Below are 56684 nucleotides of genomic sequence, written 5' to 3'. Positions count from 1 at the left end.
GACGCAGGTGAACACGGCGCCCGCCCCGTAGGCCCCGAGCCCGCGGGTGACCAGGGCGACCAGGACGTAGCCGAAGACCGCGTTGACCGTCGAGCCCAGGAAACCCCACCATCCGCCGCGCGCGGTGGCCGCGACCCCGGACCGGACGGCCGACCCGCCGGTGGCCGGGGCAGTCGTACCGGAGGTGCTCACCGGGAGGTGGTGAGCGTGTCGTCCCGCAGGGGCGCGGTCGGCTTCGCCGTGGCGTCGTCGGCCGGGGCGGACGGTGGCGTGGACACGTTCCGCTCCCGCAGCCGGCGGAGCAGACCGGACCGGGTGCCCTCGTGGAGCGCCGCGCCCACGAGGTGACCGCCCAGGCAGCTGACCAGTTCGTGAACGCGCTTGAGGTCGTCGCGCCTGAGGTCGTCCAGCGCACCCACCACGAGAACGCCGTCCACGCACGGGGCGAGCACCAGGCCGTCGCCGTGTTCCAGCAGGGGCGGGCTCAGGAAGAGCGTCGACCCGCCGGAATCGGCATCCGGCACGGCACGCGCCGCCGGGACCGCCGGCCCGTCGTCGCCGGTGGTGGCGCGGTTGTGGGAGCAGAGCGTGAACCGCCCGGCCGTGCCCGCGTCGACGACCACTGCGCCCTCGGGTACGTCGTCCGACGGGGGGTCGCCGGCCGACAAGGGCAGTCGGGCCCACAGGCCAGGAGTGTGCGCGGTGGCGTCCACCAGTCGTACGTCGTCACCGGACTCGGCGAGGGCGGCTGCGAGATTCACGGCGACGGCCTCGGCACCTCGCTGCTGCCTCGGCGCCACGATCATGAGCCTGCCCAGGGACGTACGTCCGTCGCTGTCCCGCAGACGCAGGGCCAGGGCGCGGTACGCCTGCGCGCCGCTGCCGTCCGCCCGGCCGACCTCCAGCAGTTCGCCCGCGGCGCCGGGGGCCGGGAGGATGCCCAGCACGGGAGCGTGCAGCGCCTCCTGGACCTCACCGACCGTGCGGGCCCGCGGCTCCAGGGCGGATCGCAGCCAGGCGAGCACGACCCCCAGGATGAGACCGCCGAGCAGGCCGGCCCCGATGAGCCAGCCTGGACCGGGTCCCGCGGGCCGCGCCGGCGGCTCGGCTCTGCGGACGATGTCGCCGGCGAAGGGGTCGTAGGTCCGGACGTCCGAGATCTTCTTGCGCAGGATGCCGACCTGTTCCCGCATCCCCGCGGCGCCGGCGACGGGCGGGTTGCCCTTCTTCGTGGCGAGCCGCTCGGTCAGCTCGGCGATCTGCCGCTCCAGCCCGGCGGTCATCCGGGCGGCCATGGCCTCGGAGCGGTCCTGGCGATCGGTGAGGTAGGCCCGGGCGAACGCGTTGGTGACGCGAGCCGCACGCTGGGCGGTGCCCGCCGTGTACTCGAACCGCAGGACCTGGGTGTCCGGGAGGTCCGTCACGCGCAGGTCCGCCAGCAGCGCGTCGGCGCCCGGCTTGTGCCGCAGTTCCTTCGCCGCCCGGGCCGCGACGGTCGCGCTGAGCGCGATCTGCCGCTCCGTGCCCATGCTCACCTGGCTGTCCGCGCCCACGCCGATCGTGCTGAAGGGGTCGGACCTGGGGCGCACGAGCACCTCGCCCGTGGAGGTGTAACCGCCCGCGCGCAGCAGGACCAGCAGCAGTCCGCCGAGCAGCCCCAGGACCACGCCCAGCACGATGGTCGCGCGGTACCTCAGCAGCAGGCGCACCTGGTCGCGCAGCTCGTCGGGGTCGTCGTACCGATCGTCGAAACCGGCGGGGCTGGTCACGGGTGCCTCCTGTGGCCGGGGATGAGTGCGTGGCCCGCGGTGGCGGGTGGCCGCACCGGGGCCGCCAGCCGGGCCGGCCCGGCGGCGCGGGTGAGGAAGAGCGGAACGATCAGGAGCAGCGCGAGGGGCGCGATGATCGCCATGAGGCTGCCGCGCAGGAAGATCAACTGGTAGAAGGCGAAGGCGGGGACCAGCAGAACCGCCAGGGTGCTCTGCCGGCCCCGCAGCCGTGCCCTGATGTCGTCCACCCGCCGTCCGGCCGCGCCCAGCACGCAGAAGACCGCGACGACGCACAGCGGACCGCCCCACAGGTAACTCTCGATCCACAGCGGCGCGGAGAGGTTGTGGAAGTCGTAGCCCGCGTACTCGGCGAATTCGATACCGGTGGCCTGCGGTTTTCCGGGCCACATGGTGCGAGGGATCACGACCAGGACGACACCGAGCAGGGCCGACGGCAAGAAGCCGTTTTCCTGCACATAGTCGATGCCGGTCTGCATTTGCTGAAATGCGTCGTAATCCATGGTGGTGCTGAACTGCTCCGCGAGTCCCACGACTTGCAGCGCTTCCCGTTCGTCGTAACGGAAGTAGTCGCTGTACGGGAAGGCGAACAGCACCACGGCCGTGATGGCCACGGCGATGCCGCGAAAGGCTCGCGGGGTGTTGAACCGGTGCCATGAGAAAAGCAGCACCAGAAGGACGGTTCCGGCCCAGAAACGCGGTCTGCTGATGGGGTTGTTGACGATCACGTTGAGCGCGAGCAGGGCCGGGAGCAGCAGCAGGCGGACCGCGCGCAGCAACCGGTCGCCGTTGGCCCGGCGGGGCAGGTGGACCAGGGCCACCATGGACCAGAAGGCAGGGACGGCGAGGCACCAGACGCGCAGCGCGTGCGCGGTGTCCGACTGGGTGTCCGACTGCCACAGAGCCTGTCTGCTGGTGAAGTAGGCCCGCAGGCCGCCTTCCTGCCCGGGGATCAGCACGACCGCGAGCAGCAGCGACAGACTGCACAGCAGGAGCACGGGCAGCGGCGAGAGCGTGCGGGACAGCAGCGGTTCCAGTACGGCCGACCTGCCGCGCTTGCGTCCGGCGGCCAGGGCCGCCCCCGCGGTGTAGGCGAGGAGACCGAGTTCCGTCAGCACGGCGGCAGCGAAAGCGGTCGTCTCACCGCTGCGGTAGCCGAGCGGATAGGTGTCGGTGGCGAGCATGGCGAGCGGCGCCAGACCGAGCCATACGTAGGAGAAGAGCCAGAATCCGAACGCGACCAGGCGCACCGACGTATCGGTGAGTACCCGGGCCAGCCCCACTCCGGTATGCACCGCGACGACGCACTGCACGGCGAGTGCCGTCCCGAATCGTGTGTCGATGGCCTGGAGAATCAGCGCGGGCAGGAAGGCGACGAAAAAGAAGGTCCAGCAGCACACCGCTGCCACGGAACGCTGTTCACCGCCTCGCACCTGCACCCCCGATTGAGCGAGCAAACGGAATGGACCGACACCGGTAGATTTATAGCCCAAGGGCCAGGCCGATCCCCCGCATTTGGCAGGGCGTTTCACATGACGTGAATTAATATGAAGGCACCATAGTCACGGGCCGACGCGGCTTGCCGTCCGCAGAATTTCCTCGAATTGCGAAGCACACCCCTCCAGGGCGAACTCCCGCTCGGCCAGCGCCCGGCTCTCCTTGCCCAGCGACTGCGCCCTCGCCGGGTCGTTCAGTACCTCCCGGACCCATGCGGCCGCCTCGGACAGCGAGGACTCCTCGGGGGCGAACACCGGCGAGCCGGCCCGCCGGAGCAGCTTCGCCGCCAGGTTGTCCGCCGGCATCAGGCCCAGCACCGGGCGTCCGGCGCACAGATACGACAGCGTCTTGGAGGGGACCGAGAACTCTCCCGCGTCCGCCGTCAGCAGCACGACCAGCACATCGCCCGCGCCCAGCACCTCGGGCAGCCGCTCGTAGGGCTGGAAGGGCAACAGGGTCAGGTCGACGCCTCGGGCGGCGGCGGCCTCCTTGATGACCGGGACGGCCGGTCCGTCGTTGACGACGACGAGGCGGACCCGTTCGCCCTGCTCGCGCAGTGTCTCGGCCAGCCGCACCAGCAGGACGGGGTTGTGCTTGAGGCCGATCGTGCCCGAGTACAGCACGGTCCTGACGCCGGTGAGGCCGTGCTCCTGCGACCACGCATTGGCGCGGGCCACGGGGAGGATCTCGTCCAGCGGCGCCCAGTTGGGAATGACGGTGACCTTGTCCGCGGTGCGCCACTCCCGGTGGACCCGCACGAAGGAGTCGGCGATCACGACGATCGCCGAGGCTCGTCGCGCCGACCACTTCTCGCCCTGCTCGAAGACCCGGGCGGCGACACCCATCAGCCTCGACACCCCGGCGGCGGCGAAGCTCTTCAGCGCGACGGCGGTGATGTCCTGGTGCCACAGCACCCATGGGATGCGCAGCGCCTTCAGTGCCGACGCGGCCACGACCAGGGTCGGGATCGGCAGGTTCGCCAGCATCGCCACGTCCGGCTTCTCGCGCCGTACCTGCCGTGCCAGTTCCAGACCCAGCCGTGTCTCCTTGAAGAGGCGTCGGACGTAGGCGCCCTTGTCCAGGACGACGCGGTCGCCGATGGTGACGAAGCGCAGGCCGGCGACGGTGTCCTCGGCGAGGTTGCCCTTCCCGGAGACGTAGGCCGAGCAGGTCGAGTGGACGACGTCATGACCGCGGTACGCCAGTTCACGGCTGAGCTGGGCCTGGAACGGGTGCCCGCTGTAGTCGTGGACGAGGATCCTCATGTACTGCTCTCCCGGCCGGTTCGAGGGATCAGGAACGAGCGCGCTTGACCTGGTCGAAGACCCAGGCGTAGGTCTTCTCGAGCCCGTCCGCCAGCGTGATCGACGGCTCCCAGCCGTACAGTTCGCGGATCAGGCCGTTGTCGGAGTTGCGGCCGCGTACGCCCTGCGGCGCGTCCAGCCGGTAGGCGCGCTCGCAGCGGATGCCCGCGATCTCCTCGACGATGTCGACCAGTTGGTTGATGGTGACCAGCTCGGAGGAGCCGAGGTTGACCGGGACGTTGCTGGTGCCGTTCATGAGCATCCGCGTGCCGTGCAGGCAGTCGTCGATGTACATGAAGGAGCGGGTCTGCCGACCGTCGCCCCAGATGTCGATCCGGTGCTCACCGGAGATGACCGCCTCGGCGATCTTGCGGCACACGGCCGCCGGGGCCTTCTCGCGGCCTCCGGTCCAGGTGCCCGCCGGGCCGTACACGTTGTGGTAGCGCGCGACACGGCAGGTGAACCCGTAGTCCTCCTCGAAGTGGCGGCACATGCGCTCCGAGAAGAGCTTCTCCCAGCCGTAGCCGTCCTCGGGCTGCGCCGGGTAGGCGTCCTCCTCCTTGAGGGCGGTGACTTTCGGGTCGCTCTGCTTGCCGGCGGCGTACACACAGGCGGACGAAGAGTAGAAATAGCGCTCCACGCCGGCCTCATGCGCGGCCTTGAGCATGTGGGTGCTGGTCAGCACCGACATCATGCAGGCGGCCTTGTGGTTCTCGATGAATCCCATGCCGCCCATGTCGGCGGCCAGCATGTACACCTGGCGGGCATTGCGGACTGCGGCGCGGGCGCTTTCCAGGACGGACAGATCGGCGACGACGTTCTCGGCGCCGGCGTGCACCTGTTGCCACTCGTGAGGCGGCTTGATGTCGACACACCGCACGGTCAGGCCCTGGGACAAAAGGTCGGCCGCGAGATGCCCACCGATGAATCCTCCGCCACCCGCGACAACGACATCCACCTGCTTGCTCATGGCAGCTCCTTCTGGAAAGTCGGAATCCGAATGGCAGACTTATCACTGTTTACACCTTTTCATGTGATATGCCGCGCGTTTCCGTATCACAAGGAGCCCAATACCTCCGTCCGGGTTCGCGTCAGGAGAGCTCCCGCAGCCACTTGGCAAAAAACGCCGGAAGCAGCACGACATGGGCCACGAGCAGGGCGACGTACAGCGTGAGGAACAGCTTCTGGCTCCCCAGGAACAGGAAGATCAGGCAGAACAGCCCGTAATCCACGGGCAACAGGGCCATGCCGCGAACACTGGAAGCCGAAGCCGGCGGGCCGGTGGGCGGTTTCGCCCTTCGCCTCCTGAGCTGTTCCGTGAGAATCCCTCCGAAGAACAGCAGGACAGCGGCGAACTGGAAGATGACCGGGAGCAGCAGCGCGGGCTGCATCAGATCGAAGAAGCGGTAGAAGGAAATCAGCACCGCCGCGTGAATACCCAGGATTTTCGCGCAGTCCACCACATGGTCCAGCCACTCCCCGGAAAGGCTGGACGACCGGTGCAGCCTGGCCAGCTGACCGTCCGCGGAATCGAGCGCGAACCCGAGAAGCAGCGCGAGCGCGACGCACTGTCCCACCACATATGAGGGCGGGAGGAGGGCAATCGCGATAACGGCTGCGAAGGTGACCAGCGCGCTGACGGCCGTCACATGGTTGGGCGAGAGTCCGATACGGTACGCCGCTGCCGCGAGCAGTCTCCCGGCCGGCCGGTTGACGAACCGTGTGTAGAAGGAAACCCCCTGGGCGGGTTTCTGCACCGTCGAGAGCTGTTGCAGCGTGCTGGAGAATTCCATTACCTGACCTCGTGCGTGAACGGGCAACGGGAGGAGCAACCGCGTACCGAATTCTCGGAGTCGTCCGCGCGCGAGCTAGTCCCGAGAGGGGGCGTGACACACACCCCGATAGATCGCCTCCAGCCGATCCGTCACCGCATGAATCGAGAACGCCTCCCGGACGGCGCGATGCCCCGCCGCCACGAGGGCGTCCCGCTTGGCGTCGTCGGCCAGCACACCGCACACCGCGTCGGCCAGCTCTTCCGGACTGCCGTCGGTGACCATCGCCGCGCCCCGGCGAGCCAGCTCGTCCGCGATGCCGCAGCTGTCCGTGCACACCACGGGGGTGCCCGCCGAGAGGGCCTCCATCACGGTCATCGGGAAGGGTTCGTCAACGCTGGGCAGCACGTAGACCGCCGCCCTCGCATACGCCCGTACCGCCTCCGGGTGCCGCAGCGCCCCGCCGTAGGAGACGGTGCCCTGCAGCCCATGGGCGGCGATCAGCCGGCGCACCGTCGGCAGCATCCCCTCGTCCGCCCCGTGGATGGTGAACCGGGCTTCGGGCATCCGCCGGTGCACCAGAGCCGCCATCTCGACGAACGCCTCCGGGCGTTTGCGCGGGTGCAGTCTGGCGAGGAAGAGCACCTCCCGCTCGCGCCGCGGGTGCTCCGCCCCTCCCCCGGGCTCGGGACGCACCCCGTTGGGCAGGGTCATCAGCGGCGGACCGTCGGCACCGATGACCTCGGCGACTGCCCTGCGCTCGTGCTCGGTGAGAACCAGGCAGCCCTGCGCCCGCCGCAGCAGCGGCACGTAGAGGCGGTCGAAGAGCCTGGCGACGGCCGCGCGCCGGGGCTGCACCATGCCATGCGTCTGTGCGAAGAACTTCTTGCGGCGCAGCGCGGCGATGGCGAGCGCCGCGAGGGAGACAAGGTCGCGCCCCGCGTGCACGTGAACCACGTCGGCCCTGCCCATTGACACCCACAGGTCCCTGACCAGCAGCGGATGCATGAGCCCGGTGAAACGCCCCGGGAGCAGCGAGCGAGCCGGACGCGTCCGCAGCGGCACCGAGCCGAGCCGTTTCGGCGCCGAGGACCTGCCACGCCACAGCGACACCAGCGTGACCTCGTGGCCACGGGCAGCGCACTCCTCAAGGTGCCCGGCGGCCACGCTCGTGGGACCGCCGTACGCTCCGTCGTCGCTCACGAGCGTCACCACATGGACAAGCCTCATGCCGCTGCCCCACGGGTGATGACGGCACCGGGAGAGACGTCCCGGTGGGCGACCGCCGAAGCACCGACCACCGCGCTACGGCCGACGGTCACGCCGCGCAGTACGACGGCCCGGGCCGCGACCCACGATCCGGGCTCCAGACGGATCGGCCCGTTGTCGAACTCCATGGTGGGACTGCGGTGTTGATGACTTCCGGTGCACAGGAACGCGTCCTGCGAGACACACACATCGCTGCCGATGGTGATCGGCTGCAGGTTCAGCAACCAGGCACCCTCACCGATCCACACGTCGTCGCCGACAGCCAGCCGCCAGGGCCAGTGCACCCGGACACCGTGCCGGATCAGCACCCGCCGCCCGATCCGCGCACCGAACGCCCGCAGCACCGCCGGCCGCCAGCGGGCCGGGAACCACCACTTGCGGAACACGAGATGCAGTACGGCGAACCACGCAGCCTGGACCAGCCAGGGCCGCCCCTTGTCGTAGCCCGCCCCTGTGAAACCCCGCAGGGAACGCTCGACGGCGGCCCTGTGATGGGCCTGGCCCGCACGGGCGCCCCCACCAGGCGGCGCAGCGGTCTCTGACATGGCGGCGCCCTTCCCGAAATGCGAAGAAACTGTATTTACGTGTATTTACTATGACCGCATCGCAAGCACCAGCACATACAGGCGTGTTGCCCACGCCCTCGACTGCCCGGCGCATCCGCCGTACCGACACTCGCCCTTTCCGGTGCCCTGGACCTCGGACGGCCCACGAAAAGGAACCCTCGGGGACTGACGCCGATCCGATTGTGCAATTAATCAGACTGCCCACAAGGGTGCAATCAGGAAGATTCCGAGCAAAAGGAGCACTAATCGTGCGAGTAACCAGTCGAGCGGCCACGCGGTCGGCACGAGCGAGATGGGGAGCGCGCTGCGTCGGCCTCGGCCTGACCACGGCCCTGGCGGTCACCTTCACGGCAGGCACCGCGGCGGCCGTCCCGGGGCCTCAGCTGGGGGCAGCCGTGGCGCCCGAAGAGGTTGCCGACAACCCGGACTGTGACGACTTCGAGCAGTTCGCCGACTCCGAAGAGTTCGACACGGACAACGAGCCGGCGAACGGGGAGGTCCTGGACATCAACGGGCAGGGCACGATCACCCTGGGCGTCACGCAGAGAACAGAGGAGCCGGACGGGCAGCTGCTGAGCTTCAGCGTCGACGGCCCCTTCGCCGTTGTCGGAGTCATCGTCAAGGGCGGTCCGGCAAACGTAGGAGGAGCCAACCTCTACGACTACACGGGCACGCCGGCCGGCCAGATCGAAGCCGACGAGGATCTCCACGCTCAGCTCAATCCTCCCGGCAACGCCATCACCGACATCAGCCACGTGGCGTTCTGCGTCGTCCCGGACGGCAGCAACACCTGACGCCCTAGAGGCACACAGCAAAGGGGCCCGTACGACAGAAGTCGTACGGGCCCCTTCAGGAGCTCGCGCTGGAGCTACCAGGTCAAACCAACAAGACTACTTGTTGATCTTGGTGACCTGGCCGGCGCCGACCGTCCGGCCACCCTCACGGATGGCGAACTTCAGGCCCTCTTCCATGGCGACGGGCTGGATGAGCTCAACGGTCATCTCAGTGTTGTCGCCCGGCATGACCATCTCCGTGCCCTCGGGGAGGGTCACAACACCGGTCACGTCAGTCGTACGGAAGTAGAACTGCGGACGGTAGTTGTTGAAGAACGGCGTGTGGCGGCCACCCTCGTCCTTGGACAGGATGTAGGCCTGGGCCTCGAACTCGGTGTGCGGCGTGACCGAACCGGGCTTGATGATGACCTGGCCGCGCTCGACGTCCTCGCGCTTGATGCCACGGAGGAGCAGACCGACGTTCTCACCGGCCTGACCCTCGTCGAGCAGCTTGCGGAACATCTCGATGCCGGTGACCGTGGTGGTGGTCTTCTCGGTCTTGATGCCGACGATGTCGACGGTCTCGTTGACCTTGAGGACACCACGCTCGATACGGCCGGTGACGACCGTACCGCGACCGGTGATCGTGAAGACGTCCTCGATCGGCATCAGGAACGGCTTGTCGACGTCACGCTCGGGCTGCGGGATGTTCTCGTCCACGGCCTTCATGAGCTCGAGGACGGTGTTGCCCCACTCCTTGTCGCCCTCAAGGGCCTTGAGCGCCGAGACCTTGACGACCGGCAGGTCGTCGCCCGGGAACTCGTACTCGGAGAGCAGCTCACGAACCTCGAGCTCGACGAGCTCCAGGATCTCCTCGTCGTCCACCATGTCGGCCTTGTTCAGGGCGACGACGATGTACGGAACGCCGACCTGGCGGGCCAGGAGCACGTGCTCCTTGGTCTGCGGCATCGGGCCGTCGGTGGCGGCGACCACGAGGATGGCGCCGTCCATCTGGGCAGCACCGGTGATCATGTTCTTGATGTAGTCCGCGTGACCGGGGCAGTCGACGTGGGCGTAGTGACGCGTCTCGGTCTGGTACTCGACGTGCGCGATGGAGATGGTGATACCGCGCTGGCGCTCCTCGGGAGCCTTGTCGATCTGGTCGAAGGCCGAGGCCTCGTTCAGGTCCGGGTACGCGTCGTGCAGCACCTTGGTAATGGCGGCCGTAAGGGTCGTCTTACCGTGGTCGATGTGACCGATGGTGCCGATGTTGACGTGGGGCTTAGTCCGCTCGAACTTCGCCTTCGCCACGGGGTCCTCCTGTGGAGTGGTTCTGAACGCCTTGCTTCATCGGCGCCAGGTGATCTTTGCTGGAAAGCCCGGGCCTCGGGGCAAACATCCGTGTTTGCGGGTGTTTGCCCCTCAAGGCTCCGGAGTCAAGCCTAAAGCGTGTGAACGCGGTGCGTTACTCGCCCTTGGCCTTCGCGATGATCTCCTCGGCGACGTTCCGCGGAACCTCGGCGTAGGAGTCGAACTGCATGGAGTAGCTGGCACGGCCGGACGTCTTGCTGCGCAGGTCGCCGACGTAACCGAACATCTCCGAGAGGGGCACGAGGCCCTTCACGACGCGAGCACCCGCCCGCTCCTCCATGGCCTGGATCTGGCCACGGCGGGAGTTGATGTCGCCGATGACCTCGCCCATGTAGTCCTCGGGCGTGGTGACCTCGACGGCCATCATCGGCTCAAGGAGCACAGGGCTGGCCTTGCGCGCGGCCTCCTTGAAGGCCTGCGAACCGGCGATCTTGAAGGCGAGCTCCGAGGAGTCGACCTCGTGGTAGCCACCGTCGATGAGGGTGACGCGCACGCCGGTCATCTCGTAACCGGCGAGGATGCCGAACTGCATGGCCTCCTGCGCACCGGCGTCGACCGAAGGGATGTACTCCTTCGGGATACGACCACCGGTCACCTTGTTCACGAACTCGTACGAGGCGTCGCCGCCCTCGATCGGCTCGATCGCGATCTGCACCTTGGCGAACTGGCCGGTACCACCAGTCTGCTTCTTGTGCGTGTAGTCGACGCGCTCGACGGCCTTGCGGATCGTCTCGCGGTAGGCGACCTGCGGCTTGCCGACGTTGGCCTCGACCTTGAACTCACGGCGCATACGGTCGACCAGCACCTCGAGGTGCAGCTCGCCCATACCACCGATGATGGTCTGGCCGGTCTCCTCGTCCGAGTGGACCTGGAAGGACGGGTCCTCCTCGGCCAGGCGCTGGATCGCGACGCCCAGCTTCTCCTGGTCACCCTTCGACTTGGGCTCGATGGCGACCTGGATGACCGGCGCCGGGAAGTCCATGGACTCCAGGATCACCGGCTGCTTGTCGTCGCACAGCGTCTCACCGGTGGTGGTCTGCTTCAGGCCCATGACGGCGATGATGTCGCCGGCGCCCACCGACTCGATCTCCTCACGCTTGTTCGCGTGCATGCGGTAGATCTTGCCGATGCGCTCCTTCTTGCCCTTGACGGAGTTCAGCACGGCAGTGCCGGACTCCAGGCGGCCCGAGTAGACCCGGACGAAGGTGAGCTTACCGAGGTGCGGGTCGCTCATGATCTTGAACGCCAGGGCGGACAGCGGCTCGTCCTCGGACGGCTTGCGCTTGACGACGACCTCGGGGTCCTTCACGTCGTGGCCTTCGATGGCCTCGACGTCGAGCGGGGTCGGCAGGTAGCGCACGACCGCGTCGAGCAGGGGCTGGACGCCCTTGTTCTTGAACGCGGTGCCACAGAACACCGGGGTGACGGTGACGCCGTCGGACTTGCCGGACGCGATGGTGATGCGACGGATCGCGGCGTACAGCTGCTCCTCGGTGGGCTCCTGGCCCTCCAGGAACAGCTCCATGATCTCGTCGTCGTTCTCCGCGACGGCCTCGACCAGCTTGCCGCGGTACTCCTCGGCGGCCTCGGCGTGCGTGGCCGGGATGTCGACGACGTCGTACATCTCGCCCTTGGCGGCCTCGGCGGACCACACGAGCGCCTTCATGCGGACCAGGTCCACAACGCCCTTGAAGTCCATCTCGGCACCGATCGGCAGCTGCATGATGAGCGGCACGGCACCCAGGCGGTCCGAGATCATGTCCACGCAGCGGTGGAACTCGGCGCCGGTACGGTCCAGCTTGTTCACGAAGCAGATGCGCGGCACGCCGTAACGGTCGGCCTGACGCCACACCGTCTCGGACTGCGGCTCAACACCGGCGACACCGTCGAACACCGTGACAGCACCGTCGAGGACGCGCAGCGAGCGCTCCACCTCGACCGTGAAGTCGACGTGCCCGGGGGTGTCGATGATGTTGATCGTGTAGTCGTTGTCCTCGAGCGGCCAGTGACAGGTGGTGGCAGCAGAGGTGATCGTGATGCCACGCTCCTGCTCCTGCTCCATCCAGTCCATGGTGGCCGCGCCGTCGTGGACTTCACCGATCTTGTAGCTGACGCCGGTGTAGAAGAGGATCCGCTCGGTGGTGGTCGTCTTGCCCGCGTCGATGTGGGCCATGATCCCGATGTTGCGGACCTTGGCCAGGTCAAGTGAAGTGGTAGCCATAAGGCTTCAGTCTTCTCTCGGTCTCGATGTGGGTAGCGACTACCAGCGGTAGTGCGCGAAGGCCTTGTTGGACTCGGCCATCTTGTGCGTGTCCTCGCGCTTCTTGACGGCCGCACCGAGGCCGTTCGAAGCGTCGAGAAGCTCGTTGAGCAGACGCTCGGTCATGGTCTTCTCGCGACGGGCGCGGGAGTAGCCGACGAGCCAGCGCAGCGCGAGCGTGTTGGCACGACCGGGCTTGACCTCGATCGGAACCTGGTACGTCGCACCACCGACACGGCGGGACTTGACCTCGAGGGTCGGCTTGATGTTCTCCAGCGCGCGCTTCAGCGTGATGATCGGGTCGTTGCCCGTCTTCTCACGCAGACCTTCCATGGCGCCGTAGACGATGCGCTCGGCGGTGGAGCGCTTGCCGTTCAGCAGCACCTTGTTGATGAGCGACGTCACCAGAGGAGAACCGTAGACCGGGTCGATGATGACCGGGCGCTTCGGGGCGGGGCCCTTACGAGGCATTTCTACTTCTCCTTCTTGGCGCCGTAGCGGGAACGGGCCTGCTTGCGGTTCTTGACACCCTGGGTGTCGAGGGAGCCACGGATGATCTTGTAGCGAACACCCGGCAGGTCCTTCACACGGCCGCCGCGCACGAGCACGATGGAGTGCTCCTGCAGGTTGTGTCCCTCACCCGGAATGTAAGCGGTGACCTCGATCCCGCTGGTCAGACGCACACGCGCGACCTTACGCAGGGCCGAGTTCGGCTTCTTCGGGGTGGTCGTGAACACACGCGTGCAGACGCCACGACGCTGAGGGGAACCCTCAAGTGCGGGCGTCTTGTTCTTCTCGACCTTGTCCTGCCGGCCCTTACGGACCAGCTGCTGGATCGTAGGCACTACTTCTCCGGTTTCTGTGTGCCGAATGGTGAAGCTAACCTGGAACGTCGCCGACCCACGCGGTCGGGTGTGTCGAATCCGGCGGACTCCCGCCGCAAGGCGAAAACAGCACAGATTACGGTGGCCGCTCACAGCTCGCGATGCGGGTGAAGGCACGCACGAGAGCCAGGGCACACCCCAGGCACAAGGTCTGAGCGTACCTACCTCATTCGCTGCGGTCAAAACAAATGGGCCTCGCCCGCATCGCCATACGGCCGATGTCAAGACCGTACGCCGTGTTTGATCTTCGAATCGGCGATCCTGGCATGTCAGCGCCACATCCCAGGATCGACGGGACGATCGCTCGCAGCCGTCATGCGGACAAGGCGGCAGCGACGATCATCAGCGTGAGCATGGCCGCCCAGGCCGCGGTCGACAGCCACCCCAGCACCAGGCCGGTGAGGGCGAGGGCGTCGCCGCCCTCGCCGGTGCGGCGGATCTCGGCGCGTGCGGCGTGCCCCAGGGCGACGGCCGGAATGCCGGTCAGACCGAAGCTCACGAGACACAGCACCCCGCAGACCGCCGAACCGACAGCCTTGCCGTTCGTCGGCGGCCTGGGCGTCGCCAGGAACGTCGGTGGTACGGGCATCACGGGCGCCGGGTGCGGCATGGGGCCCTGGGGCAGGTCGGCGACGAGCAGGGCCAGCTCCCCCACCGTACGGGCCGTGTAGGCCCGCGAGACCCGCTGCTCGAACTCGGGCTGCTCCAGCCGCCCCTCGCCGTAGCCGGCTCTGAGCACGTCCACGGCGCGCTCCCGGTCGGCGTGCGAGGCGAGCATCGACGGCGCGCTCGGGCTCGTCCATGGCTGCGGGGCGCCGGCGCCGGGCCACGGCTGCGGCGCGCTGCTGCCCTTCCATGGCTGCCACGGCTGCCCCGGCTGCCACGACGGATGCGTCATGGAGCACCTCCCCCGTTGTGGTCGGAGTCCCTCCATGATGCGCCGAACCGGCATCGAGGGCATCGGGGTCTGCCCGGAGAAAACCCGGAGACGGCCCGCGACGGCCCGGAAACAAGCCACACACGCCGAAGGGCGGCCACCCCGGAAGGTGACCGCCCTCGACTGTGCCTGACTCAGGCTGCTCGCTTACTGGTTGTACGGACCGTAGTCGTAGTCCTCCAGCGGAACGGCCTGGCCGGAGCCGGTGCCGAACGGCGAGTAGTCGATGTCGTCGTAGCCGACGGCCGAGTACATCGCGGCCTTGGCCTCCTCGGTCGGCTCGACCCGGATGTTCCGGTAGCGGGACAGACCCGTACCGGCCGGGATGAGCTTACCGATGATGACGTTCTCCTTGAGGCCGATGAGGCTGTCGGACTTGGCGTTGATCGCCGCGTCCGTCAGGACTCGGGTCGTCTCCTGGAAGGAGGCGGCCGACAGCCAGGATTCCGTCGCCAGCGAGGCCTTGGTGATACCCATCAGCTGCGGACGACCGGAGGCCGGGTGACCGCCCTCCTGGACCACACGACGGTTCTCGGTCTCGAACTTCGAGCGCTCGACCAGCTCGCCGGGCAGCAGCTCGGCGTCGCCGGACTCGATGATCGTCACGCGGCGCAGCATCTGCCGGATGATGATCTCGATGTGCTTGTCATGGATCGACACACCCTGCGAGTTGTAGACCTTCTGGACCTCGCCGACCAGGTGGACCTGGACGGCACGCTGACCCAGGATGCGCAGCACGTCGTGCGGGTTGGTGGCACCCACGGTGAGCTTCTGGCCCACCTCGACGTGCTCGCCCTCGCTGACCAGGAGTCGGGCACGCTTCGAGATCGGGAACGCCGTCTCGTCGCTGCCGTCGTCCGGGGTGACGACGAGCTTCTTGGTCTTCTCGGTCTCCTCGATCCGGACGCGGCCGGTGGCCTCGGAGATCGGGGCGACACCCTTCGGGGTACGGGCCTCGAAGAGCTCGACGACACGCGGCAGACCCTGGGTGATGTCGTCACCGGCCACACCACCGGTGTGGAAGGTACGCATCGTCAGCTGGGTACCGGGCTCACCGATGGACTGGGCGGCGATGATGCCGACCGCCTCACCGATGTCGACCAGCTTGCCGGTGGCGAGCGAGCGGCCGTAGCACATGGCGCAGGTGCCGACGGCGGACTCACAGGTCAGGACCGAGCGGGTCTTGACCTCCTCGATGCCGGCCTTGACCAGCTGGTCGATGAGGACGTCACCGAGGTCGACGCCCGCCGGGGCGAGCACCTTGCCGTCGACGACGATGTCCTCGGCGAGGCAGCGCGCGTACACGCTGGTCTCGGCGTTGTCCGCCTTGCGCAGCACGCCGTCCGCGCCGCGCTCGGCGATGGCCAGCTTGAGGCCACGCTCCGTGCCGCAGTCCTCCTCGCGAATGATGACGTCCTGGGAGACGTCGACCAGACGACGGGTGAGGTAACCGGAGTCGGCGGTACGAAGGGCGGTGTCCGCCAGACCCTTACGGGCACCGTGCGTGGAGATGAAGTACTCCAGCACGGACAGGCCCTCACGGAACGAGGCCTTGATCGGACGCGGAATCGTCTCGTTCTTCGCGTTCGACACCAGACCACGCATACCGGCAATCTGACGCATCTGCATCATGTTGCCTCGCGCACCCGAGTTCACCATCATGAAGATCGGGTTGGTCTTCGGGAAGTTCTCGTTCATGGCCTCGGCAACCTCGTTGGTCGCCTTGGTCCAGATCGCGATGAGCTCCTGCGTGCGCTCGTCCTTGGTGATCAGACCGCGCTCGTACTGCTTCTGGACCTTCTCGTCCTGCGCCTCGTAACCCTTGACGATCTCCTTCTTCGCCTCGGGAACGACGACGTCGGAGATGGCGACGGTGACGCCGGAACGGGTGGCCCAGTAGAAGCCGGACGCCTTCAGGTTGTCGAGCGTCGCCGCCACGATGACCTTCGGGTACCGCTCGGCGAGGTCGTTGACGATCTCGGAGAGCTGCTTCTTGCCGACCTCGTAGTCGACGAACGGGTAGTCCTCGGGCAGCAGCTCGTTGAAGAGCGCACGGCCGAGCGTGGTCTTCAGACGGAAGCTGTCACCCTGCTGCCACTCCGGCTCGCCCTCTTCCTGGGCGGGCGGCGTCCAGCCACGCGGCGGGATGGTGCCTACCGGGAAGCGGATGTCGATCTTCGACTGGAGCGAGAGCTCGCCGGCGTCGAAGGCCATGATCGCCTCGGCCACGGACGAGAAGCCGCGGTCCGCGCCCTTCACGTTCCGCATCTCGCTGTCGGTGGTGAGGAAGAACAGACCGAGGACCATGTCCTGGGTCGGCATCGTCACCGGACGGCCGTCGGCGGGCTTGAGGATGTTGTTCGAGGACAGCATCAGGATGCGGGCCTCGGCCTGCGCCTCCGCGGACAGCGGCAGGTGCACGGCCATCTGGTCACCGTCGAAGTCCGCGTTGAACGCGGTGCAGACGAGCGGGTGGATCTGGATGGCCTTGCCCTCGACCAGCTGCGGCTCGAAGGCCTGGATGCCGAGGCGGTGCAGGGTGGGAGCACGGTTCAGCAGAACCGGGTGCTCGGCGATGACCTCTTCGAGGACGTCGTACACGACCGTGCGGCCGCGCTCCACCATGCGCTTCGCGCTCTTGATGTTCTGCGCGTGGTTCAGGTCGACCAGGCGCTTCATCACGAACGGCTTGAAGAGCTCCAGCGCCATCGCCTTGGGCAGACCGCACTGGTGCAGCTTCAGCTGCGGACCGACGACGATCACGGAACGCGCGGAGTAGTCCACACGCTTACCGAGCAGGTTCTGACGGAATCGACCCTGCTTACCCTTCAGCATGTCGCTGAGGGACTTCAGCGGGCGGTTACCCGGACCGGTGACCGGGCGACCACGGCGACCGTTGTCGAAGAGGGCGTCAACAGCCTCCTGAAGCATGCGCTTCTCGTTGTTGACGATGATCTCGGGCGCGCCGAGGTCGAGGAGCCTCTTCAGACGGTTGTTGCGGTTGATCACACGGCGGTACAGGTCGTTCAGGTCGGAGGTCGCGAAGCGGCCACCGTCCAGCTGCACCATCGGGCGAAGGTCCGGCGGGATGACCGGCACGCAGTCCAGCACCATGCCCTTGGGGCTGTTGCTGGTCTGCAGGAACGCGGAGACGACCTTCAGGCGCTTGAGCGCACGGGTCTTCTTCTGGCCCTTGCCGGTACGGATGATCTCGCGGAGCTTCTCGGCTTCCTCATCGAGGTCGAAGGACTCCAGGCGCTTCTGCAGCGCCGCGGCACCCATCGAGCCGTCGAAGTACGTGCCGAAGCGGTCACGCAGCTCGCGGTAGAGCAGCTCGTCGCCCTCGAGGTCCTGGACCTTGAGGTTCTTGAACCGGGTCCACACCTCGTCGAGACGGTCGATCTCGCGCTGCGCACGGTCACGCAGCTGCTTCATCTCGCGCTCGGCACCCTCGCGCACCTTGCGGCGCACGTCGGCCTTGGCGCCCTCGGCCTCCAGCTCGGCCAGGTCGGTCTCGAGCTTCTTGGCGCGGGCCTCGAGGTCGGCGTCGCGACGGTTCTCGACCTGCTGACGCTCCACGGAGACGTGCGCCTCCAGGGAGGGCAGGTCGCGGGTACGGCGCTCCTCGTCGACGTACGTGATCATGTACGCCGCGAAGTAGATGACCTTCTCGAGGTCCTTGGGAGCCAGGTCGAGCAGGTAGCCCAGCCGGCTCGGGACACCCTTGAAGTACCAGATGTGGGTGACAGGCGCGGCCAGCTCGATGTGGCCCATCCGCTCACGACGCACCTTGGCGCGAGTCACCTCGACGCCGCAGCGCTCACAGATGATGCCCTTGAAGCGGACACGCTTGTACTTGCCGCAGTAGCACTCCCAGTCCCGGGTCGGACCGAAGATCTTCTCGCAGAAGAGTCCGTCCTTTTCGGGCTTGAGGGTGCGGTAGTTGATGGTCTCGGGCTTCTTGACCTCGCCGTGGCTCCACTGACGGATGTCGTCAGCGGTGGCCAGACCGATCCGGAGCTCATCGAAGAAGTTGACGTCGAGCACTATGCGTCAATCCCTCTCAGGGTTGTAAGTCTTGGGGTCTGAAACGGGGGCCTGGGGGTCGGCGGGGCCCTGTGGGTAAGGGCCCCGCCGGACTCCCGTCAGACCTCTTCGACGCTGCTCGGCTCGCGCCGGGACAGGTCGATGCCGAGCTCCTCCGCAGCGCGGAAGACGTCCTCGTCGGTGTCACGCATCTCGATGGACATACCGTCGCTGGACAGCACCTCCACGTTCAGGCAGAGCGACTGCATCTCCTTGATGAGCACCTTGAAGGACTCGGGGATGCCGGGCTCGGGGATGTTCTCGCCCTTGACGATGGCCTCGTAGACCTTCACGCGGCCGGTGACGTCGTCGGACTTGATGGTCAGCAGCTCCTGGAGGGCGTACGCGGCGCCGTATGCCTCCAGCGCCCACACCTCCATCTCACCGAAGCGCTGGCCACCGAACTGGGCCTTACCACCCAGCGGCTGCTGGGTGATCATGCTGTACGGGCCGGTCGAACGGGCGTGGAGCTTGTCGTCGACCAGGTGGTGCAGCTTCAGGATGTACATGTAGCCGACCGAGATCGGCTCCGGGAACGGCTCACCCGAGCGGCCGTCGAACAGCGGGGCCTTACCGGTCGGGAGCACCATGCGCTCGCCGTCGCGGTTCGGGATCGTGTGCTCGAGCAGACCGGCGAGCTCGTCCTCACGCGCACCGTCGAAGACCGGGGTCGCGACGTTGGTGCCGGGGGCGACGGAGTCGGCGCCGATCACCTGGAGGCGCTGCGCCCACTCCTCCGCGAGGCCGGAGACGTCCCAGCCGCGGCTGGCGAGCCAGCCGAGGTGGATCTCCAGGACCTGTCCCGGGTTCATTCGGGACGGCACACCCAGCGGGTTGAGGATGATGTCGACCGGGGTCCCGTCCTCGAGGAACGGCATGTCCTCGATGGGCAGGATCTTGGAAATGACACCCTTGTTGCCGTGTCGGCCGGCAAGCTTGTCACCGTCGGTGATCTTGCGCTTCTGCGCCACGTACACGCGCACCAGCTGGTTCACACCGGGGGGAAGCTCGTCGCCCTCCTCGCGGTCGAAGACGCGGACGCCGATGACCTTGCCGGTCTCGCCGTGCGGCACCTTCAGCGAGGTGTCACGGACCTCACGGGCCTTCTCACCGAAGATCGCGCGCAGCAGGCGCTCCTCCGGCGTCAGCTCGGTCTCACCCTTGGGCGTGACCTTGCCGACGAGGATGTCACCGGCGATGACCTCGGCACCGATACGGATGATGCCGCGCTCGTCGAGGTCGGCGAGGACCTCCTCGGAGACGTTCGGGATGTCCCGGGTGATCTCCTCGGGGCCGAGCTTGGTGTCACGGGCGTCGACCTCGTGCTCCTCGATGTGGATCGAGGAGAGGACGTCGTCCTGCACGAGGCGCTGCGACAGGATGATCGCGTCCTCGTAGTTGTGACCCTCCCACGGCATGAACGCCACGAGCAGGTTCTTGCCCAGCGCCATCTCGCCGTTCTGGGTGGCGGGACCGTCGGCGAGCACCTGGCCCGTGATGATCCGGTCGCCCTCGTTGACGATGACCTTCTGGTTGACCGAGGTGCCCTGGTTGGACCGGGAGAACTTGGCCAGGCGGTACGTGATGTACGTGCCGTCGTCGTTGGCGGTGGTGATGTAGTCCGCGGAGACCTCCTGGACCACACCGTCCTTCTCGGCCTTGACCACGTCGCCGGCGTCGACCGCGGAGCGGTACTCCATGCCGGTGCCGACGAGCGGGGACTCGGACTTAATCAGCGGCACGGCCTGACGCATCATGTTCGCGCCCATGAGGGCACGGTTGGCGTCGTCGTGCTCGAGGAACGGGATCATGGCGGTCGCGACCGACACCATCTGGCGCGGCGAGACGTCCATGTAGTCCACGTCGTCACCGGCGACGTAGTCGACCTCACCGCCACGGCGGCGGACCAGGACGCGGTTCTCGGTGAACCGCATGTCGTCGTTGAGCGTGGCGTTGGCCTGCGCGATGACGAAGCGGTCCTCTTCGTCGGCCGTCAGGTAGTCGACCTCGTCGGTGACGACACCGTCGGTGACCCGGCGGTACGGCGTCTCGACGAAACCGAACGCGTTGACGCGGCCGTACGAGGCGAGCGAACCGATCAGACCGATGTTCGGGCCTTCAGGAGTCTCGATCGGGCACATACGGCCGTAGTGAGACGGGTGCACGTCACGGACCTCGAAGCCGGCCCGCTCACGGGAGAGACCACCCGGGCCAAGAGCCGACAGACGGCGCTTGTGGGTGAGACCCGACAGCGGGTTGTTCTGGTCCATGAACTGCGACAGCTGGCTGGTGCCGAAGAACTCCTTGATGGAGGCGACGACCGGCCGGATGTTGATCAGGGTCTGCGGCGTGATCGCCTCGACGTCCTGGGTCGTCATGCGCTCGCGGACGACTCGCTCCATACGCGCCAGACCTGTGCGGACCTGGTTCTGGATGAGCTCGCCGACGCTGCGCAGACGACGGTTGCCGAAGTGGTCGATGTCGTCGGTCTCGACAACGATCGTCTGACCGTTGTCCGCGGCCGTCTCGGTCTCGCCGGCGTGCAGCTTCACCAGGTACTTGATCGTCGAGATGATGTCCTCGACGGTCAGGATGCCCGCGTCGAGCGGAGCCTCAGCACCCAGCTTCTTGTTGACCTTGTAGCGGCCGACCTTGGCGAGGTCGTAACGCTTCGGGTTGAAGTACAGGTTCTCCAGAAGCGTCTGCGCGGCCTCACGCGTGGGGGGCTCGCCCGGACGCAGCTTGCGGTAGATGTCGAGCAGTGCGTCGTCCTGGCCCTGGGTGTGGTCCTTCTCCAGGGTGGCGCGCATGGACTCGTACTCGCCGAACTCCTCGAGGATCTGCTCGGTCGTCCAACCGAGAGCCTTGAGCAGAACGGTCACGGACTGCTTGCGCTTGCGGTCGATGCGGACACCGACCATGTCGCGCTTGTCGATCTCCATCTCGAGCCAGGCACCCCGGGACGGGATGATCTTGGCCGAGAAGATGTCCTTGTCGGACGTCTTGTCGATGGAGGAATCGAAGTAGACGCCGGGCGAGCGGACCAGCTGGGACACCACGACACGCTCGGTGCCGTTGATGACGAAGGTGCCCTTGTGGGTCATGAGCGGGAAGTCGCCCATGAAGACCGTCTGGGACTTGATCTCGCCGGTCTCGTTGTTGGTGAACTCAGCCGTCACGAAGAGCGGAGCGGCGTACGTGAAGTCGCGCTCCTTGCACTCGTCGATGCTGTTCTTCGGCGGCTCGAAACGGTGGTCGCGGAACGTCAGCGACATCGACCCGGAGAAGTCCTCGATCGGGGAGATCTCCTCGAAGATCTCCTCCAGACCGGACTTCGTGGGGACGTCCTGACCCGACTCCAGAGCCGCCTCGACCCGACTCTGCCAGGCGGTGTTGCCGAGCAGCCAGTCGAAGCTCTCGGTCTGCAGCGCGAGCAGGTTGGGAACCTCGAGGGGCTCCTTGATCTTTGCAAAGGAGATGCGCAGCGGGGCGGTGCTTGCGCCGTTGTTCGTATTCGCGGTCGAGGCAGTGCGCGAGGCGGCCAAGAGGGGGTCCTTCCGAGGGCTCGGACTCACTACGCGCGTACCGGCCCCTCACAGGGACACAGAGACAGGCGTTTCCTTCTCCGACCAAAGAATGGCCAGGTCAGGGAGGTCCGGTCATCGGTGCTCAAGCGAGGGCATGCCCCTGGTGACGGGCAGGGGACAGCTAACAGGCAGCGCAAAGGGTCAGTGTAGCCACTTGGCACACTGATGTCCAGTGCGGGTTTTTCGCGACCCTCGTTGTTCTCAACGCCCTCGTTCTCAACGCCCTCGGCATGCTCGCCCTCAACGCACGTTGATACTGCCCTCTTCGCCGCCGATCCATGCCTCGGATTCGGATCCTTGTGACGACGCGTCCTGAGAATTGCGCGCTGCGTGCGGTTCGTCAAGGCCCCCATGCCCCACGCTGAGGCGCCCAGGGACACGACGAAGATCACCATACCCCTCGCCGTAGCGGGCGCAAGGCAACCGTGGCCGCGCCCCCAGGAACGCCGAAGAGCGACCACCCGAATGGATGATCGCTCTTCGGTGCGACTGCGTTACAGCCCCGGAGGACTGTCTTTCAGCAAGCGCGAAGGTCGTGGTCGACCAGTAGGACCGGGAAGGTCTTACTTGACCTCGACGGAGGCGCCGGCGCCCTTGAGGGACTCGGCGGCCTTCTCGGCGGCGTCCTTGGCGACCTTCTCGAGAACGGGCTTCGGGGCGCCGTCCACGAGGTCCTTGGCCTCCTTCAGGCCCAGGGAGGTCAGCTCACGCACGACCTTGATGACCTGGATCTTCTTGTCGCCGGCGCCGGTGAGGATGACGTCGAACTCGTCCTTCTCCTCGACGGCCTCGGCGGCGGCGCCACCAGCGGCACCACCGGCGACGACGACCGGCGCGGCAGCGGCGGCGGTGACGTCGAACTTCTCCTCGAACGCCTTCACGAACTCGGAGAGCTCGATGAGGGTCATCTCCTCGAACTGCGCGAGCAGGTCTTCCTGGCTGAGCTTCGCCATGATGGCGGTCCTTCCACTAAATCGGCAGGTGCCGGATGTACTGGGTGTGGCGGGCGTACGTCGGCCCGCTGTGGCCTCCGCGTTCAGGCAGCGGGGGCCAGTGTGCGAGCCGAGTTACTCGGCACCGCCCTGCTCGTCCTGCTTGGCACGGAGCGCGTCCACGGTCCGGACGAGCTTCGACGGCAGCGCCTGGAAGACAGAGGCAGCCTGGGACTGCTTGCCCTTCATGGCACCGGCCAGCTTGGAGAGCAGAACCTCGCGGGACTCGAGGTCCGCAAGCTTCTTGATGTCGTCGGCGGACAGCGCCTTGCCGTCAAGGACACCGCCCTTGATGACGAGGTTGGGGTTGTCCTTGGCGAAGTCGCGGAGACCCTTCGCCGCCTCGACCGGGTCACCGGTCACGAAGGCGACGGCCGACGAACCCGTGAAGAGGTCGTCGATCGTGTTGATCCCGGCCTCATTGGCCGCAATCTTGGTCAGCGTGTTCTTCGCCACACGGTAGTTAGCGTTCTCACCGAGTGAACGACGCAGCTGCTGCAGCTGCGCCACGGTGAGACCGGTGTACGCGGTAACGACGGCGCCATTGGAGTTGCGGAACTTGTCCCGCATCTCCTCGACGGCATCGACCTTGTCTGGCCTCGCCATGAGCCTCGGCCTCCTTCCGGGTGATTCGGACCGCGCGGACCCGAAGGAGGACTGGGGAAAACGAAACGCCCCGGCGCAGGCGCACGGGGCGGACTCGACCGGCGGCACATACGGGACGTACGCACTCCGGGAGTTCTTCCACAGTCACCTGCGCGGGTCGCCCGCAATTTTCAGCGGATCCTTCGGCCACCGCACCCTCTCGCGAGCGCACGGCAACGACCAGCGGTCTTTGGCTTCTGTAGGAGAGTACGGGACGGAATCGCCGTCAGGCAAATCCGCCCCTACTGTGCTCAGCTCCCGTTCTCCTTCAGGGGCTTGCGCAGGTCCGCGGTGTCGTCGGCGCGTGGCGCCCTGACCGTCACCGCCTTGCCGTGGTCGAGGAAGGTGAAGGTGAGGTCGAGCGTGCCGTGGCGCCCGAAGCCCTGGGTGCGGAGCCGCTTGATGTGGTCATCGCCGTCGATCCACACATCGAGGGTGAGCTCGTCCACGCCCAGCTTCTCGTACTGGTCGAGGCTGTTCTCGCGCCCCTCCCGGGCGGTCTTGTCCTTCACCTCGCTCAGGGAGGCGCGGAACTCGTCGACGGTCGCCGTCCCCGAGTAGCGCGTGGTGCCCGCGCCGTCGACCTTCTCGGAGCCGATCCGCTTCACGTCCTCGGCGGCTGCCAGGAAGGCGGCTTCCCGGGCCGGGTTGCGGCTGACCTGGTCGCGCAGGCCGCCGACGTTCATGCGCAGACCGCCGTGCGTGGTGAACTTGGCCTTCGGGCCGTAGCTGACCCAGTGCCGGCCGCTCATCTCCTTGACCATGTCGTCGGTCGCGCTGCCGTACAGCACCCCGTCGACCAACCTCAGCTCGGACTCGCCCTGCTGATCGCCGCTCAGATTGGCCGTCCTGAGGCGCGCTGCCACCGGCTGCGTCGTACGGACGGTCGCCTCGTCCGCTATTCGCCCTCGCTCGGGAAACTGGCCGGTGATCCGGTAGCTGAGGGATGTGACGCCCTCGGACTTCTCCACGGCCCGCGCGACGGCGCCGGCGGCCGGTGAGCCCGCGGACGACTCCGCGCCGACTCCGGTCCCGCAGCCGGCCAGCAGCACCGCGGCAAGGCCGACGCCCACCGCCTGGCGCGGCACGAAGGCGCGCACGCCAAGCCGCGTTGATTCCCGCATTGGTTCCCCCCCAAGGAACGGTCTTTGAATTCACGGCTCATGTGTGAGAGCCAAGGAGCCGACAGTCAGCGGCGCTCGGAGCTCTTCAGCAGCTCCTTGAGGTCCGCCGTGTCCCCCGCCGCAGGTCTGTCGACCTCGGTCTTCACTCCGTAGTCGCTGTAGTACGCGGTCTGGGTCATCGCTCCCGTGGCCGTCCGGCCCTTCTCGACCTTCTTGACCAGCAGGTCCCGGTCGTCGACCCATATGTCGACGGTCTGCTCGGCGACGCCTTGCCCCTGCACCGTGCCGGAGTAGTGCCTGGTGTGCTCGCCGCTCACCGTCTCCTCGCCGACCTTGCGTGCGTCCGTGGAGGACAGCAGCAGCTTCACGGACGTATGCGGCGCGGTCCCCCGCATCTGGTCCGCGAGAGCGGCTCCGGAGCTGCCGGCGAGGTCGTCCAGGTCTTCGTAGGCGTACTTGATCCAGTGCTTGCCGCCGGTCTTCTCGGCGAACTTGTCGCCCATGCGCGCGTAGTAGGCGTCGGGGAGGTAGCGGGCCTCCATCGACGTGGTGCCGAGGCGGCGCATCGCCTCTGCCGTCGTGCCGCCGGTGTAGGTGATCGTCAGAGTGCCCGTGAGGCCGTCGCTCCAGGCGAGGGTGCCGTCGGCCTTCATGGACAGCGTCGAGCCCATGGTGGTCGTGGACCTGACGCGGGCGGACTCGGCCTGACCGGTGGACCGCTCGACGGTGCGCAGGGCTGCCGTCACGGCGCGGGCGGGCGCGGTCCGGTCCGCCTCGCCGGGGCCGTCGGAGGACGTACAGGCGGGCAGGGCCGTCAGCGCGGTCAGCAGCGCGACCCACAACGCCCGCCGGCGCGCCCTCGTGCTCGTCATTCGTCCCCCCAGTGCGAATCCCGTGAATGCACGTTAACCCAGGGCACTGACAAACAGAGGAGACAAAGGGGAAGACAGGGACGGGCCCCGCACCCGGGAAGGGTGCGGGGCCCGTTTCGAGCCTGGTGAGCCGATGGCTCAGACCGCGGCCGGGTCCTCCTCGACGAGGAGGTTGCGGGTGCGGTTCGGGTCGACAGGAACGCCGGGGCCCATCGTGGTGGTGATGGCGGCCTTCTTGATGTAGCGACCCTTGGCGGCGGACGGCTTCAGACGGAGGATCTCCTCCAGCGCGGCGCCGTAGTTCTCCACCAGCTTGGTGTCGTCGAAGGACGCCTTGCCGATGATGAAGTGCAGGTTCGAGTGCTTGTCGACGCGGAACTCGATCTTGCCGCCCTTGATCTCGGTGACGGCCTTGGCAACGTCGGGGGTGACGGTGCCGGTCTTCGGGTTCGGCATCAGGCCACGCGGACCGAGCACGCGGCCGAGGCGGCCGACCTTGCCCATGAGGTCCGGGGTGGCGACGACGGCGTCGAAGTCCAGACGGCCCTTCGACACCTCGTCGATGAGCTCGTCGGAGCCGACGATGTCGGCGCCCGCGGCAGTCGCGGCCTCGGCACGGTCACCGGTCGCGAAGACCAGGACCCGGGCGGTCTTACCGGTGCCGTGCGGAAGGTTCACGGTGCCACGGACCATCTGGTCGGCCTTGCGCGGGTCGACACCCAGACGGAAGGCGACCTCGACGGTGCCGTCGAACTTGGTCGCGGACGTCTCCTTGGCGAGACGGACGGCCTCGAGCGGGGCGTAGAGCTTGTCCCGGTCGATCTTGGCGTCCGCAGCGCGGAGAGTCTTGCTGCGCTTGCTCACTACTGCTCCTGGGTTTCTTAGGAGTTGTGGTCCGGGCCGAGCAGGCCCTGCCACTCACTTCTGCTGGGAAGGTGGGGATCAGCCCTCGACCGTGATGCCCATGGAACGGGCGGTGCCGGCGATGATCTTCGCGGCGGCGTCCAGGTCGTTGGCGTTGAGGTCGGGCATCTTGGTGGTGGCGATCTCGCGGACCTGCGCCTCGGTGATCTTGGCGACCTTGGTCTTGTGCGGCTCGCCGGAGCCCTTCTCAACACCCGCGGCCTTGAGGATCATCTTGGCGGCCGGCGGAGTCTTGGTGATGAAGGTGAAGGAACGGTCCTCGTAGACCGTGATCTCCACCGGGATGACCCAACCGCGCTGCGACTCGGTCGCGGCGTTGTAGGCCTTGCAGAACTCCATGATGTTGACGCCGTGCTGACCCAGCGCGGGGCCGACCGGCGGAGCCGGGTTGGCCGCGCCGGCCTGGATCTGGAGCTTGATGAGCCCCGTGACCTTCTTCTTCTTGGGAGGCATGTGCTCTCTCTCCGGGTCTTAGTGAGAGTGTTCAGCCATCCAATCCGGATCATCCGGATGGAGGCATACCGCACAACGATAACGGGTATCCATGCGCGGCCAAAAACCGAGCAGGTCAGAGCAGCTACGAGAGCCGATCTGACCTGCTCGGAAGCGGTGTGTCCAGAAGGGACCGAAGCGGCCCGGAAGGGGCTAGTTCTTCTGGATCTGGTCGAAGCTGAGCTCGACCGGGGTCTCGCGGCCGAAGATCTCGACGAGGCCCTTGACCTTCTTCGAGTCGGCGTTGATCTCGTTGATCGTGGCCTGCAGCGTGGCGAACGGGCCGTCGGTGACGGTGACCGAGTCGCCGACCTCGAAGTCCAGCACCTGGACCTCGACCTTGCGCTGCGGAGCGGGCTTGCCCTCGGCCTCGGCGGCCTCGCGGGCGGCCTTCTCCTCGGCCTCCGGGGCGAGCATCTTGACGATCTCGTCCAGGGTCAGCGGGTACGGGTCGTAGGCGTTGCCCACGAAGCCGGTGACGCCGGGGGTGTTGCGGACGACACCCCAGGACTCGTTGGTGAGGTCCATGCGGACCAGGACGTAACCCGGGAGCTTGTTCTGCTTGATCGTCTTGCGGTCGCCGTTCTTGATCTGGACGACCTCTTCCTGCGGCACCTCGGCCTGGAAGATGTAGTCCTCGACGTTCAGCGAGACGGCGCGCTGCTCCAGGTTGGTCTTCACGCGGTTCTCGTAGCCGGCGTAGGTGTGGATCACGTACCACTCGCCGGGCAGCGTGCGGAGCTCCTCGCGCAAGGCGGCGACGGGGTCGACGGGCTCGGCCTCCTCCTCGGGGGCCTCTTCCTCGTCCTCGACGTGCAGCGCGGCTTCCTCGGCGGGCTCGCCCGCCTCGGCATCGGCAGCCTCGACCTCGTCCAGGTCCTCGTCCGCGCCCTCGACGATGTCGAGCTCGTCTTCCACGGACTCGTCCGGCTCGACGGCGTCGTTCAGGTTCTGGTCAGACACGGTGGCTGCTTCTTCCTGGATACATAGGGGTGGAACATGCGAAAGGGGCGCCGGTAACCACGGCGCCCTTCGCTCTTGGCTCAGCCGAAGACGTACTTGGCTGCGTTGTCGAGCCCATAGTCAATCACGGTCACGAGACCGATCATGATGACGACGAAGATGATCACCACTGTGGTGTACGTCGTCAGCTGGTTACGCGTCGGCCAGACAACCTTGCGGAGTTCCGCGACAATCTGGCGGTAGAAGAGCGCGAGTCGCTTCAGCGGGCCCTTCTTGGCGCGCTTGCCACCCTTACGGGTCTTCTTGGACTCAGGCGCCTCGTCCTGGGCATCAGGCATGTCGATGGAGCCCACGGCGTCCGTCACTCGTCCTCACCTGATTCCGGGTCGTGGCCGTGCCGCGCCCGGTCTGAGCCGCACGGCGGTGCATTGCTGTACGTACATGCGCACACATCCTGGCGAAGGTGTGTGTAGCAGGGCCGGAGGGACTTGAACCCCCAACCGCTGGTTTTGGAGACCAGTGCTCTACCAATTGAGCTACGACCCTTTGTGTCTGTCCACCAACGTACCGCATCCGGACGGGTGCTCGGTGTACACCCTGCGACTGCGGACCGCTGAAGGCCAACGAGGTGAGAGTGTACGTGGTCCTGGGCGCGCCGTCGAACAGAAAGTGCCCGTGGGGGGCTTGGTCGGCGAAAGATCGGCCGAAGATCACCGGCCGCCGAACACAAGATCCGCTGGCCGAGGCCGCGATCCGCACGATTGTTCAACTGATGTTCAGTCCGTGAAACCCCCGTGCCGGGCGCGTTTCCTGTCTGAAACGATGGGCCCATGAGCCCTGCAACCCCTCCGACCGAGCGCCGGGTCTCCACCCGAGTCGGCGCGATCTCCGAGTCCGCCACCCTCGCCGTGGACGCCAAGGCCAAGGCCCTCAAGGCCGCCGGGCGTCCGGTGATCGGCTTCGGCGCCGGTGAGCCCGACTTCCCGACCCCGGACTACATCGTCGAGGCCGCCATCGAGGCCTGCAAGAACCCGAAGTACCACCGCTACACCCCCGCCGGCGGTCTGCCCGAGCTGAAGGCCGCGATCGCCGCGAAGACGCTGCGCGACTCCGGCTACGAGCCCGACGTGTCGCAGATCCTGGTCACCAACGGCGGCAAGCAGGCCATCTACGAGGCCTTCGCCGCGATCCTCGACCCGGGCGACGAGGTCATCGTCCCGGCCCCGTACTGGACGACGTACCCGGAGTCGATCCGTCTCGCGGGCGGCGTCCCGGTCGACGTCGTCGCCGACGAGACGACCGGCTACCGCGTCTCCGTGGAGCAGCTTGAGGCGGCCCGTACGGAGAAGACGAAGGTCGTCCTCTTCGTGTCGCCGTCCAACCCGACGGGCGCGGTCTACAGCGAGGCCGAGACCGAGGCCATCGGCCGCTGGGCCGTCGAGCACGGCCTGTGGGTGCTGACGGACGAGATCTACGAGCACCTGGTCTACGGCGACACGGTGTCCGTGTCGCTGCCCGCGGTCCTGCCGGAGCTGCGCGACAAGTGCATCGTGGTCAACGGTGTCGCCAAGACGTACGCCATGACGGGCTGGCGGGTCGGCTGGATCATCGGCCCGAAGGACGTGGTGAAGGCCGCGACCAACCTGCAGTCGCACGCCACGTCGAACGTCTCGAACGTCGCCCAGGTCGCTGCGCTGGCCGCGGTGTCCGGTGACCTGGACGCGGTCGCGAAGATGCGGGAGGCCTTCGACCGCCGCCGCAAGACGATCGTGCGGATGCTCAACGAGATCGACGGCGTGCTCTGCCCGGAGCCCGAGGGCGCCTTCTACGCGTACCCGTCGGTCAAGGCCCTGCTCGGCAAGGAGATCCGCGGCAAGCGTCCGCAGGACACGGTCGAGCTGGCCGCGCTGATCCTGGAGGAGGCGGAGGTCGCGGTGGTGCCGGGCGAGGCCTTCGGCACGCCGGGTTATCTGCGCCTGTCGTACGCGCTCGGGGACGAGGACCTCGTCGAGGGCGTGAGCCGCATCCAGAAGCTGCTGGCGGAGGCCACGGACTGACGTCCGCCTTCCGTTCTCATGGGTCACCTCCGGTTTTCCGGAGGTGACCCATTTTTCGTGGGTGACCCATTTGTTTGTGCGAGCAAGACCACTAACGGGGAAACCGCTACCGGGACGGCGTACACGTACGGCAGGATCCTGGAATGGAGCGTGTACGTGATGTCTCTGAACTGCCGAAAGCCCATCTGCACCTGCACTTCACCGGCTCAATGCGGCCGGCGACCCTGCTGGAACTGGCCGACAAGTACGGTGTGCGCCTGCCCGAGGCGCTGACCGACGCACTGACCCGTGGGGAGTCGCCGAAACTACGGGCGACGGACGAGCGGGGCTGGTTCCGCTTCCAGCGCCTGTACGACGCCGCCCGCTCGTGCCTGCGGCAGCCGGAGGACATCCAGCGGCTGGTCAGAGAGGCCGCGGAGGAGGACGTCAAGGACGGTTCCGGCTGGCTCGAGATCCAGGTCGACCCGACGTCGTACGCGCCCCGGCTGGGCGGTCTGATTCCGACGCTGGAGATCATCCTGGACGCGGTGGAGGCGGCCGAGCGGGACACGGGGATCGGGATGCGCGTCCTGGTCGCCGCGAACCGGATGAAGCACCCCCTGGACGCCCGCACGCTGGCGCGGCTAGCGGTGCGGTACGCCGACCGGGGCGTGGTCGGCTTCGGGTTGTCGAACGACGAGCGCCGGGGCATGGCGCGGGACTTCGACCGTGCCTTCCACATCGCCCGTGAGGGCGGCCTGCTGTCGGCCCCGCACGGCGGCGAGCTGACCGGCCCGTCCTCGGTCCGTGACTGCCTGGACGACCTGGACGCGAACCGGATCGGCCACGGGGTGCGCGCCGCCGAGGACCCGCGGCTGCTGAAGCGCCTCGCCGACAGGGGCGTGACGTGCGAGGTCTGCCCCGCGTCGAACGTCGCCCTCGGCGTCTACGAGAAGCCGGAGGACATCCCGCTGCGGACGCTGTACGAGGCCGGGGTTCCGATGGCCCTGGGCGCCGACGACCCCCTGCTCTTCGGCTCGCGTCTGGCCGCCCAGTACGACATCGCCCGCCGGCACCACGCCTTCACGGACGAGGAACTGGCGGAACTGGCGCGGCAGTCGGTGCGGGGGTCGGCGGCACCGGACGAGGTGAAGGCGAAGCTGTTGGCCGGGGTGGACGACTGGCTCGCCTAGGGCGCTCGTCCATGGCCGGTATCAGTCGGCGATACCGGCCAGCAGCGTGCGGGTCAGCCGGGTGGCGAACTCGTCCACCGGCGGCCGTACGGCCTCCTTCGTCGCGTCATAGGCGAACGCCCGCTGTGCGCAGGCTCCCATCAGCAGCGATGCCGCCGCGAACGTGTCCGTGTCGGTGCTGACCCGGCCCAGTTCCTGTTCGGCCCGCAGGTAGGTGTCGAGTTCCTGGATCGGCACGTGCGGGCCCGACCCCATCTGCCGGATGGCGTCGTCGTGCCGCCGCTTGAGCTCGGTCTGCGCGTACAGCGACGCGGCGATCGGGAAGCTCTGTTCGTAGAACAGAGCCGCCTGGCGGGCGATCTCGGTGAGGTTCTCCTCGAGGGAGCGCCGGCCCGGCTCGGCGGCGAGGCTGCTGAGCAGGGGGCGCAGTGGGGGCAGGCGCTCGGTGAGCACCCGGATGAACAGCTCTTCCTTGCTGTCGAAGTGCTTGTAGAGCGCCGCCTCGGAACATCCGGCCGCCCGCGCGATCTCCTTCGTCGTCGCCCGAGCCAGCCCGACCGTGAGCATCAGCTCGTGGGCGGCGTCGAGAAGCCGGACCCGGGTCGGCTTGTTCTCCATGGCTTGTCCAATCGCCCTTGACGGGTGGGTGAGTACTTACTCACTCTAGAGGTGTGCAGGGGTGAGTGAATACTCACCCACCGATCGGGGCGACCCTGCCCTGCAATCCAACGACCTGTCTCATGCGTACGGGAGCTCTCATGAAACTCACCGTTTTCGGCGCCACCGGCGGTATCGGCAAGGAGATCGTCCGCCAGGCCCTGGACGCCGGTCACGAGGTCACGGCCGTCGTACGGGACCCCGCGCGTCTCCCCCTCACCGGTGACCGTCTGGAGGTGTTCCGAGCAGATCTCACCGACCCCGGTGCGCTGCGGCCCGCCGTCGCCGGACGGAACGCCGTGCTGTCCGGCCTCGGGGCCCGCGGGCGCAAGGATGCGGGCGTCGCGGCACGGCTGACCCGGACGGTGCTTGCGGCCCTGGAGGCCGAGGAGGTGCGGCGGCTGCTCGTGGTCAGCGCCGCGCCGGTCGGACCCGCGCCGGAGGGGGACGGGGTCCTGGACCGTGCCGTTCTCGGCGTCGTGTCGGCGGTCCTCAAGGACATATACGCCGACCTGCGGGAGATGGAGGCCGAGGTGGCCGGCAGCGGCACGGACTGGACCGTCGTACGGCCCCCGCGTCTGCAGGACAAGCCGCTCACCGGCACGTACCGGACGGTGGTTGGCGGGTTCCCGGGCAAGGGGCGCTTCATCGGGCGGGCGGATGTGGCGCACGCGATGCTGGGGATGGTGGGGGATCCGGCAACGGTGAAGCAGGGGGTGGGGGTGGCCTACTGAGGGCCCCGGCTACGGGAGCATCCGGGGGCTAGAGGCTGACTCCGACCGTCACCGGCTCGTTGACCAGCGTGATGCCGAAGGCCTCGCACACTCCGGCCACGACCTCGCGGGCGAGCGCGAGGAGGTCCTCGGTGGTCGCTGCGCCGCGGTTGGTGAGGGCGAGGGTGTGCTTGGTGGAGATGCGGGCGGGGCCGGTGCCGTAGCCCTTGGTGAAGCCGGCCTTGTCGATGAGCCAGGCCGCGGACGTCTTGGTGTGCCCCTCCCCCGCCGGGTACGCGGGCGGCTCCACGTCGGCGCCGAGGTGCTCGCGCACGCGCGCGTGGAAGGCCGTGAACTGCTCGTCGGTGAGGATCGGGTTGGTGAAGAAGGAGCCGGCCGACCAGGTGTCGTGGTCCTCGGCGTCCAGGACCATGCCCTTCCCGGTACGCAGCTTCAGCACGGTCTCGCGGGCGGCGGCGAGAGGTACGCGGTCGCCGGGCTCGACGCCGAGGACGCGGGCGGTCTCGGCGTACTTGATGGGGGCGGAGAGGCCTTCGGCGTTCTCCAGCTGGAAGCGGACGCGCAGCACGACGTAACGGTCGGGGTCGGCCTTGAAGCGGCTGTGGCGGTAGGAGAAGGCGCAGTCGGCGTTCGGGATGACGACGGTCCGGCCTGCCTGCCGGTCGTACGCGATCACCTCGGTGATCGTCGAGGAGACCTCCTGGCCGTACGCACCGACGTTCTGGATCGGCGTGGCGCCTGCGGAGCCGGGGATTCCGGCGAGGCACTCGATGCCGGCGAGACCGGCTTCCACGGTGCCGGCGACGGCGTCGGTCCAGACCTCGCCGGCGGCCAGCTCGAGCGTGGTGCCGTCCAGCTCGAAGCCCTTCGTGGCGATGACGAGCGCGGTGCCGTCGAAGCCCTTGTCCCCGATGACCAGGTTCGATCCACCGCCGATGATCAACAGCGGAGTGCCGTCCGCGTCGGCCTCGCGCACGACGTCGATCACTTCGGCGTCGGTGGTGGCGGTGACCAGCCGGGTGGCGGGGCCGCCCAGGCGGAAGGTGGTGAGGGGGGCGAGGGGGGCGTCGTGGAGTTCCTGCACGGGCTCAAGAGTACGAGACGGTGGGGGCGGGGATGCCTGCGGCGGCCTGTTGCGGTGGGGTGGGGGTGCGCGTGGCGCCTGCGGGGGTGTGGTGGGTCGGGGCCGTGCCGGGGGGTGTCCGTCCTCCGACCGGCGGTGGGGGTTGGGCAGGGTGGGTGCCGTTTCTTGACGCCGGTCACTGCGGGCGAACACCCCCCGGCACGTCCCCTTGCCGCCGTGGGCGGGTGCGGCGCCAACGGGGGTACGCCATCACGGCCACTGTGCGACGCCGGTCCAGGTATTTCAGCCCGTCCGGCGTTTGAGGACGAGGCCGTTCAGGCCGATGGGGGTCGAGGGGGCGAAGCCCCTGGGGACGGGACGGGTAGGGGCGGCGGGGGCGAGAACTGCTGCTGGCTACGCCCCCGCCGTGGTCAGCCGGCGACCGCTTCCAGCGTCGGCGCCTGCTCCGCCGCCCGCACATCCCCGTCGCCCCGACTCCGCCCCCGCCCCGGGATCAGCAGCGCAGCCACCCCCGCGAGAGCCACCACCGCCGCACCGGTGACCAGCGCAGGCCGTAGCCCGTCGACGAAGGTCTGGCCGGTCTCGTACCCGCCCTGTGCGGAGAAGATCGACGCCATGACGGCGATGCCGAGCGCGCCGCCGACCTCGCGCAGGGCGTTGTTCGCGCCGGAAGCGATGCCCTGCTCCGAGACGCGAACGCTGGACATGACCAGGTGGGCGGCCGGGGCGAAGAACAGGGCCATGCCGATGCCGCTGATGATCAGGCCGGGCAGCTGGGCGGCGTAGGAGACGTCGACGGTGACCACGTACGCCATGTAGGCGAGGCCGGCGGCCTGGAGGAACAGCCCGGTGGCCACGACGGGCCGGCCACCGATGCGGTCGGCGAGGATGCCGGCGATCGGCGCGACGAGCATCGGCATGCCGGTCCACGGCAGCATCCGCAGCCCAGCCTCCGTCGGCGAGTAGCCGAGCACGATCTGCATGTACTGGCTGAGCAGGAAGATCGACCCGAACATGCCGAGGAACATCAGCATGCTCGCGGCATTGATCCCGGAGAACGCGCGGGAGCGGAACAGCCGCATCGGCAGCATCGGGTTCTTGGCGCGCGTGCTGTAGAGGACGAACCCGACCAGCAGGGCGCCTCCGGCGAACAGACCGGTCAGGACCAGGCCTCCGGTCCAGCCGTCGGCGGGGCCGCGCACCAGGCCGTACACGATCCCGAAGAGACCGCCGCTGGCGAGCAGGGTGCCGGGGATGTCGAGCCGGGCGCCGACGCCGTACGACTCGGCAAGGCGCAGCCGGGCGAGCGGCAGCAGGGCGAGGCCCAGCGGAACGTTCAGCCAGAAGATCCACTGCCAGGAGATGTGCTCGGTGAGGCTGCCGCCGATCAGCGGCCCGGACGCGATCGCGAGCCCGTTGACGGCACCCCAGATGCCGTACGCCATCCCGCGCTTGGCCACGGGCACGGCCGCCGTCAGCAGGGTCAGCGTCAGCGGCATCATGATCGCCGCACCGGCGCCCTGCACCGCGCGGGCGGCGATCAGGGAGTCGATGCCGGGCGCGAGGGCCGCGGCGGCGGACGCGACCGTGAAGATCGAGATGCCGACGAGGAAGAGCCGGCGACGACCGAAGCGGTCGCCGAGCGCCGCCCCGAACATCAGCAGGACGGCGAAGGTGAGTGTGTATGCACTCACCGTCCACTCCAGGTCGTGCAGCCCTCCGCCCAGGTCCTCGCGGATGGAGGGCAGTGCGGTGGTGACGACGAGGTTGTCGAGCGCCGCCATGAACCCGGCGACGCTGGTGATGATCAGGGCCCAGGCGGCCCCGCCACGGCGCGCGGACCGCGCGTTCTGTTCGGTCTGGTGTGACATCGCTCCCCCAGAGGTGATGCGTTCCGGTTCCTGCGTCGGACTGCTTGAGTAGTTATTAGTCACTAACTTTCGGGATCATGAAGAATCCAGGTGAGCCACCTCACCCTTCTTCTACGCGTGCTGCTCCCCGGCCCGCTTCGGCAGTTCCATCCCCGCCCAGACTCGGTGGTCGGGAGGGAAGCCCATGGTGACGAGGCAGTTGATGAGCATCCCGTACGCCATGAAGGTCGTCGTCTCATGGACGTCCGCCCCCAGCGGCAGATGGACGGTGTCCCACAGCCGCATCCAGCCGGCGCGTACGGCCTCGCCGAACTCGTGGTCGCCCTCCTGCTCGGCGGCCGCGACGGCGAGGTACATCTGCATCTGCATCATCAGCCGCTCGGGCTGGTCGGAGACGACCTTCCGGTACGCGGCACCCATGGCGCGCTGGGCCTCTTCACCCTCCAGCCCGTCGGAGGCCTCCGCGAACATCCGGATGGTGTCCTCCACACAGCGTTCGGCCGCCGCGAGGAAGATCGCCTTCTTGCCCGGGAAGAGCCGGAAGAGATACGGCTGCGAGACGCCGACCCGCTTGGCGATCGCCTCGGTCGACGTGCCGTAGTACCCACCGCGGGCGAACTCGGTCATCGCCGCGCGGACGACGCTCTCACGCCGTTCTTCTGCGCTCATCCTGGCCATGGAACCTAAGTTAGTACTCAATCACTAACTAGGCAAGCGGGGATGGCCGGAGAATGCGTAAGGGGCGCCCCACCAGGGAGGACGCCCCTTGCATCACGGCACGCGCGTACCGTTCACGCCAGCTGTACGACCGCCCGGGACATCCCGAGCACCTTCTGCTCGGCGCTCTTCACGGTCAGGTCCACGCGGACCTTGTTGTCGTCGAGCTTGACCGCGACCTTGCCGCTGACCTCGATCGTGGCGCCCTGGTCGTCGTTCGGCACGACGACGGGCTTGGTGAAGCGGACGCCGTACTCGACGACGGCGCCGGGGTCGCCGGTCCAGTCGGTCACGACGCGGATCGCCTCGGCCATCGTGAACATGCCGTGCGCGATGACGTCCGGCAGCCCGACCTCCTTGGCGAACTTCTCGTTCCAGTGGATCGGGTTGAAGTCACCCGAGGCGCCCGCGTACTGGACGAGCGTGGCGCGGGTCACGGGGAAGCTCTGGGGCGGCAGTTCGGTGCCGACCTCGACATCGCCGTACGCGATCTTCGCCGTCATGGGTCTCAGCCCTCCCCTTCTTCGGCGTCCGCGCCGCGAGCCACGAGTTTGGTCCAGGCGGTCACGACGTGCTCCCCCGCCTCGTCGTGGACCTCGCCACGGATGTCCAGGATCTCGTTGCCCGCCATGGACTTGATGGCTTCGATGGTCGACGTGACGGCCAGCCGGTCACCGGCGCGCACCGGGCGCGCGTAGGAGAACTTCTGGTCGCCGTGCACGACGCGGCTGTAGTCCAGGCCCAGCTGCGGGTCCTTGAGGACCTGGCCGGCGGCCTTGAAGGTGATCGAGAACACGAAGGTCGGCGGGGCGATCACATCGGGGTGGCCGAGCGCCTTGGCGGCATCCGGGTCCGTGTACGCCGGATTGGCGTCCCCCACTGCCTCCGCGAACTCACGGATCTTCTCCCGGCCCACCTCGTAGGGCTCGGTGGGCGGGTAACTCCGCCCCACGAAGGACTGGTCGAGCGCCATGGCTCGGCACCTCCTGCTGTCTGCTGCCGTTGACCTGCTGGTTCACCGGGATCGGTCGAACCGACCGGTAACCGGGGCGGAAACGACGCGAGGCCGCCCCCACGATCGGGGGCGGCCTCGCGTACGAGCCTGATTTATCGCGTCTCGCGGTGCGCGGTGTGCGCATTGCAACGCGGGCAGTGCTTCTTCATCTCAAGACGGTCCGGGTTGTTACGCCGGTTCTTCTTGGTGATGTAGTTCCGCTCCTTGCACTCCACGCAGGCCAGCGTGATCTTCGGGCGGACGTCGGTGGCAGCCACGTGAGTGCTCCTTGACGAACGGATGGGATGGTTTAACGCATAGAAGAGTAGCCGATCGAAGGACCGACCCCGCAATCGGCTACTGTCAGTAGCGGTGACCGGACTTGAACCGGTGACACAGCGATTATGAGCCGCTTGCTCTACCGACTGAGCTACACCGCTGTGATGCGATCGGTTCCCGTCTCGCGACGGAAACCTCACACACCAGAGCCCCAATACGGAATCGAACCGTAGACCTTCTCCTTACCATGGAGACGCTCTACCGACTGAGCTATTGGGGCGAGCGATGAAGACATTACACGCTCAGCGGCCGTTCACCCAAATCCGTTTCGCGGCACCTGCCGGGGGCCGAACGGAGCACCGCGCAGGCGTCTCACGGGCCACTGCGGCACCGCGTGGGACGGCTCCGTTCGGCCGACCACACCGGTACGACTATTGCGCTCCTGCGCGCCCGAGCCGTATCGCCACCCTAGGCTCGACTCACTCTGCGTGATCTTGCGGGCCCGGCGCACCCCCCGGCACCGTGCCCGCGGCCCGATGCGCAGCCCGAGCCTCTGGAGCGCGATGCCCGACAGTCATCCCCAGCCGCCGCACTCGTCGTCCTCGTCGGGCTCGTCCGGACCGGCCGACCCGGGTGCTCTGCTGCTGTGCGGGGCGCGGCTCACCGACGGCCGGACGGTGGACGTACGGCTGGGCGGCGGACGCATCGAGGCGGTCGGCACGGCGGGGAGCCTGGCGGGGGACGGCACGCACGCGTGCGGCGCGCGTGTGGACCTCGGCGGCTACCTGCTTCTGCCGGCCCCGGCCGAACCGCACGCCCACGGCGACACCGCACTCTCGGCCGACGAGGGCGGACCCGTCTCGTACGAGCCCCAGGACGTCCAGCGCCGCGCCACCGAGGCCGCCCTGCTCCAACTCGGGCACGGGGCGACCGCGCTGCGGGCACATGTGCGCGTGGGCGACGTCCAAGGGCTGGGCGCGCTGGAGGCGGTCCTGCAGGCACGGCGTTCCCTGCGCGGGCTCACCGAGTTGACGACGGTGGCGATGCCACGGCTGCTGACCGGAGTGGCCGGAGCCGAGGGGCTCGCCATGCTGCGGGACGCGCTGAAGATGGGCGCGTCCGTGGTCGGCGGCTGCCCCGACCTGGACCCGGATCCGACGGGCTACGTGGAGGCGGTCCTCGAGGTCGCCTCCGAGCACGGCTGCCCCGTCGATCTGCACACCGACGCCACCGACCCGGCACGCCTGGCCCGGCTCGCCGCGATGGCCGGAGGACTGCGCCCCGGCGTGACCCTCGGTCCCTGCGGCGGCCTGGGACGCCTGCCCGCCCAGGTGGCTTCCCGCACCGCGGACCAGCTCGCGGCGGCCGGGGTGACGGTGGTGTGCCTGCCGCAGGGCGGCTGCGGGGGCGCCGAACGACGAAGCACGGCGCCCGTACGACTGCTGCGCGCCGCGGGCGTACGCGTCGCCGCGGGGAGCGGCGCCATGAGGGACGTGTCGAACCCCGTGGGACGCGGGGACCCACTCGAGGCCGCCTACCTGCTGTCCTCACGTCACGGGCTGCGCCCCGAGGACGCCTACGACGCCGTGAGTGCGTCGGCGCGTGCGGCGCTGGGTCTGCCCGAGGTGCGGGTGGAGGCGGGCTTCCCTGCCGAGTTGCTGGCGCTGCGCGGGGACCGGCTGGCGGGGGCGCTGTCCCTGGCGTACAGCCGCATCGTGGTGCACCGGGGGCGCGTGGTGGCGCGGACGAGCGCGGTGCGGGAGTACTGCAACTCCGCCGTGGCCGCGGAGTTGGGGCTGCCGCGGCAGGGGCGGGGCGAGGTGTCGTGAGGGATGTAGGTGCACGCCCAGGAGTGCGCGGGCAGCTCGTGCACCGGACGCCCGCGGGTGAGGCGTGCGCCCGGCGTGGGGATGTGAGCCGTGTGCCCGTGGTGACGTGAGGCGTGGCTGAAGTCGTGCGGCGAACGGGGCTGTCCGGGCGTACGGTCGAAGACATGCGCATTGTCATCGCTGGTGGTCATGGTCAGATCGCGCTGCGGCTGGAGCGCCTGCTCGCCGCGCGTGGGAACGAGGTCGCGGGGATCATCCGCAAGGCCGAACAGGGCGACGATCTGCGGGAGGCCGGCGCCGAACCCGTCGTGCTGGACCTGGAGTCGGCCTCGGTCGAGGAGGTCGCGGCACACCTACGAGGCGCGGACGCGGCCGTGTTCGCCGCCGGCGCGGGGCCGGGCAGCGGGACGGGCCGCAAGGACACGGTGGACAAGGGTGCGGCGGTGCTGTTCGCTGACGCGGCGGTCCAGGCGGGCGTACGGCGCTTCGTGGTCGTGTCGTCCATGGGCGCGGACCCGGGGCACCAGGGCGACGAGATCTTCGACGTCTACCTGCGCGCCAAGGGCGCGGCCGACGAGTACGTCCGCGGTCTGGACGCCCTGGACTGGACGATCCTGCGCCCCGGCGCGCTGACGAACGACGCCGGAACCGGCCTGGTCCGCCTAGAGGCCCACACCGGCCGCGGGCCGATCCCGCGCGACGACGTGGCCGCCGCACTCGCGGAGTTGCTCGACACCCCGGCCACGGCCGGCCTGACCCTCGAACTCATCAGCGGCTCGGCCCCGGTGTCGGTGGCGGTGAAGTCGGTGGCGGGGAACTGAAGATGGGCCCGGAGGGGGCGGAAGTTCTGGCTCCCTCCGGGCACCCGGCACGTCATGGACGGAGCCCGGCTGCGAGGCTGCGAGGCTGCGAGGCTGCGAGGCTGCGAGGCTGCGAGGCGGTACGCGCGTATTGGGCGCGGCAGTTCAGTTCGCGGCGGCGCATCCTCTCGTGAGGCTGGATCGCGTACGGCGAGGTCGCGCACGGCTCCAGCGCGTACAGCTGATTCACGCATGGTTGGTGCGCCTACGGCAGGATCGGCTGCGCCCGGATGAGGGCGGCGAGTCGGTTGGTACGGGTACGCAGACGGGCGTCCAGCATCCGCTGGCGAAGCGACGCTTGGGGCCGGTGCGGCGGGGCCGTGCGGGGCTCGGAGCAGGGCGCGGCGGGGCCGTGTGGGGGTCTAAGCAGGGCGCGCCAGCACCGTCGATGAGATCTGGGGCCATCGACGGGGCGCTCAGAACAGCGGAAGCTGGCCGGGGAAATCGGGCACGACATACCCGTCCAATGCAGGCTGCGCGGCACCGAGTTGCGTCGGCCGCCGTGATCCGGGGCACGACACGAGTTCCCCGTGCTCCCGCGCACCGGGTGGATCATGCCGCGCGAACCGACCGGCGACGACAGCGATCTCACGGCGACACTCGGGGCAGCTTCTGCGGGGCGTGGCCATGGGGTCAGTGTGCCCCGGCCGTGACAGCGGGCCCAGTTCACCTTCCAGGACCTGCGGCTTTCCGTGTACTGCCCCCTGCGGGGGGGGACGCCTGGGGGAAGCAGAGTGAGGGCGAGGGGCTGCGCAGACATCCATAGAGGGCGGCCGACCACCGCTTCAGGAGTTCGATCAGCGCTCGACTCTGCCGTGGAGTCGAGTGGTGGTGCCAGCCGTAACAGCCCGTGCAGGCATGCTGCCGTCCGGCACTGTTGATGTCACTCGTGGATGTCAGCCTGGGCTTAGCGCTTGCTTCACGTCGCTGTTGGCTCATCGCGGTCCGCACCCGTCCCTGGGCGGCCAGCCACAGGCCCGCGTTACCCGGGTAAGGTGGCAACCTTCGGCCGGCGGAAGCCGTACGGAGTCCTCGAAGGCCGGGCACATCATGCATCTCGCCGACCATCCGGCGCGCCACCGCCTCAGCGCCGCCCTGGGCAACCTCGCCGTCACTTTCCGCGGCATGACCGCGCATCCGGACGAGAGCAACTGCGAATGCCACTGGGGCAGTGCGGAGGAGCTCTCCCTTCTGAAGACACCGGACGTGGAGCTGGAGCCGGATCTCCTGCGCCGGACGTGGCAGGCCATCGACTGGACCGATCACGCGGCCGTGCTGCGCCGCATCCTGCCGCAGTTCGCCCCGGTCCTGGTCGCCGGTCGCGCGGAACCCCTGTTCGGCCTGGAAGAGGCCGGGTATTCCTTCGCCCGCGGCAGCTGGCAGCAGTGGCCCGACAATCGCGCCGGTTCGGTACGCGAGTTTCTGCATGCCTGGTGGGAGGACAGCCTCACCGATCCGGATGCGGTCGTCCCGGCGCATCAGGTCTTCGTGATGTGTGCCGAGGCGTCCGGATCGGTAGGCCCCTGGCTTGACGAATGGGAGAAGCAGGCCGGGTACCTCAGCGACCAACGTCTCGCCGAGGCGGTGGCGGAATGGGAGGGCGCGCTCCTGGCCGACAGCCTGCCGTGGAGCGTCGGCTGGTACGAGCACGACGAGGAGGAGATGCGCGCCGAACTGGTCGCCTGGCTCCTCGGCCACGCTGCGGTGCGGCTCCGCGAGTCGGGCGCATCGGAGGATCTGCAGCACCGGATACGACTGCTCGGACTCGCCGGCGAGGACCGCTGGACGGATCCGCACTGGAACGGCTACCGCTACTGACGACGAGCGGGCGCGGCGGATCCCGTGACTGCACGTCCCGTTCCGGCGCGACCTCGGGGCCGGACCGCGTACCCAACGGCGTGTGCGGATGCGTACTTGGCTGTGAAGCAGCCGGATCGACGCGCTGCACTTCGGGAGTGGAACGAGCCCGAGTGACACCCCCGGGGGCAGGCTTCGGCGTAGTCGCATGGTGTCCGATTTGCGGCAAAGCGGGTCGACTTCGGCAAGATCGAAAATCTTCGCATCGCGCCATGCCGCAGGAGGGGGTGACGCCATCCCGCCATGATGCGATCCGCTGGCCCGCCCTCCGACACAGCCTTTGCTTAACCTATCGAAATTCGATAGATTCCCATCGTAGCTCGATGGAGGGATGGGGCATGGGAAAGCTGACAGTGCGCGCGCTGCGCGCCGTGCTCGTGGTGGTGCTCACCGGCACCGTGTTCGTACAGGCATTGATGGTGTGGGCGTTGGTCAGCGGGAGTGACCCGGAGGACGGGTCGCTCCCGCTGACCCCGCTGCGCGTGATCACGATCCTGGGCATCGGGACGGCCCAGGTCGCCCTGGTCTGTGTATGGCGACTGGTCACGATGGTGCGACGCGGAACCGTGTTCTCTCACGCCGCCTTCCGGTACGTGGACGTCATCATCGGCGCGATCGTTGCGGCTGCCCTCGTGTGGTTCGCAGTCACGGCCCTCAATGCGCCCGGCCAGCGGGACGACCCGGGCGTCACCCTCATCATGGGCGGGATCGGCCTGGCCATCCTGGGAGTCGCGCTCATCGTGCTCGTGCTGCGGATGCTGCTCGCCCAGGCCGTCGCCCGCGACGTCGAAGCGGCGCAAATGCAGGCCGAGTTGGACGAGGTGATCTGATGCCGATCGCTGTCGACATCGACGTGATGCTGGCCAAGCGGAAGATGTCCGTGGGCGAACTCGCAGACCGCGTAGGGATCACGCCCGCCAATCTGGCGGTACTCAAGAACGGCCGTGCCAAGGCAGTGCGGTTCGCGACACTCGCCGCGCTCTGCCAGGTGCTCAACTGCCAGCCAGGCGACCTGCTGCGCTGGGAGGCCGAGGACACCGCGGGCGAATGAACCGTGCCGGCCGACGCGTCATCGCCGATCCCGCTTGCCTTTGACCAACTCCGCGAGATTCCGATCACGAAACGGAGGTCACGCGACTACGCCGAAGCCCTGCCCCCCGGGGGACACCTGGGGGGCACGCACTGATCAACAGTGGGATACGGGCGATACGAGGTGAGACACGTCCACGCCCCGTCCAGGGCAAGTCGAACGAAGGCGATGAACGAAAGACCCCCTCTGATCAGGCTGTTTCCCTGATCAGAGGGGGTCTCCCTCAGCGTGGCGGCGCCAGGATTCGAACCTGGGAAGGCTGAGCCGGCAGATTTACAGTCTGCTCCCTTTGGCCGCTCGGGCACACCGCCGGGGTTTGCTGCCTTTCGAACCGCTTTTCGGCGGTGCTCGCTGGCAACGACGTAAACAATACCCGATGCGGAGGGGTGCTTCGCCACCCGATTGATCGCCTCCCGGGGGACACGGGGTGGCTAGGCTTGTCCGGATGCGGTCCCGGGTTGCCCCGGGCTCGGCGGCCACCCCCACGCCCGCCGATACGCACCCCATACGCACCTCGATACAAGGAGCCACAGGACATGGCCGACTCCAGTTTCGACATCGTCTCGAAGGTCGAGCGGCAGGAGGTCGACAACGCCCTCAACCAGGCCGCCAAGGAGATCTCACAGCGCTACGACTTCAAGGGCGTGGGTGCCTCGATCTCGTGGTCCGGTGAAAAGATCCTGCTGGAGGCGAACTCCGAGGACCGGGTGAAGGCCGTCCTCGACGTCTTCCAGTCCAAGCTGATCAAGCGCGGGATCTCGCTGAAGTCCCTGGACGCGGGCGAGCCCCAGCTCTCGGGCAAGGAGTACAAGATCTTCGCGTCGATCGAGGAGGGCATCTCCCAGGAGAACGCGAAGAAGGTCGCGAAGATCATTCGCGACGAGGGTCCGAAGGGCATCAAGGCCCAAGTGCAGGGCGACGAGCTGCGAGTCAGCTCCAAGAGCCGGGACGACCTGCAGGCCGTGATCGCCCTGCTGAAGGGCAAGGACTTCGACTTCGCGCTGCAGTTCGTGAACTACCGGTGAGCAACTGATCCGATGCCGACATCAGCTCGGCTTCGGCACCGGCTTCGGCTACGGCTACGGCTACGGCTACGGCTGGGACCTCGACGCCGTACGAGGAAGGGTGGGCACCTCAGGTGCCCACCCTTCTCGCCTGCTGGCCGCGGTCCGGGGTGTGCTCGCCTCGCTCAGTTGCGAGAGTGGCCGAACAGGATGCGGTAGGCGACCAAGAGCACCAGGGAACCGCCGATCGCGGAGGCCCAGGTTGCGCCGTCGTAGAAGTCCTTGCTGATCGGGTGGTCCAGCCAGCGGGATGAGATCCAGCCACCGATGAACGCGCCGGCGACACCGATGAGCGTCGTGCCGATGAAGCCGCCCGGGTCACGGCCCGGCAGCAGAACCTTGGCGATGGCCCCGGCCAACAGCCCCAGAATGATCCAGCTGATGATCGTCATGCCGTGAACCTGCCCTTCCGCGCTGTGCCTGCACTTTCCGGGCACTGTGATTTCGGGCGCGCTTGTTCGTGCTCTGTTGATGAGCAGGACGTCACGGTGGCGCCCCTCGGTTGCAAGCGATCAGTAGGGTTCGGGCCATGACACGGTCCGACCCACCGTCCCCCGAGCTGCGGCGCACCCTTGGTGTCGGCGACGCTGTGGTCATCGGACTCGGCTCGATGGTCGGGGCCGGGATCTTCGCCGCCCTCGCGCCGGCGGCACGCGCGGCCGGGTCCGGACTACTGCTCGGGCTTGCGGTCGCGGCCGTGGTCGCCTACTGCAACGCCACGTCGTCGGCGCGACTGGCCGCCCTGTATCCGGCCTCGGGCGGCACGTATGTGTACGGGCGCGAGCGGCTCGGGGAGTTCTGGGGATACCTCGCGGGCTGGTCGTTCGTGGTCGGTAAGACGGCCTCCTGTGCAGCGATGGCGCTCACCGTGGGCGCGTACGTCTGGCCGGGCCAGGCGCATGCGGTGGCGGTCGCGGCCGTGGTGGCGCTGACCGCGGTGAACTACGGCGGTGTCCAGAAGTCCGCCTGGCTGACGCGGGCAATCGTGGCAGTGGTCCTGGCTGTCCTCGCTTGTGTGGTGGTCGTGTGTCTGGGGTCCGGGCAGTCCGACGCCGGTCGCCTGGCCATCGGGGCCTCAGGCGGCGTGGGCGGAGTGCTGGAGGCGGCGGGACTGCTGTTCTTCGCGTTCGCCGGGTACGCGCGGATCGCGACACTCGGCGAGGAGGTGCGGGACCCTGCGCGCACGATCCCCCGGGCGATTCCGCTGGCTCTGGGCATCGCTCTGGCGGTGTACGTGTGTGTGTCGGTGGCTGTCCTTTCCGTGCTGGGGTCGGAGGCTCTCGGGCAGGCCGGCGCGCCGCTGGCCGATGCGGTGCGGGCAGCCGGGGTGCCGGGGCTGGTGCCTGTGGTGCGGGTGGGCGCGGCCGTCGCCGCGCTGGGCTCGCTGCTGGCTCTCATCCTGGGTGTCTCGCGGACGACGCTGGCCATGGCCCGCGACCGGCATCTGCCCGGCGTCCTGGCCGCCGTGCATCCGCGCTTCCAGGTGCCGCACCGTGCCGAACTGGCCGCGGGCGCGGTGGTCGCGGTCCTGGCCGCCACGGTGGACGTGCGAGGCGCGATCGGGTTCTCCTCCTTCGGCGTGCTGGCGTATTACGCGGTGGCCAATGCCTCGGCCTGGACTCTCGATTCGGCGGCGGCTTCGCGAGTCGTGCCGGTGGTGGGGCTCGTCGGGTGCGTGATCCTGGCGTTCTCGCTTCCGTGGGTCTCGGTAGGTGTCGGTACGGGTGTGCTGGCGGTGGGTGTGGTCGCGTACGGGGGACGGCGGTGGGGGGCACGGCGGTGGGGTGGCCAGGGGCGGTAGGCCGACGGTCGCGCGTGTCGCTGGTTGGGGGCGGGACTTGCGGGGCCGGCGTGTGGGCGAGGGGCTAGCGAACCGCGTGGCGTGACCGGTCTCTAGGAGGCGGGGGCGCTGACCGAACAGCGGCCGCAGGAGGCCGCCGGGTCGCCAGGTCGCCTTAGCCTGCCGCTCAGTGGCCGGAGCCTGCCGCCAGGTGGCGGCGCACGCAGCCCTCGGTCCACTCGGGGGTGAAGTCGCTCCTCTCGGTGAGAACGGCCTGCTCGGCACCCTCGGAGTGCGCGCCGATCGTCGCTCCACTCCACCGGTCGAGCCACTCAACCGGCCGTCGGTCCACCAGGTGGCCGCCGATCCGCGTCTCCTCAGGACGCCCCGGCCGTAGCCGTACGTATACGGAAATCGGTCCAAGGGGCCAGCTCCAGCTCGTCGTTCGTCTCCTCGTACCAGCCAGTGCCGTCGACCCAGGCGCGCAGCCAGTCCGTGAGGCTCGGGGCGTCCACGTACCAGGCCCCGTCGGCGTCGTCGGCGTTGGGTTCGAAGAGGAGGACGGTGGCCTGTGGGCTGTGGCAGTCCACGCACGCGTACATCGCGCAGCCCCAGTGGGATATCGGCAGAACGCCCTCAGGCCAAGGCCAGTCGAGGTCCTTGCGGCCGTTCTCGCGGTTGGCGAGGTACTGGATGACGGCGGCGGGTTCGCCGGCCGGAGAGCTGTCGAGCAGGGGCAGCAGGCCGTACTCCGGACCGAATCCGCCGTCTCCAATACGCAGGTAGAGGTCGGCGAGCAGCGGGTGCAGGCCGAAGCCGAGAGCGGCCTCGGCACGTGCCACGGTGGCCGCGTCCACGGGCTCGGGGAGCAAAGTCCAGCCCCACGGTCGGGTGTTGCGGGCCTTGTCCGCCACCCTCGTCAGCAACTGCTCGTTCTCGGTCATGCGTTCATGATGCAAGCCGCCACTGACAATCGAGCGGGCCTGTGGATAACCCCGAGGTTGTGGAAAAACCCGTGGCTATCGCTCGGCGCGGTTCGCACGCCCCGGCACGGAGCGCCCGCCCCCGGCGCGCTTCGCCCGCCCCCCCGCTCGATTCCCCCCAACTCGCCCCTACCCGCTGCGAGCCGCTACCAGCCCTGAGCGAACGGCTGGTCTGACGGCACGATTTCGCGGCCCAGCGGGAAGAGCGACACCGGGATCAGCTTGAAGTTGGCGATGCCGAACGGGATGCCGATGATCGTGATGCACAGCACGATGCCGGTGGCGATGTGGCCGAGGGCCAGCCACCAGCCCGCAAGGACCAGCCACAGGACGTTGCCGACGCACGACGGCGCTCCGGCGTCGCGGCGTTCGATCGTGGTGTATCCGAAGGGCCACAGCGCGTAGACGCCGATGCGGAAGGCCGCGATGCCGAACGGGATACCGATGATGGTGATGCACAGCAGTAGGCCCGCGGCCAGGTAGGCGATGAACAGCCAGAAGCCGCTCAGGACGAGCCAGATGACGTTCAGGATGGTCTTCATCGGGGTCCTGCCATCTTTTGGAGTCGGGCGATACGGTCCGCCATGGGTGGGTGGGTGGAGAACATCTTGGAGAACCCCTGACCTGGGCGGAAGGGGTTCGCGATCATCATGTGACTGGCCGTCTCGATGCGGGGCTCGGGGGGCAGCGGGAGCTGCTTGGTGCCGAGTTCGAGCTTGTGCAGGGCGCTGGCGAGGGCGAGCGGGTCGCCCGTGAGCTGGGCGCCGGACGCATCCGCCTCGTACTCCCTGGAGCGGCTGATGGCCAGTTGGATGAGCGTGGCGGCGAGCGGGCCGAGGATCATGATCAGCAGGATGCCGAGGATGCCGGGGCCGTCGTCGTCATCGGAGCGGCCGATCGGGATCAGCCAGGCGAAGTTGACCAGGAACATGATCACCGAGGCGAGGGCGCCGGCGACCGACGAGATCAGGATGTCCCGGTTGTAGACGTGGCTGAGCTCGTGGCCGATGACGCCCCGCAGTTCGCGCTCGTCGAGGAGGCGAAGGATTCCTTCGGTGCAGCACACGGCCGCGTTGCGCGGGTTGCGGCCCGTCGCGAACGCGTTCGGCGCCTCTGTCGGGGAGATGTAGAGGCGGGGCATGGGCTGGCGGGCCTGGGTGGAGAGCTCGCGGACCATGCGGTACAGGGCCGGGGCCTCGAACTCGCTGACCGGGCGGGCGCGCATCGCGCGCAGCGCCAGCTTGTCGCTGTTCCAGTACGCGTACGCGTTCGTGGCCAGCGCGATCAGGACCGCAATGACGAGCCCCATCCGGCCGAAGAAACTGCCGATGACGATGATGACTGCGGACAGTCCCCCGAGGAGGACTGCGGTCCTGAGCCCGTTGTGCCGGCGGTGCACGGTACGCCCTCCAAGTGGTGCGGCAGGGGAACCCTTTGCTGGTCGATCTCCGATGCCACTGGTGCCGTGGTCTCACGTCCAGTGGACCCTTCTGTACTGGTCAACGCCAGGCGAGGGCCACGGGTTCCCTTGTGCGCAGGGCTGCGGGCGTGGGCCGTCCGGGTGAAGGCGCCGGCGCACGGCTACGCGCGCGTGGGGGTCGAGTGATCCACGCGCGCGTACAGGAAGTGGGCCGGAGGCTCAGAAGAGCCCGGTGTCGGCGAAGCGCAGGATCAGCTGGGGGGCTCCGGACAGGGCGATGCCGACGACGCCGGTGACGGCCATCGCGGCCGTGAGCGGCGCGGGAAGGAGGTGCCTCCCTGCCTCCCCCTCGGGCGCTCGGAACAGCAGGGCCGTCCACTGGAGGTAGTAGAACAGCGCGATCACCACGTTGACGGCCATGACCACGGCCAGCCAGCCCAGGCCCGCGTCGACGGCGGCGGAGAAGACCGTGACCTTGGCGAAGAGACCGATGATGCCCGGCGGGAGCCCGGCCAGGCAGAGCAGGAAGAAGGCCAGGATCAGGGCGGTCAGGGGGTTGTGGGAGTACAGGCCGCGGTAGTCGCTGATGCGGTTCAGGGACTTCGTACGGCCGACCAGGGCGGCCACTGCGAAGGCGCCGAGGTTCACGGCGGCGTACATGAGGGCGTAGGCGACGGTGGAGCCGATGGCGCGCTCGCCGTCGTCGGAGTACGCGGCGGCGGCGATCGGCACCAGGAGGTAGCCGGCCTGGCCGACGGAGGACCAGGCGAGCAGGCGTACCGCGCTGTACGCGCGCGTGGCCTGCTGCCGGAGGGCTCCGACGTTGCCGACGGTCATGGTGAGGGCGGCCAGTGCCGCGAGGGCCGGGCCCCAGACGTCGGCGTACGACGGCAGGGCGATGACCGTGACGAGGATCAGGCCGGTGAAGCCGACCGCCTTGCCGACGACCGAGAGGTAGGCGGCCACCGGTAGGGGCGCCCCTACGTAGGTGTCCGGGACCCAGAAGTGGAAGGGGACAGCGGCCGTCTTGAAGGCGAAGCCGACCAGGGTGAGGACGACTCCCGTCTGGACCAGGGTCTCGAGCTGTCCGTCGACGTTCTGGATCCGGTCGGCGATCTGCGTGAGGTAGAGGGTGCCGGTAGAGGCGTACACGAAGCTGATGCCCATGAGGCTGACCGCGGTCGCGGTGACCGAGGACAGGAAGAACTTCAGGGCCGCTTCGGAGGACTTGCGGTCACCGAAGCGGAGGCCGACCAGCGCGAAGGCCGGAAGCGAGGCGACTTCGAGCGCGACGATGAGGGTCGCCAGGTCCCGGGAGGCGGGCAGCAGAGCGGCGCCGGCGGCGGAGGAGAGCAGCAGGAACCAGTACTCCCCTTCGGGGAGTTCCTTGTGTGCGTCCTTGAGAGCGGTGACCGACAGGAGCGCCGCGAGGAGGGCGCCGCCGAGAACCAGGAACTGGATCACGAGAGTGAAGCGGTCGGCCGTATAGCTGCAGACCGCGGCGTCGCCGTTCAGGCAGAAGGTGGAGCGGTCGCCGTCCAGAAGGGGCAGCAGCAGGACGATGGAGGCGGCCAGGCCGGCCACGGATGTCCAGCCGAGCAGGGCCTTCTTGTTCTCGGCAACGAACAGGTCGGCGACGAGGACCACGAGTCCGACGACCGCCGCGACGGTGGGCGGCGCGATGGCGAGCCAGTCGACTGACTGGACCACCGACTCGGCCAGGGGCTGGGCCAGGGAGCTCATCGGGTGCCTCCTGCGAGGAGCTGCTGCACGGCCGGGTCGGTCAGGCCGAGGAGGGTCTTCGGCCACAATCCGGCGACGACGGTGAGGGCGACGAGCGGGGTCCAGGCCGCGAACTCGTAACTCTGGACGTCGGCGAGCTTCGGGGCTTCCTGCGAAGCGGCACCCATGCAGACGCGGCGGACCACGACAAGCAGGTACGCGGCGGTGAGCAGGGTGCCGAAGGCGCCGATCGCCATGAAGGTCAGGAAGGCCGGCCGACTGAGCTGGGCCGCGGGCTCGAACGCGCCGAACAGCGCGAGCATCTCGCCCCAGAACCCGGCGAGGCCCGGCAGCCCGAGCGAAGCGACCGCGGCGAACGCCAGGAGGCCACCGAGGCGGGGCGTCTTGGCGTAGAGGGCCGCGCCGGTCTTGTCGGCGAGGGTGTCGAGGTCGGTGGTCCCCGTACGGTCCTTCAGCGCGCCGACCAGGAAGAAGAGGAGGCCGGTGATGAGGCCGTGGGCGATGTTGGCGAACAGGGCGCCGTTCACGCCGGTCGGGGTCATCGTGGCGATGCCGAGCAGGACGAAGCCCATGTGGCCGACGGAGGAGTAGGCGATCAGGCGCTTCAGGTCGCCCTTCGCGCCCCGCTTGGCCAGGGCGAGGCAGGCCAGGGATCCGTAGATGATCCCGACGACGGCGAACGCGGCGAGGTAGGGCGCGAAGTCGGCGAAGCCGTCGGGGGCGATCGGCAGGAGAATCCGGACGAACCCGTACGTTCCCATCTTCAGCAGGACGCCGGCCAGCAGAACCGAGCCGACGGTCGGGGCGGCGGTGTGGGCGTCGGGCAGCCAGCTGTGCAGGGGCCACATCGGCGTCTTGACCGCGAGCCCGATACCGATCGACAAAACGGCGATGACCTGCACGGATGCAGTCAGGGACCGGCCGTTGTCAGTGGCGAGTGCCACCATGTCGAATGTGCCCGCCTTGATTCCGATCAGGAGCAGGCCGAGCAGCATGACCACGGAGCCGAGCAGCGTGTAGAGGATGAACTTCCAGGCGGCCGCGGCCCGGCCCTCGCCGCCCCAGCGGGCGATGAAGAAGTACATCGGGATCAGGACCATCTCGAAGGCGAGGAAGAAGAGCAGCAGGTCGAGGACGGCGAAGGTGGCGAGGGTGCCGGACTCCAGGACGAGCACCAGTGCGACGAAGGCCTTCGGGGTCGGGCCCGCAGGCATCTTGAAGTACGAGTAGAGCGCGCAGAGGAAGGTCAGCAGCGCGGTCAGCACCAGAAGGGGGAGGGAGATGCCGTCGATGCCGAGGTGGATGCGCACGTCGAGTGCGGGGATCCAGCTGATGTCCGTGCTGGCCTGCATCTTCGACGGCTGGTCGTGGTCGAAGCCGAGCACCAGGACGATCGCGGCAATGAGGACCGCGCCGGTGACGGTGACACCGTGCCGGAGCACGGCCTGCTCGGGTGACTTCCCTTTCAGCCCGGGCGGAGCGGGCAGAAGAGCTGCGGCGGCGCCGAGGAGCGGGCCGACGACGACGAACGCCAGAAGGACCTGCATCACGGACTCGTTGATATCGATCACGCCTGCTCACGCTCCCGTGGCGACGAGGACGGCGGCGACCGCCAGGACGACGGTGCCGGCGAGCAGCGCGCTCACATAGGTCTGCACATTGCCGGTCTGGGCACGCCGTACGGCGATGCCGAGCCAGCGGGGTAGAGCACCCGCGCCATGCACGTAGGTGTCGACGACCTCGCGGTCGAGAAACCGGACGAGACTCGCGCCGGCCTGGACCGGGCGGACGAACAGGGTCCGGTACACCGCGTCGAGGTGGAAGCCGACGGCGGCATGCCGGTGCAGCGGGCCGAGCAGCAGCCGGCCCGGGTCTGCCGGGTCGGGCGCGTAGGCCACACCTCCGTACACGGGCGCGTGGCTGGCGATGGCCTCGGCCTCGACTTGGGCGGCGTCGCCCTCGGGGTGGGCCGCGACCGCACCCAGCGGGACGCGTGCCGCCACGGCCGCGAGGTGGCGCCAGGCCGCGTAGGTGACGATGCCGCCGACGAGGGCCACGCCCGTGCCGAGGACCGAGGTGGTGAGGGTCGGGGCGAGGTCGCGGCCGTCGAACCAGTCGGGGAGCACGCGGTAGGCGAGGGCGCCGACAGCGAGGGACGGGACGGCGAGCACCCACAGCACGACGGTCATCGTCAGGGGCTGCCTACCGTGGTCGGGGGCCTCGGCACCGTGGCCGTGGAAGGCCAGCAGCCACAGGCGCATCGCGTAGGCGGCGGTGAGCAGGGCCGTGAGCAGGCCGGTGACGAGGACGATCCAGCCCGCGACACCGGGGGCGTGCTCGGTGTGGCCGGTGGCGACGTGCTCGGCGGCACCGAGGACGGACTCCTTGGAGAAGAACCCGCTGAACGGCGGGATCGCGGCGAGCGCGAGGAGCGCCACGGTCATCGTCCAGAAGGCGTCCGGGACCCGGTTGCGCAGGTGGGTCATGCGGGACATGGCGGCCAGCGAGTTGGTGCCGGCGGCGTGGATGATCACGCCGGCCGCGAGGAACAGCAGCGCCTTGAAAGCACCGTGGGACAGGAGGTGGAACACGGCGGCACCGCGGTCGGCGACGGCGAGGGCGCCGGTCATGTAGCCGAGCTGACCGATCGTCGAGTAGGCGAGGACGCGCTTGATGTCGTCCTGGGCGAGCGCGGCGATACCCGAGCCGACCATCGTGACGGCGGCCATGACGGCGAGGACGATCATCGCGGCCTGGGAGGCCTCGAAGACCGGGAGGAGACGCGCGACGAAGTAGACACCGGCGGCGACCATCGTCGCGGCGTGGATCAGCGCGGAGACGGGCGTCGGACCCGCCATCGCGTCGGGGAGCCAGGTGTGCAGCGGGAACTGCGCCGACTTGCCCGCCACACCCGCGAGGAGCAGCAGGGCGATCAGCGTCGGGTGGTCGAGTCCGCCGCTCGCGACGGTGCCGAGGATCTTCGTGATGCGGAAGGACCCGGCGTCGGTGGCCAGCGCGAACAGGCCGATGAGGAAGGGGACGTCACCGAGCTTGGTCACCAGGAACGCCTTGATGGAGGCGGCGCGGGCCTCCGGGGTCTCCCAGTAGTGGCCGACCAGGAAGTACGAGCAGATGCCCATGATCTCCCAGCCGACCAGCAGCACCATCAGGTCGCCGGAGTAGACGACGAGCAGCATCGCCGAGGTGAACAGGGAGACGAGAGCGGCGTACGAGGGGTAGCGCGGGTCCTCGCGCAGGTAGCCCGTGGAGTAGATCTGCACACAGGTGGCGACGACGCCGACGAGTACGGCGACGAGGGCGGCGAAGCCGTCGATGTACAGGGCGAGGTCGACCGGGACCGAGCCGGTGGGTGTGAGTTCGGTGGCGGCGTTGATCGCCTGGTCTCCGCCCTGACGCACCGCGACCACCGCGGCGAGGACGAGGGACGTCAGCGTCGGCAGGACTGCGAGCGGGCGGACGAAGCCGGGAGCGGTGCGGCCCAGGAGCAGGCCGGCCGCGGCGCCGAGGAAGGGAAGGAGGGGGACTAGGACGGCGAGGGTGGTCGTGGTCACGCGGTGGCCTCGGCCTTCTCGGCCTGCGGGGCCGTGGAGGCGTCGCGGTCGGGCCCGTCGGTGTCGTGGCTCTCGGCGGTGTCGCGGAGCTTGTCGATGTCCGCGGTGCCGCGATTGCGGTGGACGGCGAGGACGATCGCCAGGCCGATGCCGATCTCGGCGGCGGCGATGGTGATGGTGAACAGGGTCAGCGCCTGGCCGGAGTGCAGGGTCTCCTCGGCGGTCTTGCTGAGCCAGACGTCGAAGGCGACCAGGTTGAGGTTGACGGCGTTGAGCATCAGCTCGACCGACATCAGGACCAGGATCGCGTTGCGTCGGGCGAGCACGCCGTACAGGCCGGTGCAGAAGAGGAGGGCGGAGAGTACGGCGGGATAGGCGAGGTGCATCAGCGGGCGCCTTCCTGCTCGGCCGGATCGGTTCCCTCAACCGGCTTGTTTCGCCCGGTCGGGTGATTACGGGAATCCGGGACGGATGGGGAACCACCGGACACGGCGCGGGAGTTCACAGAGGGAGAGCCCGACTCGGTCTTCGCCTTGCGGGACAGGACGATCGCGCCGACCAGGGCCGCGAGGAGGAGCACGGAGAGGGCCTCGAAGGGGAGGACCCAGTTCTGGAAGAGGCTCTCGCCGGTGGCCTTGGTGGAGCCGGCGGCGGGGCCGTCGAGGTCGATCCAAGTGGTGCGGAAGGCATCCACGACCACCCAGATCAGCGTGGCCGCGGAGGCGACGGCCACGGTGAGGGCGGCCCAGCGGTTGCCGGAGTCGGCGTCCGGGGAGCGGCCGATGGGGGCCCTGGTGAGCATCAGACCGAACAGGAGGAGGACGACGACGGAACCGACATAGATGAGGACCTGCACCCAGGCGATGAACTCGGCGGTGAGCAGGAGGTACTCGACGGCGAGGCCGCCGAGCGTGACCACCAGCCACAGGGCGGCGTGCACCAGCTGCCGGGTGGTGACGGTGACCAGCGCGGCGCCGAAGGTGACCAGCCCCACCAGGAGAAAAACGATCTCGACGCCGGTCGGGGAGAGGAAGCCGTGAGTGTCGGCGGCCAGGTTCAGCGCGGTGGAGGTGGGGGTCACGACTCCCCCTCGTGCGGCTCGGTCGCCTCGGTCGGCGCGGCCTCCGCAGCCTGCGTGGCCGCCAGCTTCTCGGCGGTCTTGCGAGCTGCGGCGATCTCCTTGGGCTCCTCGGCGCCGGGGTCGAGGGCGGGCGGGGCCGGCACGGTCCACATCCACTCACGGAGCTTGTCGCGCTCGTGGGTGAGCTCGCGGATGTCGGTCTCGGCGTACTCGAACTCCGGGGACCAGAACAGGGCATCGAAAGGACAGACCTCAATGCAGATACCGCAGTACATGCACAGGGAGAAGTCGATGGCGAAGCGGTCGAGGACGTTGCGACTGCGTTCGCGGCCGCCAGGGGCCGCCGCCGGGACCGTCTCCTTGTGGGAGTCGATGTAGATGCACCAGTCCGGGCACTCGCGGGCGCAGAGCATGCAGACCGTGCAGTTCTCCTCGAACAGGCCGATCACGCCACGGGTGCGGGGCGGAAGGTCGGGCTGGGTGTCCGGGTACTGCGCGGTGACGGACTTCTTCGTCATCGTGCGGAGGGTGACGGCCAGGCCCTTGGCCAGGCCACTGCCAGGAATCGATCGGCGGGGCCGCCCGGAGGGCGTCGTTGAGTGGTGGTGGTCGGGTGACGGGCGGGACATGGTTACTGGATCACCACCTTGACGATGCCGGTGAGGGCGATCTGGGCGAGGGAGAGGGGGACGAGGAGGGTCCAGGAGAGCTTCTGGAGCTGGTCCTCGCGCAGGCGGGGATAGGTGACGCGGAGCCAGATCACGAGGAAGGCGAGGACGGCCGTCTTCAGCAGGGTCCAGACCCAGCCGAGGCCGTCGGCGCCCCAGGGTCCGTGCCAGCCGCCCAGGAAGAGGACCGTGGTCAGGCCGCACAGGACGACGATTCCGGCGTACTCGGCGAGAAGGAAGAGAGCGAAACGCAGACCGGTGTACTCGGTGTAGGCGCCGAAGATGATCTCCGAGTCGGCGACGGGCATGTCGAAGGGGGGTCGCTGCAGCTCGGCCAGGCCGGCGACGAAGAAGACGATCGCGCCGACGATCTGCCAGGGCAGCCACCACCACTCGAAGGCCTCGAGGATGCCGGGGAGGGAGACGGTTCCGGCAGCCATCGCCACGGAGGCGGCGGTGAGCAGCATCGGAAGTTCGTAGGCGAGGAGCTGAGCGGCGGTGCGGAGGCCGCCGAGGAGGGAGAACTTGTTGGCGGAGGCCCAGCCGGCCATGAGTGAGCCGAGGACGCCTACGCCCATGACCGCCAGGACGAAGAAGATGCCCGCGTCGATGACCTCGCCGACTGCGCCCTCGCTGGGTCCGATGGGGATGGCGAGGAGGACGAGCAGGTACGGGAGGAGGGCCACAGCGGGGGCGAGCTGGAAGATGCGGCGGTCGGCGCCTGCCGGGACGACGTCTTCCTTCTGCGCGAACTTCACGCCGTCGGCGACGAGTTGGGCCCAGCCGTGGAAGCCGCCGGCGTACATCGGGCCGAGACGGCCCTGCATGTGGGCCATCACCTTGTGCTCGGTCTGGCCGATGAGCAGGGGGAAGGTGAGGAACACGACGAAGACGATCAGGAGTCGCAGGGTGACGTCGAGCGCGTCGTTCACTGCGGGCCTCCTGAGGGGTCTGTGCGGTCCGGGTGGTCCGTGTGGTTCGGGTGGTTCGGGTTCTCGTCGGTGGAGTCTGCGGCGTCTTCGGCGTCTTCGGGCGTGACTGCGGGGTCGGATGGGCCTGGCTTCGCC

The 56684-nt window shown here is 68.4% G+C and carries 55 protein-coding genes and 4 tRNA genes (2 of these 59 running past the window's edge); 11 read left to right on the top strand and 48 right to left on the bottom strand.

Annotated elements, in window-relative coordinates; all coding sequences use genetic code 11:
- The 8 genes from ACZ7M7_RS40205 to ACZ7M7_RS40170 all read right to left on the bottom strand — a co-directional run.
- Window positions 1-192, bottom strand: the 5' portion of a protein-coding gene (locus ACZ7M7_RS40205) for an oligosaccharide flippase family protein (RefSeq protein WP_472125851.1). 1365 nt of this gene lie to the left of the window's left edge; 192 of the gene's 1557 nt are visible here — the first part of the coding sequence; it begins with the start codon at window positions 190-192; the stop codon falls past the left edge of the window.
- Window positions 189-1769: a hypothetical protein gene (locus ACZ7M7_RS40200; RefSeq protein WP_472125848.1), complete on the bottom strand. Its 1581-nt coding sequence runs from the start codon at window positions 1767-1769 to the stop codon at window positions 189-191. Before ACZ7M7_RS40200 ends, ACZ7M7_RS40205 begins: the two co-directional genes overlap by 4 nt.
- Window positions 1766-3196, bottom strand: coding sequence for a hypothetical protein (locus ACZ7M7_RS40195; protein WP_472125845.1), 1431 nt, complete (start codon window positions 3194-3196; stop codon window positions 1766-1768). Before ACZ7M7_RS40195 ends, ACZ7M7_RS40200 begins: the two co-directional genes overlap by 4 nt.
- 153 nt (window positions 3197-3349) lie before the next feature.
- Window positions 3350-4549 carry a glycosyltransferase family 4 protein gene (locus ACZ7M7_RS40190; protein ID WP_472125842.1) on the bottom strand — a complete coding sequence of 400 codons (1200 nt, stop codon included), beginning with the start codon at window positions 4547-4549 and terminating at the stop codon, window positions 3350-3352.
- A gap of 28 nt (window positions 4550-4577) precedes the next feature.
- On the bottom strand, window positions 4578-5558 hold the full coding sequence (locus ACZ7M7_RS40185; RefSeq protein WP_383615470.1) for an NAD-dependent epimerase/dehydratase family protein: 981 nt from the start codon (window positions 5556-5558) through the stop codon (window positions 4578-4580).
- Between the two features lie 121 nt (window positions 5559-5679).
- Complete coding sequence (locus ACZ7M7_RS40180) at window positions 5680-6381, bottom strand: CDP-alcohol phosphatidyltransferase family protein (protein ID WP_472125839.1); 702 nt, start codon at window positions 6379-6381, stop codon at window positions 5680-5682.
- Between the two features lie 75 nt (window positions 6382-6456).
- Window positions 6457-7563, bottom strand: a complete 1107-nt coding sequence (locus ACZ7M7_RS40175) for a glycosyltransferase (protein ID WP_472125836.1) — start codon at window positions 7561-7563, stop codon at window positions 6457-6459.
- Between the two features lie 23 nt (window positions 7564-7586).
- Window positions 7587-8174: an LbetaH domain-containing protein gene (locus ACZ7M7_RS40170; protein WP_472125833.1), complete on the bottom strand. Its 588-nt coding sequence runs from the start codon at window positions 8172-8174 to the stop codon at window positions 7587-7589.
- 269 nt (window positions 8175-8443) lie between these two features.
- Here ACZ7M7_RS40170 and ACZ7M7_RS40165 point away from each other — a divergent pair, with 269 nt between their 5' ends.
- On the top strand, window positions 8444-8989 hold the full coding sequence (locus ACZ7M7_RS40165) for a hypothetical protein (RefSeq protein ID WP_362388448.1): 546 nt from the start codon (window positions 8444-8446) through the stop codon (window positions 8987-8989).
- A 96-nt stretch (window positions 8990-9085) separates the two neighbouring features.
- Here the strand turns inward: ACZ7M7_RS40165 and tuf are convergent, their stop codons facing one another.
- From tuf to ACZ7M7_RS40085, 16 genes are all read right to left on the bottom strand, one after another.
- The gene (gene tuf, locus ACZ7M7_RS40160) at window positions 9086-10279 is read right to left on the bottom strand and encodes an elongation factor Tu (RefSeq protein WP_383633408.1); all 1194 of its coding nucleotides are present in this window, start codon (window positions 10277-10279) and stop codon (window positions 9086-9088) included.
- Between the two features lie 154 nt (window positions 10280-10433).
- Window positions 10434-12560 carry an elongation factor G gene (gene fusA / locus ACZ7M7_RS40155; protein ID WP_383615486.1) on the bottom strand — a complete coding sequence of 709 codons (2127 nt, stop codon included), beginning with the start codon at window positions 12558-12560 and terminating at the stop codon, window positions 10434-10436.
- Between the two features lie 39 nt (window positions 12561-12599).
- Entirely contained in the window at window positions 12600-13070 is a 471-nt protein-coding gene (rpsG, locus tag ACZ7M7_RS40150; protein WP_003992340.1) for a 30S ribosomal protein S7, read from the bottom strand.
- 2 nt (window positions 13071-13072) lie between these two features.
- A complete protein-coding gene (gene rpsL / locus ACZ7M7_RS40145) occupies window positions 13073-13444 on the bottom strand; it encodes a 30S ribosomal protein S12 (RefSeq protein ID WP_003948652.1) in 372 nt (123 codons plus the stop codon).
- Between the two features lie 352 nt (window positions 13445-13796).
- Window positions 13797-14381 (bottom strand): DUF1707 and DUF4190 domain-containing protein, encoded by a 585-nt coding sequence (locus ACZ7M7_RS40140; protein WP_472125829.1) that lies wholly within the window; start codon window positions 14379-14381, stop codon window positions 13797-13799.
- A gap of 186 nt (window positions 14382-14567) precedes the next feature.
- Window positions 14568-18467 (bottom strand): DNA-directed RNA polymerase subunit beta', encoded by a 3900-nt coding sequence (locus tag ACZ7M7_RS40135; protein WP_369272845.1) that lies wholly within the window; start codon window positions 18465-18467, stop codon window positions 14568-14570.
- A gap of 98 nt (window positions 18468-18565) precedes the next feature.
- Window positions 18566-22051 carry a DNA-directed RNA polymerase subunit beta gene (gene rpoB, locus ACZ7M7_RS40130; protein ID WP_472125826.1) on the bottom strand — a complete coding sequence of 1162 codons (3486 nt, stop codon included), beginning with the start codon at window positions 22049-22051 and terminating at the stop codon, window positions 18566-18568.
- A 605-nt stretch (window positions 22052-22656) separates the two neighbouring features.
- Window positions 22657-23046 carry a 50S ribosomal protein L7/L12 gene (gene rplL, locus ACZ7M7_RS40125; protein WP_062706819.1) on the bottom strand — a complete coding sequence of 130 codons (390 nt, stop codon included), beginning with the start codon at window positions 23044-23046 and terminating at the stop codon, window positions 22657-22659.
- Window positions 23047-23160: 114 nt separating this feature from the next.
- Complete coding sequence (rplJ, locus tag ACZ7M7_RS40120) at window positions 23161-23691, bottom strand: 50S ribosomal protein L10 (RefSeq protein WP_215119470.1); 531 nt, start codon at window positions 23689-23691, stop codon at window positions 23161-23163.
- A 290-nt stretch (window positions 23692-23981) separates the two neighbouring features.
- On the bottom strand, window positions 23982-24854 hold the full coding sequence (locus ACZ7M7_RS40115) for an SCO4651 family lipoprotein (RefSeq protein WP_472125821.1): 873 nt from the start codon (window positions 24852-24854) through the stop codon (window positions 23982-23984).
- 65 nt (window positions 24855-24919) lie between these two features.
- The gene (locus ACZ7M7_RS40110) at window positions 24920-25726 is read right to left on the bottom strand and encodes an SCO4651 family lipoprotein (protein ID WP_472125818.1); all 807 of its coding nucleotides are present in this window, start codon (window positions 25724-25726) and stop codon (window positions 24920-24922) included.
- Between the two features lie 138 nt (window positions 25727-25864).
- Window positions 25865-26590, bottom strand: a complete 726-nt coding sequence (rplA, locus tag ACZ7M7_RS40105) for a 50S ribosomal protein L1 (protein WP_383615500.1) — start codon at window positions 26588-26590, stop codon at window positions 25865-25867.
- A gap of 78 nt (window positions 26591-26668) precedes the next feature.
- Window positions 26669-27103, bottom strand: coding sequence for a 50S ribosomal protein L11 (gene rplK, locus ACZ7M7_RS40100; protein ID WP_028805116.1), 435 nt, complete (start codon window positions 27101-27103; stop codon window positions 26669-26671).
- Window positions 27104-27295: 192 nt separating this feature from the next.
- A complete protein-coding gene (gene nusG, locus ACZ7M7_RS40095; protein ID WP_369272840.1) occupies window positions 27296-28105 on the bottom strand; it encodes a transcription termination/antitermination protein NusG in 810 nt (269 codons plus the stop codon).
- Between the two features lie 80 nt (window positions 28106-28185).
- The gene (gene secE, locus ACZ7M7_RS40090) at window positions 28186-28470 is read right to left on the bottom strand and encodes a preprotein translocase subunit SecE (protein ID WP_234761724.1); all 285 of its coding nucleotides are present in this window, start codon (window positions 28468-28470) and stop codon (window positions 28186-28188) included.
- A gap of 108 nt (window positions 28471-28578) precedes the next feature.
- Window positions 28579-28651: transfer RNA gene (locus tag ACZ7M7_RS40085), tRNA-Trp, on the bottom strand.
- 284 nt (window positions 28652-28935) lie between these two features.
- On the opposite strand from ACZ7M7_RS40085, the gene ACZ7M7_RS40080 reads away from it, so the two are divergent.
- Complete coding sequence (locus tag ACZ7M7_RS40080) at window positions 28936-30162, top strand: pyridoxal phosphate-dependent aminotransferase (RefSeq protein WP_383615504.1); 1227 nt, start codon at window positions 28936-28938, stop codon at window positions 30160-30162.
- 143 nt (window positions 30163-30305) lie between these two features.
- Window positions 30306-31334 carry an adenosine deaminase gene (locus tag ACZ7M7_RS40075; RefSeq protein WP_383615507.1) on the top strand — a complete coding sequence of 343 codons (1029 nt, stop codon included), beginning with the start codon at window positions 30306-30308 and terminating at the stop codon, window positions 31332-31334.
- A 21-nt stretch (window positions 31335-31355) separates the two neighbouring features.
- Here the strand turns inward: ACZ7M7_RS40075 and ACZ7M7_RS40070 are convergent, their stop codons facing one another.
- Complete coding sequence (locus ACZ7M7_RS40070; protein ID WP_427840389.1) at window positions 31356-31952, bottom strand: TetR/AcrR family transcriptional regulator; 597 nt, start codon at window positions 31950-31952, stop codon at window positions 31356-31358.
- A gap of 140 nt (window positions 31953-32092) precedes the next feature.
- Here ACZ7M7_RS40070 and ACZ7M7_RS40065 point away from each other — a divergent pair, with 140 nt between their 5' ends.
- Window positions 32093-32725 (top strand): NAD(P)-dependent oxidoreductase, encoded by a 633-nt coding sequence (locus ACZ7M7_RS40065; protein ID WP_383615513.1) that lies wholly within the window; start codon window positions 32093-32095, stop codon window positions 32723-32725.
- A gap of 28 nt (window positions 32726-32753) precedes the next feature.
- Here ACZ7M7_RS40065 and ACZ7M7_RS40060 read toward each other — a convergent pair whose 3' ends face one another.
- The 8 genes from ACZ7M7_RS40060 to ACZ7M7_RS40025 form a co-directional block, all read right to left on the bottom strand.
- Window positions 32754-33809, bottom strand: a complete 1056-nt coding sequence (locus tag ACZ7M7_RS40060) for a UDP-N-acetylmuramate dehydrogenase (RefSeq protein WP_472125812.1) — start codon at window positions 33807-33809, stop codon at window positions 32754-32756.
- A 410-nt stretch (window positions 33810-34219) separates the two neighbouring features.
- A complete protein-coding gene (locus ACZ7M7_RS40055) occupies window positions 34220-35680 on the bottom strand; it encodes an MFS transporter (RefSeq protein ID WP_472125808.1) in 1461 nt (486 codons plus the stop codon).
- Between the two features lie 111 nt (window positions 35681-35791).
- Complete coding sequence (locus ACZ7M7_RS40050) at window positions 35792-36358, bottom strand: TetR/AcrR family transcriptional regulator (RefSeq protein ID WP_472125805.1); 567 nt, start codon at window positions 36356-36358, stop codon at window positions 35792-35794.
- 113 nt (window positions 36359-36471) lie between these two features.
- The gene (locus ACZ7M7_RS40045; RefSeq protein WP_383610003.1) at window positions 36472-36900 is read right to left on the bottom strand and encodes a MaoC family dehydratase; all 429 of its coding nucleotides are present in this window, start codon (window positions 36898-36900) and stop codon (window positions 36472-36474) included.
- 5 nt (window positions 36901-36905) lie between these two features.
- Window positions 36906-37370, bottom strand: a complete 465-nt coding sequence (locus ACZ7M7_RS40040) for an FAS1-like dehydratase domain-containing protein (RefSeq protein ID WP_472125802.1) — start codon at window positions 37368-37370, stop codon at window positions 36906-36908.
- Between the two features lie 134 nt (window positions 37371-37504).
- Entirely contained in the window at window positions 37505-37669 is a 165-nt protein-coding gene (gene rpmG / locus ACZ7M7_RS40035; RefSeq protein WP_003948671.1) for a 50S ribosomal protein L33, read from the bottom strand.
- A gap of 89 nt (window positions 37670-37758) precedes the next feature.
- Window positions 37759-37831: transfer RNA gene (locus tag ACZ7M7_RS40030), tRNA-Met, on the bottom strand.
- A gap of 46 nt (window positions 37832-37877) precedes the next feature.
- Window positions 37878-37950 (bottom strand) — tRNA-Thr (locus ACZ7M7_RS40025).
- Window positions 37951-38233: 283 nt separating this feature from the next.
- On the opposite strand from ACZ7M7_RS40025, the gene ACZ7M7_RS40020 reads away from it, so the two are divergent.
- Both ACZ7M7_RS40020 and ACZ7M7_RS40015 read left to right on the top strand, forming a co-directional pair.
- Window positions 38234-39499 (top strand): amidohydrolase family protein, encoded by a 1266-nt coding sequence (locus tag ACZ7M7_RS40020; RefSeq protein WP_472125799.1) that lies wholly within the window; start codon window positions 38234-38236, stop codon window positions 39497-39499.
- Between the two features lie 164 nt (window positions 39500-39663).
- Window positions 39664-40320, top strand: a complete 657-nt coding sequence (locus tag ACZ7M7_RS40015) for an SDR family oxidoreductase (protein WP_472125797.1) — start codon at window positions 39664-39666, stop codon at window positions 40318-40320.
- A gap of 455 nt (window positions 40321-40775) precedes the next feature.
- On the opposite strand, the gene ACZ7M7_RS40010 is transcribed toward ACZ7M7_RS40015, so the two are convergent.
- A complete protein-coding gene (locus tag ACZ7M7_RS40010) occupies window positions 40776-40988 on the bottom strand; it encodes a hypothetical protein (protein WP_383630894.1) in 213 nt (70 codons plus the stop codon).
- 421 nt (window positions 40989-41409) lie between these two features.
- Here ACZ7M7_RS40010 and ACZ7M7_RS40005 point away from each other — a divergent pair, with 421 nt between their 5' ends.
- From ACZ7M7_RS40005 to ACZ7M7_RS39995, 3 genes are all read left to right on the top strand, one after another.
- A complete protein-coding gene (locus tag ACZ7M7_RS40005) occupies window positions 41410-42177 on the top strand; it encodes a hypothetical protein (RefSeq protein ID WP_472125795.1) in 768 nt (255 codons plus the stop codon).
- A 377-nt stretch (window positions 42178-42554) separates the two neighbouring features.
- Window positions 42555-43046 carry a DUF2975 domain-containing protein gene (locus tag ACZ7M7_RS40000; protein ID WP_362079327.1) on the top strand — a complete coding sequence of 164 codons (492 nt, stop codon included), beginning with the start codon at window positions 42555-42557 and terminating at the stop codon, window positions 43044-43046.
- On the top strand, window positions 43046-43267 hold the full coding sequence (locus ACZ7M7_RS39995; protein ID WP_383610021.1) for a helix-turn-helix domain-containing protein: 222 nt from the start codon (window positions 43046-43048) through the stop codon (window positions 43265-43267). The genes ACZ7M7_RS40000 and ACZ7M7_RS39995 overlap by 1 nt, the downstream gene beginning before the upstream one ends.
- 268 nt (window positions 43268-43535) lie before the next feature.
- On the opposite strand, the gene ACZ7M7_RS39990 is transcribed toward ACZ7M7_RS39995, so the two are convergent.
- A tRNA-Tyr gene (locus tag ACZ7M7_RS39990) sits at window positions 43536-43617 on the bottom strand.
- Between the two features lie 225 nt (window positions 43618-43842).
- Here ACZ7M7_RS39990 and ACZ7M7_RS39985 point away from each other — a divergent pair.
- Window positions 43843-44331 carry a YajQ family cyclic di-GMP-binding protein gene (locus tag ACZ7M7_RS39985; RefSeq protein WP_383610024.1) on the top strand — a complete coding sequence of 163 codons (489 nt, stop codon included), beginning with the start codon at window positions 43843-43845 and terminating at the stop codon, window positions 44329-44331.
- 164 nt (window positions 44332-44495) lie between these two features.
- On the opposite strand, the gene ACZ7M7_RS39980 is transcribed toward ACZ7M7_RS39985, so the two are convergent.
- Complete coding sequence (locus ACZ7M7_RS39980; RefSeq protein WP_383610026.1) at window positions 44496-44762, bottom strand: GlsB/YeaQ/YmgE family stress response membrane protein; 267 nt, start codon at window positions 44760-44762, stop codon at window positions 44496-44498.
- Between the two features lie 137 nt (window positions 44763-44899).
- Between ACZ7M7_RS39980 and ACZ7M7_RS39975 the strand changes: the two genes are divergently transcribed.
- Window positions 44900-46171: an APC family permease gene (locus tag ACZ7M7_RS39975; protein WP_472125790.1), complete on the top strand. Its 1272-nt coding sequence runs from the start codon at window positions 44900-44902 to the stop codon at window positions 46169-46171.
- Window positions 46172-46337: 166 nt separating this feature from the next.
- Here the strand turns inward: ACZ7M7_RS39975 and ACZ7M7_RS39970 are convergent, their stop codons facing one another.
- The 12 genes from ACZ7M7_RS39970 to ACZ7M7_RS39915 form a co-directional block, all read right to left on the bottom strand.
- On the bottom strand, window positions 46338-46502 hold the full coding sequence (locus ACZ7M7_RS39970; protein WP_472125787.1) for a hypothetical protein: 165 nt from the start codon (window positions 46500-46502) through the stop codon (window positions 46338-46340).
- Window positions 46503-46527: 25 nt separating this feature from the next.
- Window positions 46528-47094, bottom strand: a complete 567-nt coding sequence (locus ACZ7M7_RS39965; protein WP_472125785.1) for an SMI1/KNR4 family protein — start codon at window positions 47092-47094, stop codon at window positions 46528-46530.
- Window positions 47095-47279: 185 nt separating this feature from the next.
- The gene (locus ACZ7M7_RS39960; protein WP_383610034.1) at window positions 47280-47675 is read right to left on the bottom strand and encodes a YccF domain-containing protein; all 396 of its coding nucleotides are present in this window, start codon (window positions 47673-47675) and stop codon (window positions 47280-47282) included.
- Entirely contained in the window at window positions 47672-48532 is an 861-nt protein-coding gene (gene htpX / locus ACZ7M7_RS39955; protein ID WP_328424705.1) for a zinc metalloprotease HtpX, read from the bottom strand. Before htpX ends, ACZ7M7_RS39960 begins: the two co-directional genes overlap by 4 nt.
- A 240-nt stretch (window positions 48533-48772) precedes the next feature.
- Window positions 48773-50296 carry an NADH-quinone oxidoreductase subunit N gene (locus tag ACZ7M7_RS39950; RefSeq protein WP_472125783.1) on the bottom strand — a complete coding sequence of 508 codons (1524 nt, stop codon included), beginning with the start codon at window positions 50294-50296 and terminating at the stop codon, window positions 48773-48775.
- Window positions 50293-51867 carry a complex I subunit 4 family protein gene (locus ACZ7M7_RS39945; RefSeq protein WP_472125780.1) on the bottom strand — a complete coding sequence of 525 codons (1575 nt, stop codon included), beginning with the start codon at window positions 51865-51867 and terminating at the stop codon, window positions 50293-50295. Before ACZ7M7_RS39945 ends, ACZ7M7_RS39950 begins: the two co-directional genes overlap by 4 nt.
- 6 nt (window positions 51868-51873) lie before the next feature.
- Entirely contained in the window at window positions 51874-53868 is a 1995-nt protein-coding gene (locus ACZ7M7_RS39940; RefSeq protein WP_472125777.1) for an NADH-quinone oxidoreductase subunit 5 family protein, read from the bottom strand.
- Window positions 53865-54254: an NADH-quinone oxidoreductase subunit NuoK gene (gene nuoK / locus ACZ7M7_RS39935; protein ID WP_383610047.1), complete on the bottom strand. Its 390-nt coding sequence runs from the start codon at window positions 54252-54254 to the stop codon at window positions 53865-53867. The genes ACZ7M7_RS39940 and nuoK overlap by 4 nt, the downstream gene beginning before the upstream one ends.
- On the bottom strand, window positions 54254-54928 hold the full coding sequence (locus ACZ7M7_RS39930; protein WP_472125883.1) for an NADH-quinone oxidoreductase subunit J family protein: 675 nt from the start codon (window positions 54926-54928) through the stop codon (window positions 54254-54256). The genes nuoK and ACZ7M7_RS39930 overlap by 1 nt, the downstream gene beginning before the upstream one ends.
- Before the next feature lie 17 nt (window positions 54929-54945).
- A complete protein-coding gene (locus ACZ7M7_RS39925) occupies window positions 54946-55467 on the bottom strand; it encodes a 4Fe-4S binding protein (RefSeq protein ID WP_383610052.1) in 522 nt (173 codons plus the stop codon).
- Between the two features lie 113 nt (window positions 55468-55580).
- Window positions 55581-56549, bottom strand: coding sequence for a complex I subunit 1/NuoH family protein (locus ACZ7M7_RS39920; protein ID WP_383610055.1), 969 nt, complete (start codon window positions 56547-56549; stop codon window positions 55581-55583).
- Window positions 56546-56684: the 3' portion of an NADH-quinone oxidoreductase subunit C gene (locus ACZ7M7_RS39915; RefSeq protein WP_472125772.1), read on the bottom strand. 1544 nt of this gene lie beyond the right edge of the window; only the last 139 of its 1683 coding nucleotides appear in the window; its start codon lies off the right edge, out of view; the stop codon is at window positions 56546-56548. The genes ACZ7M7_RS39920 and ACZ7M7_RS39915 overlap by 4 nt, the downstream gene beginning before the upstream one ends.

The organism is Streptomyces sp. NPDC111606, assembly GCF_055656945.1.
Note: the sequence above shows the minus strand (reverse complement) of the source record. Positions and strands in the feature narration are given on the sequence as shown.

Bases quoted from the DNA above. Each gene is read 5' to 3' on its own strand.
- ACZ7M7_RS40190 (WP_472125842.1), bottom strand. From the start codon at position 4,549: ATGAGGATCCTCGTCCACGACTACAGCGGGCACCCGTTCCAGGCCCAG.
- ACZ7M7_RS40185 (WP_383615470.1), bottom strand. From the start codon at position 5,558: ATGAGCAAGCAGGTGGATGTCGTTGTCGCGGGTGGCGGAGGATTCATC.
- ACZ7M7_RS40180 (WP_472125839.1), bottom strand. From the start codon at position 6,381: ATGGAATTCTCCAGCACGCTGCAACAGCTCTCGACGGTGCAGAAACCC.
- ACZ7M7_RS40170 (WP_472125833.1), bottom strand. From the start codon at position 8,174: ATGTCAGAGACCGCTGCGCCGCCTGGTGGGGGCGCCCGTGCGGGCCAG.
- fusA (WP_383615486.1), bottom strand. From the start codon at position 12,560: ATGGCTACCACTTCACTTGACCTGGCCAAGGTCCGCAACATCGGGATC.
- rpsG (WP_003992340.1), bottom strand. From the start codon at position 13,070: ATGCCTCGTAAGGGCCCCGCCCCGAAGCGCCCGGTCATCATCGACCCG.
- ACZ7M7_RS40140 (WP_472125829.1), bottom strand. From the start codon at position 14,381: ATGACGCATCCGTCGTGGCAGCCGGGGCAGCCGTGGCAGCCATGGAAG.
- rplL (WP_062706819.1), bottom strand. From the start codon at position 23,046: ATGGCGAAGCTCAGCCAGGAAGACCTGCTCGCGCAGTTCGAGGAGATG.
- rplJ (WP_215119470.1), bottom strand. From the start codon at position 23,691: ATGGCGAGGCCAGACAAGGTCGATGCCGTCGAGGAGATGCGGGACAAG.
- ACZ7M7_RS40115 (WP_472125821.1), bottom strand. From the start codon at position 24,854: ATGCGGGAATCAACGCGGCTTGGCGTGCGCGCCTTCGTGCCGCGCCAG.
- ACZ7M7_RS40110 (WP_472125818.1), bottom strand. From the start codon at position 25,726: ATGACGAGCACGAGGGCGCGCCGGCGGGCGTTGTGGGTCGCGCTGCTG.
- rplK (WP_028805116.1), bottom strand. From the start codon at position 27,103: ATGCCTCCCAAGAAGAAGAAGGTCACGGGGCTCATCAAGCTCCAGATC.
- ACZ7M7_RS40080 (WP_383615504.1), top strand. From the start codon at position 28,936: ATGAGCCCTGCAACCCCTCCGACCGAGCGCCGGGTCTCCACCCGAGTC.
- ACZ7M7_RS40075 (WP_383615507.1), top strand. From the start codon at position 30,306: ATGGAGCGTGTACGTGATGTCTCTGAACTGCCGAAAGCCCATCTGCAC.
- ACZ7M7_RS40070 (WP_427840389.1), bottom strand. From the start codon at position 31,952: ATGGAGAACAAGCCGACCCGGGTCCGGCTTCTCGACGCCGCCCACGAG.
- ACZ7M7_RS40065 (WP_383615513.1), top strand. From the start codon at position 32,093: ATGAAACTCACCGTTTTCGGCGCCACCGGCGGTATCGGCAAGGAGATC.
- ACZ7M7_RS40055 (WP_472125808.1), bottom strand. From the start codon at position 35,680: ATGTCACACCAGACCGAACAGAACGCGCGGTCCGCGCGCCGTGGCGGG.
- ACZ7M7_RS40050 (WP_472125805.1), bottom strand. From the start codon at position 36,358: ATGGCCAGGATGAGCGCAGAAGAACGGCGTGAGAGCGTCGTCCGCGCG.
- ACZ7M7_RS40045 (WP_383610003.1), bottom strand. From the start codon at position 36,900: ATGACGGCGAAGATCGCGTACGGCGATGTCGAGGTCGGCACCGAACTG.
- ACZ7M7_RS40040 (WP_472125802.1), bottom strand. From the start codon at position 37,370: ATGGCGCTCGACCAGTCCTTCGTGGGGCGGAGTTACCCGCCCACCGAG.
- ACZ7M7_RS40020 (WP_472125799.1), top strand. From the start codon at position 38,234: ATGCCCGACAGTCATCCCCAGCCGCCGCACTCGTCGTCCTCGTCGGGC.
- ACZ7M7_RS40015 (WP_472125797.1), top strand. From the start codon at position 39,664: ATGCGCATTGTCATCGCTGGTGGTCATGGTCAGATCGCGCTGCGGCTG.
- ACZ7M7_RS40010 (WP_383630894.1), bottom strand. From the start codon at position 40,988: ATGGCCACGCCCCGCAGAAGCTGCCCCGAGTGTCGCCGTGAGATCGCT.
- ACZ7M7_RS40005 (WP_472125795.1), top strand. From the start codon at position 41,410: ATGCATCTCGCCGACCATCCGGCGCGCCACCGCCTCAGCGCCGCCCTG.
- ACZ7M7_RS40000 (WP_362079327.1), top strand. From the start codon at position 42,555: ATGGGAAAGCTGACAGTGCGCGCGCTGCGCGCCGTGCTCGTGGTGGTG.
- ACZ7M7_RS39995 (WP_383610021.1), top strand. From the start codon at position 43,046: ATGCCGATCGCTGTCGACATCGACGTGATGCTGGCCAAGCGGAAGATG.
- ACZ7M7_RS39985 (WP_383610024.1), top strand. From the start codon at position 43,843: ATGGCCGACTCCAGTTTCGACATCGTCTCGAAGGTCGAGCGGCAGGAG.
- ACZ7M7_RS39980 (WP_383610026.1), bottom strand. From the start codon at position 44,762: ATGACGATCATCAGCTGGATCATTCTGGGGCTGTTGGCCGGGGCCATC.
- ACZ7M7_RS39975 (WP_472125790.1), top strand. From the start codon at position 44,900: ATGACACGGTCCGACCCACCGTCCCCCGAGCTGCGGCGCACCCTTGGT.
- ACZ7M7_RS39965 (WP_472125785.1), bottom strand. From the start codon at position 47,094: ATGACCGAGAACGAGCAGTTGCTGACGAGGGTGGCGGACAAGGCCCGC.
- ACZ7M7_RS39960 (WP_383610034.1), bottom strand. From the start codon at position 47,675: ATGAAGACCATCCTGAACGTCATCTGGCTCGTCCTGAGCGGCTTCTGG.
- ACZ7M7_RS39950 (WP_472125783.1), bottom strand. From the start codon at position 50,296: ATGAGCTCCCTGGCCCAGCCCCTGGCCGAGTCGGTGGTCCAGTCAGTC.
- nuoK (WP_383610047.1), bottom strand. From the start codon at position 54,254: ATGCACCTCGCCTATCCCGCCGTACTCTCCGCCCTCCTCTTCTGCACC.
- ACZ7M7_RS39925 (WP_383610052.1), bottom strand. From the start codon at position 55,467: ATGACGAAGAAGTCCGTCACCGCGCAGTACCCGGACACCCAGCCCGAC.